This is a genomic window from Brachybacterium epidermidis (assembly GCF_015209585.1).
Classification (GTDB): Bacteria; Actinomycetota; Actinomycetes; order Actinomycetales; family Dermabacteraceae; genus Brachybacterium; species Brachybacterium epidermidis.
In genome coordinates, this window is the sequence record NZ_JADEYR010000008.1 from 55,576 (window position 1) to 112,651 (window position 57,076).

At 70.3% G+C, this 57,076-nt stretch carries 53 protein-coding genes and 1 pseudogene (2 of these 54 running past the window's edge); 26 read left to right on the forward strand and 28 right to left on the reverse strand.

Going from position 1 to position 57,076, the window contains the following annotated elements:
• Positions 1–307, reverse strand: the start of a protein-coding gene (locus IOE58_RS08785; RefSeq protein ID WP_193866021.1) for a DUF6642 family protein. It extends 308 nt beyond the left edge of the window; the window shows 307 of its 615 coding nt (coding positions 1–307); its start codon is at positions 305–307; its stop codon lies beyond the left edge, outside the window.
• A gap of 115 nt (positions 308–422) precedes the next feature.
• On the opposite strand from IOE58_RS08785, the gene IOE58_RS08790 reads away from it, so the two are divergent.
• From IOE58_RS08790 to IOE58_RS08810, 5 genes are all read left to right on the forward strand, one after another.
• Entirely contained in the window at positions 423–1,751 is a 1,329-nt protein-coding gene (locus IOE58_RS08790) for a DUF262 domain-containing protein (RefSeq protein ID WP_193866022.1), read from the forward strand.
• A 1-nt stretch (position 1,752) separates the two neighbouring features.
• Positions 1,753–3,822, forward strand: a complete 2,070-nt coding sequence (locus IOE58_RS08795; protein WP_193866023.1) for a GmrSD restriction endonuclease domain-containing protein — start codon at positions 1,753–1,755, stop codon at positions 3,820–3,822.
• Between the two features lie 9 nt (positions 3,823–3,831).
• A complete protein-coding gene (locus tag IOE58_RS08800; RefSeq protein ID WP_193866024.1) occupies positions 3,832–5,967 on the forward strand; it encodes a GmrSD restriction endonuclease domain-containing protein in 2,136 nt (711 codons plus the stop codon).
• Positions 5,968–6,189: 222 nt separating this feature from the next.
• Positions 6,190–6,903, forward strand: a complete 714-nt coding sequence (locus IOE58_RS08805) for a DEAD/DEAH box helicase (protein ID WP_228019428.1) — start codon at positions 6,190–6,192, stop codon at positions 6,901–6,903.
• Between the two features lie 194 nt (positions 6,904–7,097).
• Positions 7,098–8,582, forward strand: coding sequence for a C69 family dipeptidase (locus tag IOE58_RS08810; protein ID WP_193866025.1), 1,485 nt, complete (start codon positions 7,098–7,100; stop codon positions 8,580–8,582).
• 10 nt (positions 8,583–8,592) lie between these two features.
• On the opposite strand, the gene IOE58_RS08815 is transcribed toward IOE58_RS08810, so the two are convergent.
• On the reverse strand, positions 8,593–10,092 hold the full coding sequence (locus tag IOE58_RS08815) for an IclR family transcriptional regulator (protein WP_193866026.1): 1,500 nt from the start codon (positions 10,090–10,092) through the stop codon (positions 8,593–8,595).
• A 97-nt stretch (positions 10,093–10,189) separates the two neighbouring features.
• On the opposite strand from IOE58_RS08815, the gene IOE58_RS08820 reads away from it, so the two are divergent.
• The 3 genes from IOE58_RS08820 to IOE58_RS08830 are packed head-to-tail and all read left to right on the forward strand — an operon-like array spanning position 10,190 to position 13,177.
• A complete protein-coding gene (locus IOE58_RS08820) occupies positions 10,190–11,524 on the forward strand; it encodes an MFS transporter (protein WP_348981930.1) in 1,335 nt (444 codons plus the stop codon).
• 8 nt (positions 11,525–11,532) lie between these two features.
• Positions 11,533–12,507 carry a hydroxyacid dehydrogenase gene (locus IOE58_RS08825; RefSeq protein WP_193866028.1) on the forward strand — a complete coding sequence of 325 codons (975 nt, stop codon included), beginning with the start codon at positions 11,533–11,535 and terminating at the stop codon, positions 12,505–12,507.
• Position 12,508: 1 nt separating this feature from the next.
• Positions 12,509–13,177, forward strand: a complete 669-nt coding sequence (locus tag IOE58_RS08830) for an RraA family protein (RefSeq protein ID WP_193866029.1) — start codon at positions 12,509–12,511, stop codon at positions 13,175–13,177.
• 22 nt (positions 13,178–13,199) lie between these two features.
• On the opposite strand, the gene dld is transcribed toward IOE58_RS08830, so the two are convergent.
• On the reverse strand, positions 13,200–14,909 hold the full coding sequence (gene dld, locus IOE58_RS08835) for a D-lactate dehydrogenase (RefSeq protein ID WP_193866030.1): 1,710 nt from the start codon (positions 14,907–14,909) through the stop codon (positions 13,200–13,202).
• A 377-nt stretch (positions 14,910–15,286) separates the two neighbouring features.
• Between dld and IOE58_RS08840 the strand changes: the two genes are divergently transcribed.
• Positions 15,287–15,775, forward strand: coding sequence for a helix-turn-helix domain-containing protein (locus IOE58_RS08840; RefSeq protein WP_193866031.1), 489 nt, complete (start codon positions 15,287–15,289; stop codon positions 15,773–15,775).
• An 8-nt stretch (positions 15,776–15,783) separates the two neighbouring features.
• Complete coding sequence (locus tag IOE58_RS08845; protein WP_193866032.1) at positions 15,784–16,347, forward strand: PIN domain-containing protein; 564 nt, start codon at positions 15,784–15,786, stop codon at positions 16,345–16,347.
• 107 nt (positions 16,348–16,454) lie between these two features.
• Here the strand turns inward: IOE58_RS08845 and IOE58_RS08850 are convergent, their stop codons facing one another.
• Positions 16,455–17,867, reverse strand: coding sequence for an IS1380 family transposase (locus IOE58_RS08850; protein WP_431831696.1), 1,413 nt, complete (start codon positions 17,865–17,867; stop codon positions 16,455–16,457).
• Positions 17,868–18,178: 311 nt separating this feature from the next.
• Positions 18,179–18,313: a hypothetical protein gene (locus IOE58_RS14650; protein ID WP_259889919.1), complete on the reverse strand. Its 135-nt coding sequence runs from the start codon at positions 18,311–18,313 to the stop codon at positions 18,179–18,181.
• A 217-nt stretch (positions 18,314–18,530) separates the two neighbouring features.
• On the opposite strand from IOE58_RS14650, the gene IOE58_RS08855 reads away from it, so the two are divergent.
• Together IOE58_RS08855 and IOE58_RS08860 are read left to right on the forward strand one after the other, a co-directional pair.
• Positions 18,531–19,214 carry a DUF4282 domain-containing protein gene (locus IOE58_RS08855; protein ID WP_193866033.1) on the forward strand — a complete coding sequence of 228 codons (684 nt, stop codon included), beginning with the start codon at positions 18,531–18,533 and terminating at the stop codon, positions 19,212–19,214.
• A 75-nt stretch (positions 19,215–19,289) separates the two neighbouring features.
• A complete protein-coding gene (locus IOE58_RS08860) occupies positions 19,290–20,423 on the forward strand; it encodes an MFS transporter (protein ID WP_228019431.1) in 1,134 nt (377 codons plus the stop codon).
• A 241-nt stretch (positions 20,424–20,664) separates the two neighbouring features.
• Here the strand turns inward: IOE58_RS08860 and IOE58_RS08865 are convergent, their stop codons facing one another.
• Positions 20,665–21,261: a hypothetical protein gene (locus IOE58_RS08865; protein ID WP_193866034.1), complete on the reverse strand. Its 597-nt coding sequence runs from the start codon at positions 21,259–21,261 to the stop codon at positions 20,665–20,667.
• A gap of 126 nt (positions 21,262–21,387) precedes the next feature.
• On the opposite strand from IOE58_RS08865, the gene IOE58_RS08870 reads away from it, so the two are divergent.
• A complete protein-coding gene (locus tag IOE58_RS08870; RefSeq protein WP_193866035.1) occupies positions 21,388–21,702 on the forward strand; it encodes a hypothetical protein in 315 nt (104 codons plus the stop codon).
• A 36-nt stretch (positions 21,703–21,738) separates the two neighbouring features.
• Here the strand turns inward: IOE58_RS08870 and IOE58_RS08875 are convergent, their stop codons facing one another.
• A complete protein-coding gene (locus IOE58_RS08875) occupies positions 21,739–24,183 on the reverse strand; it encodes a DUF4143 domain-containing protein (protein ID WP_193866036.1) in 2,445 nt (814 codons plus the stop codon).
• A 196-nt stretch (positions 24,184–24,379) separates the two neighbouring features.
• Positions 24,380–24,601 carry a hypothetical protein gene (locus tag IOE58_RS08880; protein WP_193866037.1) on the reverse strand — a complete coding sequence of 74 codons (222 nt, stop codon included), beginning with the start codon at positions 24,599–24,601 and terminating at the stop codon, positions 24,380–24,382.
• A gap of 294 nt (positions 24,602–24,895) precedes the next feature.
• On the opposite strand from IOE58_RS08880, the gene IOE58_RS08885 reads away from it, so the two are divergent.
• From IOE58_RS08885 to IOE58_RS08895, 3 genes are all read left to right on the forward strand, one after another.
• Entirely contained in the window at positions 24,896–25,753 is an 858-nt protein-coding gene (locus tag IOE58_RS08885; RefSeq protein ID WP_193866038.1) for a fumarylacetoacetate hydrolase family protein, read from the forward strand.
• A 57-nt stretch (positions 25,754–25,810) separates the two neighbouring features.
• Complete coding sequence (locus IOE58_RS08890) at positions 25,811–26,596, forward strand: SDR family NAD(P)-dependent oxidoreductase (protein WP_193866039.1); 786 nt, start codon at positions 25,811–25,813, stop codon at positions 26,594–26,596.
• A 77-nt stretch (positions 26,597–26,673) separates the two neighbouring features.
• Positions 26,674–27,390, forward strand: a complete 717-nt coding sequence (locus IOE58_RS08895; protein WP_193866073.1) for a FadR/GntR family transcriptional regulator — start codon at positions 26,674–26,676, stop codon at positions 27,388–27,390.
• Between the two features lie 9 nt (positions 27,391–27,399).
• Here IOE58_RS08895 and IOE58_RS08900 read toward each other — a convergent pair whose 3' ends face one another.
• The 3 genes from IOE58_RS08900 to IOE58_RS08910 form a co-directional block, all read right to left on the reverse strand.
• Positions 27,400–28,314 (reverse strand): amidohydrolase family protein, encoded by a 915-nt coding sequence (locus IOE58_RS08900; protein WP_193866040.1) that lies wholly within the window; start codon positions 28,312–28,314, stop codon positions 27,400–27,402.
• On the reverse strand, positions 28,304–28,780 hold the full coding sequence (locus IOE58_RS08905; protein ID WP_193866041.1) for an aldo/keto reductase: 477 nt from the start codon (positions 28,778–28,780) through the stop codon (positions 28,304–28,306). The genes IOE58_RS08900 and IOE58_RS08905 overlap by 11 nt, the downstream gene beginning before the upstream one ends.
• Positions 28,781–29,029: 249 nt before the next feature.
• A complete protein-coding gene (locus IOE58_RS08910; protein WP_193866042.1) occupies positions 29,030–30,361 on the reverse strand; it encodes an alpha-L-fucosidase in 1,332 nt (443 codons plus the stop codon).
• Positions 30,362–30,473: 112 nt separating this feature from the next.
• Here IOE58_RS08910 and IOE58_RS14860 point away from each other — a divergent pair.
• The 8 genes and pseudogenes from IOE58_RS14860 to IOE58_RS08945 form a co-directional block, all read left to right on the forward strand.
• A pseudogene (locus IOE58_RS14860) lies at positions 30,474–31,241 on the forward strand (glycoside hydrolase N-terminal domain-containing protein); the annotation flags it as partial.
• Positions 31,242–31,455: 214 nt separating this feature from the next.
• Positions 31,456–32,940 (forward strand): glycosyl hydrolase family 95 catalytic domain-containing protein, encoded by a 1,485-nt coding sequence (locus IOE58_RS14865; RefSeq protein WP_431831697.1) that lies wholly within the window; start codon positions 31,456–31,458, stop codon positions 32,938–32,940.
• 141 nt (positions 32,941–33,081) lie between these two features.
• The gene (locus IOE58_RS08920; RefSeq protein WP_193866044.1) at positions 33,082–33,894 is read left to right on the forward strand and encodes a DUF624 domain-containing protein; all 813 of its coding nucleotides are present in this window, start codon (positions 33,082–33,084) and stop codon (positions 33,892–33,894) included.
• Positions 33,895–33,977: 83 nt separating this feature from the next.
• Entirely contained in the window at positions 33,978–35,465 is a 1,488-nt protein-coding gene (locus tag IOE58_RS08925) for a malate:quinone oxidoreductase (protein WP_193866045.1), read from the forward strand.
• 41 nt (positions 35,466–35,506) lie between these two features.
• Complete coding sequence (locus tag IOE58_RS08930) at positions 35,507–36,301, forward strand: (Fe-S)-binding protein (RefSeq protein WP_193866046.1); 795 nt, start codon at positions 35,507–35,509, stop codon at positions 36,299–36,301.
• 14 nt (positions 36,302–36,315) lie between these two features.
• On the forward strand, positions 36,316–37,929 hold the full coding sequence (locus IOE58_RS08935) for a lactate utilization protein B (RefSeq protein WP_228019433.1): 1,614 nt from the start codon (positions 36,316–36,318) through the stop codon (positions 37,927–37,929).
• On the forward strand, positions 37,926–38,666 hold the full coding sequence (locus IOE58_RS08940) for a LutC/YkgG family protein (RefSeq protein WP_193866047.1): 741 nt from the start codon (positions 37,926–37,928) through the stop codon (positions 38,664–38,666). Before IOE58_RS08935 ends, IOE58_RS08940 begins: the two co-directional genes overlap by 4 nt.
• On the forward strand, positions 38,663–39,646 hold the full coding sequence (locus IOE58_RS08945; protein ID WP_193866048.1) for an aldose 1-epimerase family protein: 984 nt from the start codon (positions 38,663–38,665) through the stop codon (positions 39,644–39,646). The genes IOE58_RS08940 and IOE58_RS08945 overlap by 4 nt, the downstream gene beginning before the upstream one ends.
• A gap of 103 nt (positions 39,647–39,749) precedes the next feature.
• Here the strand turns inward: IOE58_RS08945 and IOE58_RS08950 are convergent, their stop codons facing one another.
• From IOE58_RS08950 to IOE58_RS09020, 15 genes are all read right to left on the reverse strand, one after another.
• Complete coding sequence (locus tag IOE58_RS08950) at positions 39,750–40,082, reverse strand: histone-like nucleoid-structuring protein Lsr2 (RefSeq protein WP_193866049.1); 333 nt, start codon at positions 40,080–40,082, stop codon at positions 39,750–39,752.
• A gap of 92 nt (positions 40,083–40,174) precedes the next feature.
• Positions 40,175–40,378, reverse strand: coding sequence for a hypothetical protein (locus IOE58_RS08955; RefSeq protein ID WP_193866050.1), 204 nt, complete (start codon positions 40,376–40,378; stop codon positions 40,175–40,177).
• A 1-nt stretch (position 40,379) separates the two neighbouring features.
• Positions 40,380–41,906, reverse strand: coding sequence for a lysine--tRNA ligase (lysS, locus tag IOE58_RS08960; RefSeq protein WP_193866051.1), 1,527 nt, complete (start codon positions 41,904–41,906; stop codon positions 40,380–40,382).
• A 44-nt stretch (positions 41,907–41,950) separates the two neighbouring features.
• Positions 41,951–42,835: a pantoate--beta-alanine ligase gene (gene panC / locus IOE58_RS08965; RefSeq protein ID WP_193866052.1), complete on the reverse strand. Its 885-nt coding sequence runs from the start codon at positions 42,833–42,835 to the stop codon at positions 41,951–41,953.
• Positions 42,832–43,767 carry a Rossmann-like and DUF2520 domain-containing protein gene (locus tag IOE58_RS08970; protein ID WP_193866053.1) on the reverse strand — a complete coding sequence of 312 codons (936 nt, stop codon included), beginning with the start codon at positions 43,765–43,767 and terminating at the stop codon, positions 42,832–42,834. Before IOE58_RS08970 ends, panC begins: the two co-directional genes overlap by 4 nt.
• Entirely contained in the window at positions 43,764–45,410 is a 1,647-nt protein-coding gene (locus tag IOE58_RS08975; RefSeq protein WP_193866054.1) for a PH domain-containing protein, read from the reverse strand. Before IOE58_RS08975 ends, IOE58_RS08970 begins: the two co-directional genes overlap by 4 nt.
• Entirely contained in the window at positions 45,407–46,099 is a 693-nt protein-coding gene (locus IOE58_RS08980) for a PH domain-containing protein (protein WP_228019436.1), read from the reverse strand. Before IOE58_RS08980 ends, IOE58_RS08975 begins: the two co-directional genes overlap by 4 nt.
• A 117-nt stretch (positions 46,100–46,216) precedes the next feature.
• Positions 46,217–46,726, reverse strand: a complete 510-nt coding sequence (locus tag IOE58_RS08985) for a DUF3180 domain-containing protein (RefSeq protein WP_193866056.1) — start codon at positions 46,724–46,726, stop codon at positions 46,217–46,219.
• Positions 46,723–47,667, reverse strand: coding sequence for a 2-amino-4-hydroxy-6-hydroxymethyldihydropteridine diphosphokinase (folK, locus tag IOE58_RS08990; protein ID WP_193866057.1), 945 nt, complete (start codon positions 47,665–47,667; stop codon positions 46,723–46,725). The genes IOE58_RS08985 and folK overlap by 4 nt, the downstream gene beginning before the upstream one ends.
• Positions 47,664–48,563: a dihydropteroate synthase gene (folP, locus tag IOE58_RS08995; protein ID WP_228019438.1), complete on the reverse strand. Its 900-nt coding sequence runs from the start codon at positions 48,561–48,563 to the stop codon at positions 47,664–47,666. Before folP ends, folK begins: the two co-directional genes overlap by 4 nt.
• A 4-nt stretch (positions 48,564–48,567) precedes the next feature.
• Positions 48,568–49,134, reverse strand: coding sequence for a GTP cyclohydrolase I FolE (gene folE, locus IOE58_RS09000; protein WP_193866058.1), 567 nt, complete (start codon positions 49,132–49,134; stop codon positions 48,568–48,570).
• Between the two features lies 1 nt (position 49,135).
• Positions 49,136–51,223 carry an ATP-dependent zinc metalloprotease FtsH gene (ftsH, locus tag IOE58_RS09005; RefSeq protein ID WP_193866059.1) on the reverse strand — a complete coding sequence of 696 codons (2,088 nt, stop codon included), beginning with the start codon at positions 51,221–51,223 and terminating at the stop codon, positions 49,136–49,138.
• A gap of 1 nt (position 51,224) precedes the next feature.
• The gene (gene hpt, locus IOE58_RS09010; RefSeq protein WP_193866075.1) at positions 51,225–51,770 is read right to left on the reverse strand and encodes a hypoxanthine phosphoribosyltransferase; all 546 of its coding nucleotides are present in this window, start codon (positions 51,768–51,770) and stop codon (positions 51,225–51,227) included.
• Between the two features lie 53 nt (positions 51,771–51,823).
• Complete coding sequence (gene tilS, locus IOE58_RS09015) at positions 51,824–52,906, reverse strand: tRNA lysidine(34) synthetase TilS (protein ID WP_193866060.1); 1,083 nt, start codon at positions 52,904–52,906, stop codon at positions 51,824–51,826.
• Positions 52,906–54,306 (reverse strand): D-alanyl-D-alanine carboxypeptidase/D-alanyl-D-alanine-endopeptidase, encoded by a 1,401-nt coding sequence (locus tag IOE58_RS09020; protein WP_193866061.1) that lies wholly within the window; start codon positions 54,304–54,306, stop codon positions 52,906–52,908. Before IOE58_RS09020 ends, tilS begins: the two co-directional genes overlap by 1 nt.
• A gap of 68 nt (positions 54,307–54,374) precedes the next feature.
• Here IOE58_RS09020 and IOE58_RS09025 point away from each other — a divergent pair, with 68 nt between their 5' ends.
• The gene (locus tag IOE58_RS09025) at positions 54,375–54,887 is read left to right on the forward strand and encodes an inorganic diphosphatase (protein ID WP_193866062.1); all 513 of its coding nucleotides are present in this window, start codon (positions 54,375–54,377) and stop codon (positions 54,885–54,887) included.
• Between the two features lie 116 nt (positions 54,888–55,003).
• Here the strand turns inward: IOE58_RS09025 and IOE58_RS09030 are convergent, their stop codons facing one another.
• Positions 55,004–55,738, reverse strand: coding sequence for a hypothetical protein (locus tag IOE58_RS09030; protein WP_193866063.1), 735 nt, complete (start codon positions 55,736–55,738; stop codon positions 55,004–55,006).
• Positions 55,739–55,777: 39 nt separating this feature from the next.
• A complete protein-coding gene (locus IOE58_RS09035; protein ID WP_193866064.1) occupies positions 55,778–56,512 on the reverse strand; it encodes a peptide deformylase in 735 nt (244 codons plus the stop codon).
• A 189-nt stretch (positions 56,513–56,701) separates the two neighbouring features.
• Between IOE58_RS09035 and IOE58_RS09040 the strand changes: the two genes are divergently transcribed.
• Positions 56,702–57,076, forward strand: the 5' portion of a protein-coding gene (locus IOE58_RS09040; protein WP_193866065.1) for an ABC transporter ATP-binding protein. 711 nt of this gene lie beyond the right edge of the window; the window shows 375 of its 1,086 coding nt (coding positions 1–375); its start codon is at positions 56,702–56,704; its stop codon lies beyond the right edge, outside the window.

Here is a 57,076-nt window from a genome sequence, read left to right on the forward strand (position 1 = left end):
AAGCACCGGCGAGGACGTCTTCGAGCTCGTCCAGGGTGAGCCCGCCGTTCTCGTCACCGCTCAAAGAGATTTCCGCTTTCTTCCCGTGCATGGCGAGCCAGAGAACGGGGAAGTCCGCGTACTCGTCCGAGGTCCATTTCTCGAGGTAGTACTCGAATTCAGGACGCGTCACCACGTCGCGGTGTATCCACTGAGCGACCTCGAGTTGTTCGAGCAGCTCGAGGACGGGGCGCACACTCAGACGGCGGGTTAGGTCGCTGTCCCACTCGCCTTCGAGGCAGAAGATGCCGGGCAGGTCTTCACGCATGGATGCTCTTTTCCTCGCTGATCAGGTGGGCACACCGTAACGGCTCGACACGTCGCTCCACGTCGGACTCCGGGAAAAACTACCAGCTGTCGGATCTCGTCGTTACCGTGGCGCCATGGCGATCAATCGCAGCCTCCTGATGTTCCAGACCGTCGAGGACCTGCTCGGTCCGGGACGGACCCCTCTGCGGATCCCGGACTTCCAGCGGCCGTACTCCTGGACCCCGCAGCACGCCCGGCAGCTGGTCACCGACATCGCCTCCGCCCGGGAGCGCCGCCCGGAGCAGCCCTACGTGATGGGCACGATGATCCTGCTGCAGAGGCCGGGCGAGGATCACTTCGAAGTGGTCGACGGGCAGCAGCGCCTTCTCACCCTGCACATGCTGCGCACCTTGCTCCGCGACGGGAGGCTGCGAGATCTCGCCTCCGGCACGACGCCGATCCATCGCGTCTACCAGGGGCTCGCCCGGCTCGTCGAGAAGATGCAGGACAAGGCTGGCTCCCTGCGCTTCCTCGACTCCCGAGCCCAGGTTCTACGGATCGTCACCGATGACGAGGACGAGGCGTTCCAGTTCTTCGACTCGCAGAACTTCCGTGGCAAGGCCCTGCGCCCCCACGACCTGCTCAAGGCCTCCCATTTGCGGGAGATGGTCGCGACCCCGGCTGCCGAGCAGCGGGCCGTGGTCGAGCAGTGGGAGTCGGCCGAGGAGAATGACCTCGACCGACTCTTCGGCACCTATCTAGCTCGCATCCACTGGTGGAGCCGGAATCTTCCTGCCCATGCCTTCACCGCCGAGGATCTCGACCTCTTCAAGGGCGTCAGCCGTTCCACGCCCCGTCTGCCGGCCACCGAGTACCACCGCGCCGCGAAGACGGTTCTTCCCGGGGTCCAGCAGTGGGCGCATCCGGACGCCGATGAGCGTGCCGCGCGGGACCTCCGGCGGGCCCGGCATCAGCTGGACGCGCCGCTCTCCGCCGGTCGCTCGTTCTTCGACTTCGCGACTTTCATGCTCGAGGAGATGGAGCGCTTCGAGAACCTGCTCTTCCGTCGGGACACCGAGATGGGGGATCCGGATCCGGACCTCGAGATCTTCCGCGTCGGAGCACGTTTCCGCTTCAACCGGGAGCTGTACATTGCTGCGGCGCTTTACTTCACCAACAAGTACTCGGAGGACGATCTGCACGAGATCAGGCCGCGCCTGTTCCGCTGGGCGTTCGGGCCGCGTCTCGCGTACGAGAGGCTCGGGTGGAAGTCGACAGACAACTTCGCGCGGGGGCTCGCGACGGCCCGAGAGGGACTCGCGGCGTTCAATCTCTTCGCCCGCATGCGCGACAGCCTCGATCCCGCGCAGCTCGCTCTCGAGAACCTTCCGATTCCGCCGACCGTCCGCTCCACGAGCGAGGACGACAAGACGCTCCAGGCGCTGCTCGAGGAGATCCGCTGACATGACGCAGACCCACACCGCCCACGATGTCCAGGCGATCCCCGTCGGCCGTCTCTTCACCGAATCCCACGAGCGATATTCCGTGCCGCTGTACCAGCGGAACTACACCTGGGGCGAGGAGCAGATCCATCGCCTCCTCCAGGACGTACTCGACGAGGCCGGGCAGCCCGAACTCAAGGAGTACTTCTTGGGGAACCTCGTGGTCGCGCCACCGGCACGTCCGGACGAACCGTTCGACGTGATCGACGGGCAGCAGCGCCTGACCACGTTGTACATCCTGCTGTCCGTGCTGCGACGGGATCGCGACTTCCCCGCGATCACCGGCGACCTGCAGCCGCTCACCTACGAGGCCCGCGACAAGGCAACTGCCGCCCTGCGGACCGTCGCGCGCGGTGGAGTCACCGCGGAGGACGTGGAGGTCGATCGTGAGGACTCCGGGATCCGCCGCGCGGAGGGGATCATCGCCGAACGTCTCGCCGATCCTGTGCTGCGGCAGAAGCTGATCGAGAGCCGCTTCGTCGAGTACCTGCTGACGAAGGTGCTTCTGATCCGGATGCCCATCGATCGGTCCACGGACCTGAACCAGTACTTCGAGATCATGAACACCCGCGGCGCCCAGCTCAGCCCGGTCGACATCGTCAAGGCCCGCCTACTGCGCTGCCTGCAGCATCCCGACGATCGCGCGCTGCTGAACCATGTCTGGTCAGCCTGCTCCGACATGGAGCATTACGTGACGATGACCGTGACCGCCGGCGACACCGCCTGGCGCGCGATGGTCTTCGGCGATTCCTGGGAGGGGCTGCCCAGCGCGGACTTCACCGAGCTGCGGGACCAGCTGATCACGCAGAACCCGGCGGCGATCGCGCCTGCATCAGACCCCAGCACGGCGGCACCGGCCGCGGCGATGGATCTGAACCAGGCGATCTCCCTCTACGCACGCACCGAGACGACGAAGGAAGCGGCCGAGGTCAGCGAGGGAGAGCGATTCACCTCGCAGATCACCTTCCCGACGTTCCTCCTGCACGCGTTGGCCGTGCGCCCGATGGTCGGCGATACGACATCGCTAGACCGGCAGCTCGACGACAAGCAGTTGGTCGACCGATTCACTCGTCGGCTCCAGGAGCTCGACGCCGACGCGCGCGAGGACTGGGTCCAGCGCTTCACCACCGATCTGCTGCGCTTGCGCGTGCTCTTCGATCGGTACGTCCTCAAGCGCGATGCGACCCTCACCTCCGGGCACGAGTCGACGAGCGATGAGGAGCCGGGCAGCTGGTCGCTCTTCCGTGTGGCACGCGGCGAATCCTCGAAAACCGGGACCGTGCGCTACTCCCCGCGGTACCGGCCGACCTTCGCCGACGACGAGAGCGGCGCCAGACCGCGCTCGCTGCAGCGCCGGATCCTGCACCTGCAGTCGGCGCTGCGCATCACCTACACCTCGCCGAGGACCATGCACTGGGTCACCGAGGTGCTGCGCCATGCACTGGACCGTGCGGACAGCGGTGAGGCGGTCACGGCGGAGGGGCTGTACGGCGTGCTGCAGCGCCATGCGCTGGACCGGCTCGACGCGGCGCTGCACCCCGACGGAGAGAAGAACGAGGTCGGGCCCGACGGTCTCCCGCTGGGCTTCGGGATCCCGCGCATCGTCTTCACCTATCTCGACTACCTGCTCATCGAGCGGGAGAACGCGTGGGACTTCACCTTCAGCTACCGCACCTCTGTCGAGCACTTCTCCCCAGGGACCGAGGACGTGGAGCACGCCTCCCCCGCTGAGCACGTCGAGGACCGGCAGTTGCTGGATTACCTCGGGAACCTCGCCCTCGTCACCGTCAGCACGAACTCGAAGTTCAGCAACTACCAGCCCGGGCACAAGGCGCAGAACCTCGCGGCGCGTCGGCAGAGTCTGAAGCTCGACCTCATGGCGCGGCGCGCTGCAGCGGGAAGCTGGAACGACGCGGACATCCTGGAGCATCATCGGGAGATGGTGGAGCTGCTGTTCGAGGCGTTGGGGCAGGAACCTCCGGTGCTCCGCAACGCGACGGAACCCGCGCCGCATGACAGTGACAACGCATAAGGTCGAAGAATGGATACTCGCGTCCAGTCCCCCGGTCAGCTCTTCCAGCTGCCGCAGACCCTCGTGATCCCCCTGTTCCAGCGTCCCTACGTCTGGACCGAGGAACGGCAGTGGATCCCGCTGTGGGAGGACGTCGTGCGGCTCGTCGAACTCCGGATGGACCAGGCACCGTCGGCCACCCACTTCCTGGGCGCCGTGGTGATGCAGCAGAGCCGGGGTCAGATGGGATTCGCTGACGAGTACTCGCTGATCGACGGCCAGCAGCGATTGACCACGATCCAGCTTCTGCTCAACGCGGCGAGCATCGCGCTGCGCGATGCTGGGCAGTCCACGTCGGCCGAGCATCTCCAGATGCTCACCCTTCACGAGAGGAAGCTCGGATTCGAGGGTGCGGAGCGTTTGAAGGTGCGCCATACCAACGGAGACGGTGTCCCGTTCCTGCAGGCGATGCTTCCTGGGGACGCTCCGGACCTCGCGGCGGAATCAGCCGCCCATCCCATCCTGCTCGCGCACCGGTTCTTCTACGACCGGGTCCGCGAGTGGCTCGCCGACGGGGACGGCGACGAACTGCCCCGTCGCGCGACCGCGCTCGCGATGGCGCTCAGCCGCGGCTTCGAGATCGTCGTGATCAGCCTCAACACCGAGGAGGACTCCCAGTCCATCTTCGAGACGCTGAACGCGCGCGGCACGCCGCTCACGCAGGCGGACCTCGTCAAGAACCTCGTGTTCCAGAAGCTCGACGCCGAGGGCGCGGATATCCAGCAGGCGTACGAGCAGAACTGGCGCCTGTTCGACGAGCCGTTCTGGACGAACGAGGTGCGCCTCGGCCGATTCACGCTCCCGCAGGTCTCCTTGTTCCTGAACCACTGGCTGGTCGCCGAGACCGGCGAGGAAGTGCGTACCCCAGCCACCTTCGCCCGCTTCAAGCATTGGCTCGAGTACGAGAGCACCCGCTCGGTGCGTGAGGTGGTCAGCGACCTCCATGCCCAGGCCGTCCAGTACCAGGCGTGGATCACCGCGGCGACGTCACGCGAGGGCGCCGTCGATGCGGTGGAGCTGTTCTTCTACCGCTCCCTCGCCGCCGGCACTCGTGCCACCACCCCCCTGGTCCTCTGGCTCTTCGACAACGCCAATCGGGTTCCCCGCGACATCGCGGAGGAGGCATTGAGGTGGTTCGAGAGCTGGGTCGTCCGCCGCGCGATCCTCGGCCTCTCCACGGGCGACATGTCCCGCTCGGTCGCCCAGCTCATCAGCGAGCTGCGCGAGATCGATCCCACGGAGGTCGCTTCCAGGCTGCGCGACTCGCTCACGACCTGGACCACGCCCACCACCTACTGGCCCACGGATGCCGAGGTCGAGCGCAGCCTGCACATCGCACCCGTCTACCGCACTCTCTCCCGTTCCCGACTGCGGATGGTGCTCGAGGCGATCGAGGACGATGCTCGCGGCTACAGCTCGGGCAGACGGGCATGGAGCGGAAGTCGGGTGCCGCGCGACACCATGAACATCGAGCACATCCTCCCGCGACAGTGGCGTCAGAACTGGCCCGTCGCCACGGCTCAGGACGAGATCGATCGCGACGAGCACGTGCACCGCCTCGGCAACCTCACTCTACTCACCACCTCGCTGAATTCCTCGGTCTCGAACCGCGCATGGGCCGGGAAGCAGGAGGCGCTGACTCGCCACGACGTCCTGCTGATGAACCGAGGCCTGCGCGACGCCGTGGACTGGGACGAAGCGAGCATCTCCCGGCGTACCGCGGACGCCATCGACGCCGTTATCCGCACCTGGCCGGTCCCGACGGACCACACCGTGGTCCCCGAGAGCCACAAGGGAGAAGCCGACACCTCATGGATCGACTTCCGCCACGTCGTCGGTGTCGGACTCATCGAACCGGGAACCACACTCCGGGCCCGGAACCCCCATGAAGCAACCGCCTCCGTCCTCGCCGACGGCCGCATCGAGGTCCGCGGAACCGCCTACGACAGCCCGTCAGGTGCCGGCAAAGCTGTCCGTGGAGGTACGACCAACGGGTGGAACTTCTGGATCCTCCCGGACGGGCGCCGGCTCAACGCGCTGAAGGAGCCGTACCGTCGGCTGCTCGATGAGAAGCGCTCGTCGGCGCGGAGCAGCGCAGACGCCTGATCTCCGGCGGAGGTCGTGTCCGGCTACGACGCGTCGGGCTCGTCCGAGGTTTTGCCTGCAGAGCGCCGCGAGAATAGCGAGCCCATTCGGCCCGCCGTCGCCGCAGCGGCGCCCTTCACGGCGGATCCGGCCCCCATCACGATGCCCGTGGCGCCGCTCGAGGCAGGCTCCTCCCCCTCCTCCGTGGAGTCCGGTCGAGACGGCTTGAGGGAGCCGGCGGCGATGCTGCACCGTGCCGCGCCGTGGGGGCCGGTGCCGATCTCCGGGATGCCGGTCGCGCTCACCCCGGCCGAACGGGAGGCGTACGAGGCGGAGTGGGGCGAGTTCTGCCGGGAGATGGACCTCGCGCGCCGCGGACGCTACACCGCGAAAGGGCGGGCTGCGCTGCTGCGCTTCCGGCAGAAGGCCGGGCTGCTCCGCGTGGACTCGACGGTGCAGTGGATCGCGCAGCAGGTCGAGGCGGAGCGGCAGGTGGCCTGCTCGGTCGAGTTTGTGACCACCGCCGCGGACCCGATCACGGAGCGCCTGCGGGACGCGGGTCTCGAGGTCGCGACGATCTTCGGCCGGGACCGCTTCGACGTCGAGGAGCAGCGGCTGCGCTTCCAGACCGGGCAGGCGAAGGTCTGCGTGTTCACCACCTTCGCCTCGATCAGCCTCCACGCCGGCGAGACCCTCCCCGGCGGGAAGCAGGCGAGCACGGAGCCGCGGGTCGGAATCTTCCATCAGGCCCGCTTCTCCGGGATCGCCGGCCGACAGGTCACCGGCCGCACCCACCGCGACCACCAGGTCTCCCCCTGGCACATCGCCTACGCCGAGGACACGGTCGAGGAACAGGTGTCCAAGGTGATGGTGGAGCGGATCGCCGCCGCCTCCGACACCGTCGGCGGCGACACCGAGGGGCTGACGGACGTGGCGCAGCTGCTCGGCGCGGACTGACTGCCGACGGCGAGCCTCATGGAGGGCAGCGCCTGAGCGGCGAACCTGTCGTGTGCTCTGCCTCGATCGCTGCTCTTCTCCCCCGACGGATCGGTGCCGCCGGACGCAGCACCATGGTACGGGCCACCTTGTGCCGGGAACAGGTCTACGGTGGGGAACGCACACCGTCCCCGCGCCCCAGGAGTCACCCGCTCATGCCCTGCACCACCCTCCTCGTCGGCCGCCGTGCGAGCGCCGACGGCTCCCCGCTCGTCGCCCGCACCGAGGACTCCTCGGCCGGCAGCTTCGATCCGAAGCGGGCCGTGGTGGTGCGTCCCGAGGACCAGCCGCGCAGTTACACCTCCGTGCTCGGCGGGCGCGCGATCGAGCTGCCCGAGAACCCGCTGCGCTACACCGCGATCCCGAACGCCCTGCCGGAAGAGGGGATCTGGGGCTGCGCCGGGATCAACGCGGCGAACGTCGCGATGAGCGCGACCGAGACGATCACCTCCAACCCTCGCGTGCTCGCCGCGGATCCGCTGGTCGAGCGCGACGGGGAGACCCCGGGTGGCTTCGGCGAGGAGGACTTCGTGACCCTCGTGCTGCCCTACATCCGCTCGGCCCGCGAGGGCGTTGAGCGGCTCGGGGCGCTGCTGGCCGAGCACGGCACCTACGAGATGAACGGGATCGCGTTCAGCGACGCCGAGGACATCTGGTGGCTGGAGACCGTGGGCGGGCACCACTGGATCGCGCGGCGCGTGCCGGAGGACCACTACGTGACGATGCCGAACCAGCTGGGCATCGACTCCTTCGATCTCGAGGACGCCGAGGGGCCCGGTCGCGACCACCTCGCCAGCCCCGACCTGCGAGCCTTCCTGCGCGAGCACCACCTCGACCTCACCCTGCGCGAGGACGGGCAGCGCGAGGACGTGTTCAACCCCCGCGAGGCGTTCGGCTCCCACACCGAGCACGACCACCTCTACAACACGCCCCGCGCCTGGTACATGCAGCGCACCCTCAGCCCGCACGCCGAGGACTGGGACGCAGGGCGCCCCGGCGCGAGCCCCGACGCCGACGACCTCGCCTGGAGCCGCCGGCCCGAGCGCCTGCTGACGATCGAGGACGTCAAGGATGTGCTCTCCTCTCACTACCAGGGCACCGTCTTCGACCCCTACTCCGCGCGCGGCACCGACGCGGAGCGCCGCACCTTCCGCCCCATCGGCATCAACCGCCACAACGCGCTGGCGATCCTGCAGATCCGCGGCGACCTGCCCGCCTCGCATCGCTCGGTGCAGTGGATCGCCTACGCCTCGCTGCCGTTCACGACGCTGATCCCGATGTTCACGAACGTCGAGGAGGCCCCGGCCTATCTTTCGACCACCGGCGAGACGGTCTCCACCGACAGCTTCTACTGGACCTCGCGCATGATCGCGGCGCTGGCCGATGCGCACTTCCACCAGGTGATCCCGCTCATCGAGCGCTACCAGCAGCGCACCCTCGCGCTCGGCCGCAGCGCCGTCCACACGGCCGACGAGGAGGCCGCCGCAGCCGGTACGGCGGGCGAGGTGCCGGCCCTGCTCGCCGCAGCGAACACCCGGATCGCCGAGCGGATCCGCACGGAGACCGAGGCGCTGCTCGGCCAGGTGCTGTTCACGGCGAGCGACCGCATGACCAACCGGTTCTCGCGGTCGGACGGGTGAGGTGACGTCGTCAGACGGTGAGCAGCGCTGAGAGGCGGGCTGCAGCGGCCCTCACCAGGTCGCCGTAGTCCGTCGACCTCGACCTGTCCACGCGGCTGCGGGGGATGGTCAGGCCCACGGATCCCTGGACGATCCCGTTGATCCGCACCGGGGCCGCGACCCCGTACGCCTGGGGGATCCGTTCGCCCTCCGCGACGGCATAGCCGCGCTCCCTGATCTCGGCGAGCTCCTGCTCGAGGGGGCCCGGCACCGCACGCCTCTCCTCCCCGGCGCCTCCCGGACGCGGAGAGGAGAGCAGCTCGGGACGGAAGGCGAGGACCGCCTTCCCGATCGCCCCCACCTCGAGCGGCACCGGCTCCCCGAGCGGCAGCACGTACTGGACCGTGCGCCGGCTGGTGATGCCCGCCCTGGTGGTGAGGACCCCGTCGTCTCCGATCAGGGACAGCCCGGCGGTCTCATGCGTCTCGGACTCGAGCGCTCTGAGCACGGGCCGGCTGAGCACCTCGGGCACGAGCGATCGACCGGCCCTGGCCACCCATCGGAACAGCGTCGGTCCGGGCAGCCACCCGCCGCCACCCTCGATCACCAGCCCGCTCTCCTGCGCCGCGGAGAGCAGCGAGGCGCAGGCGACCCGCCCCACTCCCTGCTCCTTGAGGCGGGCGGGGGTCACCGGGACGGGGGGGGGGCGCACCAGCATCTCGAGCAGCGCGACCACCTTGTCGATGTGGGTCCGCGCTGCGCGGGGGGCGGACGCTGAGGCGTCGGGATGCGGGCCGCCCCCGGCGCGGGCGATCGCCTCGGCGGCCTTCCGCAGGCTCGCCACGATCTCGGGGACGTCGGCGTCCTCGAAGTCCCATGAGGGACGCGAGCGCGAGACCGAGGCAGTGACGCCCGGCGCGAGCTCGAGGGCCACCGCGACCCCCGCGGCATCGGGGAAGTTCTGCCCGACGCTGACCCCATACCCCTGTCGGCGCGCTTCGCCGAGCAGCGCTGCGCGGGCGGGGACCTCCAGGGTCCGCTCGGTCGGGCGCTCCGCGTCGAAGGACCACTGCTCCTCGGGGAGCTGCGAGAGGATGGCCAGCCCCGCCGCGCCCGCATGCGTGGGGAGGGTGGTCCCCGGGCGGATCACGTACCTCAGAGGGCTCGTCGCCTCCCGGCTGCTGAGCACCGTGCACGTGCGTCCTCCGCGATCCTCCACGGAGAGGAAGACCGTGCCGCCGATCTGCCGGCGCGCCCTGTCCAGGGCCCCGTCCGCAGCGGCGAGCGCGGGGTGGGACCTCCAGAGCTCGTGCCCGAGGACCTCCATCCGAGGCCCCAGCGCGTACCGCTCGTCGTCCCACTGCTGCGCCAGGTCGAAGGAGGCGAGCGCCTGCAGCGTCCTGTTCGCGGTCGACCTGCTCAGGCCCGTGGACTCGGAGAGCTCGCGCACCCCCCAGGAGCTGTCTGCCCGTGCGACCAGTGCGTCCAGGAGGCGAAGCACAGCAGCGGTCCCGGTGGCGCGTTGGTCCATGGACCCGAGTATCGCAGGCCCCTTGCCGAGGGGCGCGAGTGCCTCTACCCTTCTAAAAGTGGGACACCGTCCTACCTATCGACTCAAAGGAGAGATCGTGAACCAGCACGCTGCTCCGCGCGCGACCACCGAGCCCCCGGGCGCCGCCCGCAAGAAGGAGGCCAAGAAGGCGACCTGGGTCGCCGTCTTCGGCACCTTCGTCGAGTACTACGACTTCAGCGTCTACGGCTACGTCGCCGCGACCATCGCCATGGCCTTCTTCCCCGCGGGGAACACGGCGGCGGCCCTGCTGAACTCCTTCGCCATCTTCGGCCTGGCCTTCGTCGCACGACCCGTCGGCGCGTGGGTCTTCGGGCATCTCGGGGACACCCGGGGCCGTCGCACCGCGCTGATCGCGACGATCACGCTGATGGGCATCGCCTCGGGCATAACCGGCCTGCTCCCCGTCTACGCGCAGATCGGGCTCGCCGCACCGGCGCTCCTGGTCATGATGCGATTCCTCCAGGGGTTCTCGGCTGGCGGGGAGATCGGCGGCGCGGCGGCGTACATCCGCGAGTGGGCGTCGCCCGGCCGACGCGCCTTCTACATCTCGTTCATCCCGAGCTTCGCGAATCTGGGCAAGGGGCTGGCGGCCGGCGTGGCCGCCATCATGGCGACCTCGCTCTCGGCGGACCAGATGGTCTCCTGGGGATGGCGGGTGCCGTTCCTGCTGGCCATCCCCTTGGCCTTCGCCGTGATCTGGATGCGCCTGCACATCGAGGACAGCCCGGAGTTCCGCGAGCTGCAGCGCTCGAGCGAGACGGCCCCGGTGCGGAAGACCCCGCTGCGGACGATCTTCCGCAAGCACCCCGCCGCGCTCCTCAAGGTGACCCTGATCGCCACGGTCCAGACCACGGGGACCTACGTCGGCACCGTCTTCGTCGCCACCTACTTCTCCGAGTTCCTCGGGTTCACCTCGGGGCAGGCCTCCACGATCGTGCTCCTGGCGGTGCTCTTCGCGGCGCTGCTCATCCCCGTCGCCGGCCTGCTGGGGAATCGTCTCGGCGGCCGCAGGATCCTTCTGATCTGCTACGCCGCCTACGTGCTCGTCACGCTGCCCGAGTTCTTCCTGATGCAGCAGCACAGCTTCGGCCTCGCGCTGCTCGGGCTGATGATCGGGATCCTCCCCTACGCGCTCTGCCAGGTGGGCACCTACTCCACCATGCCCGAGCTGTATCCCACGGACGTGCGCCACACCGGCATCTCGTTCGGGCACAGTACCGGTTCCGTGATCGGCGGAGGACTCATGCCGTACCTGTCGACCTACCTCATCGGCGCGACGGGCAACACCTATATGCCCGCCTTCCTCCTCATCCTGGCAGGCCTCGTCGGCCTCGTGACCGTGGGGGTGTTCGTCCGCAAGAATCCCGACGGCTCGCACCTCTACCGATAAGGGACACCGTGGCCGAGATCTACGTTCCCGAACCCATCCACCCCTCCGTGCTGGAGGACATGGAGCGACGGCACGTGGTGCACCGAGGATTCGGTCCGCAGGCCGTGCCCTACGAGAGCGTCGCCGAGCGGATCGAGGCGGTGATGCCGCGGAGCGAACCCTTCCGCGCCGACCGGATCGCGGCCTCGCCGGTGCTCCGCGTGATCGCCCGTCACGGGGTCGGCGTCGACACCGTCGACGTCGACGCGGCCACCGCCGCCGGCGTCCAGGTCACCTACGTGCCCGCCGGGAACACGAACGCCGTCGCCGAGCACGTCTTCGCGCTGGGTCTCGCGCTGAGGCGCCACATCGCCACGGCGCACCGGGAGGTCTCCGACACCGGATGGCCGCGGGAGAAGTCGCATCTCGTCGGCGAGGAGCTGAGCGGAGCGACCCTGGGGATCATCGGCTACGGGAACATCGGCCGGAGGGTCGCGGCCATCGCGAGCGCCTTCGGGATGCGCGTGCTGGTAAGCGACCCCTATCTGCCCGCGGAGGGCGCGGAGGGCGACGCGCGCACGGTCGGGCTGGACACGCTCCTCCTCGAGTCCCAGCTCATCAGCATGCACGTGCCCCTCACCGATTCCACGAGGAACCTGATCGGCGCGGAGGAGCTGGAGCGCATGCGCACCGATGCGGTCCTGGTGAACACCTCGCGCGCCGGGCTCGTGGACGAGCGCGCCCTCGTGGAGGCTCTCGACGCCGGGACGATCGCCGGAGCTGCTCTGGACGTCCTCGCCGCGGAATCAGCATCCGGTCCGGTCGAAGTCGGGGGGCGCCCTCCTGCGGAGGTCCCCCATCTCCTCGTGACCCCGCACATCGCCGGTCAGACCGCGCAGTCGCTCGCCGCCGTCGGAGCGACGGCGCTCAGCGACATCGAGGCGGTCCTCGCCGGGCGCACTCCTGCCCACCCCGTCAACGAGCCCACGACCCCGGAGGCCTGAAATGTTCATCGCTGCAGATGCGAGCACCATCGATATGTCCGCGCCCTGGGAGCGCCTGCCCGACGAGCAGGTGCAGCGCCTGGCGGACATCCCGGTCGCGCTCATCGGCGACACCCGCAGGCGCCTCGGCATGATGGCGGCGGCGCTGCGCCCGGTGACCCGCCAGCGACGGATCGTCGGATCGGTCCTCCCGGTCCTCACCTGGGAAGGCGACAATCTGGCGATCCATGCCGCCCTGGATGCGGCCCGGCCGGGAGACGTGCTGGTGATCAACGCCAATGCGGAGATCAACCGGTCCGTCTTCGGGGACATCCTCGCCGAGATCTGCCTCCACAAGGGGGTGACCGGCGTCGTCATCGACGGCGCGGTGAGGGACGTCGACACCATCGACCAGCTCGGGCTCCCGGTCTTCGCCCGGGGCATCAGCCCCGCCGGCCCCGCGAAGCACGGACCTGGCGCGGTCGGATACCCGGTCGCATGCGGCAATGTCGTCTGCAACCCCGGCGACATCGTCGTCGGCGACACGGACGGGGTGATCGTGCTGCCCGCGAGGTCCCTGGACACGGTCCTCGAAGCCGTCGATGCCCAGGAGGCGACGGAGGAGGCCATTCGCGCGCGGATCAGGCAGGACGCCCCGAGGGAGCGGCCCGCGGGCATCGCCGCGGGATGAGGCGCCCAGGGCCGACGGGGCCTCAGTCCCACCCCTTCTTCGCCGACGTCTCCCCCACCCCGGCGTTGAACATGTTCAGCGGGTCGAGCTCACGGTAGTGGGCGACCAACTGCTCGGGGGCCGGGTAGATCCGGCCGAAGTTGTGCTCGGCGGGGACCGCCGCGCCGCGGTCCACCAGCAGCTGCGTCATCCGCTTCTTCAACGCGACCGGGTCCACGCCCTTCTTCGCCACATGATCCTGGTGCAGGACGTGGCAGAAGAAATGGCCGAAGTAGGCGCTCTCGAGCAGCTGGTCCGCGATCTCCTCGGGCAGGCGCTCCAGCCAGTCCTCCTCGTCCCGGCGCAGGGCCACATCGAAGGTGACCATCGCCGAGGCCTCGGCGCGGTGCATGACGTAGTAGCGGCTCGCGGCGCTGGCGACGCCGAAGCGGATCAGGGTCGCGCTCTGGGCCTCGTCGGCGTCGCACTCGAAGAAGTCGCCCTCGTGCTCGGGGCCGGCGAAGAACTCGCGGAGCAGCTGGGCGGTCGCCGCGCGCTCGCTGCCGCTGACCACCAGCAGCAGGTGATGGTCGAAGCGGTCGCGGTAGTCGGTGAGCCGGGACGGGATCTTCTCCGGCACCAGGGAGAAGAGCTTCTGGGAGATCGCATCGGCGGTGGAGGGCCCGAAGCCGGGCAGCTTCGCGAACACGCCGTTGGCCCAGCCCTTCAGCGCGAACATGCGCACCAGGGTGCGGGAGCCGGCGTGCTTGAGCGAGACGTAGGTGTCCTTGCCGTACTCGGTCGCGAGGTCGAAGGCATGCGCGCTCATGTACTCGCCCGAGATCGGCAGCGGGCCGTCGGCGGCGAGGAACTCACGGCGCAGCGCCTCGAGATCGGAGGGGCGGTCGGTGCCGATGTAGAAGGTGGCCTTGTCCTTCTCGAGCGGGAAGGTGCGGGTGCGCACGGCGAACACCATGATCTTGCCGGCGCTGCCGGAGGCCTCGTGGAGGAAGGTCGGGTCGGCGTTGAAGCGGGCCGGGGTGTCGGCCAGCTGTCGCACGTGGTCCGCGTAGTCGGTGCCGGTGGAGTCGGGCGGCGGCGGGGTGACGTCGGCGGCGTCCCAGTCCCCGCGCTCGAGCCGGTCGAGGATGTGCGTGGGATCGGTGCCGAGATCGATCCCGAGGTGGTTCACCAGGTGGATCCGGCCGTCCTCATCGACGCGGGCGAAGATCGCCTGCTCCGTGTAGGCGGGGCCCTTGCGCATCTGGGAGCCGCCGGAGTTGTTCGCGATGCCGCCGACGACGGTCGCGCCGATGGAGCTCGAGCCGATCACCGAGTGAGGCTCGCGGCCGTGCGCGGCGAGCTTCTCCTCGAGCGAGAACAGGGTGGCGCCGGCCAGGCTGATCGCCTCGCGGGCATCGTTGATGAGGTGGATCCCGTCGATCCGCAGCGTGGAGAGGATGACGATGTCGCGGTCGTAGTCCTGGTCGCCGGGGCCGGAGCCGCCGGTGAGCCCCGTGTTCGCGGCCTGCGTGATGACGATCAGATCGTGGTCCACGCATACCTGCAGTGCCCGCCACATGTCCACCAGCGAGCCGGGCCGCAGCACGGCGAGCACCTCACCGGCGCCGAAGCGGTCACCCGTGGTGAACGGCGCGGTGGCACGCGCCGAGGTGAGCACGTGCTTGCGCCCCATGATCCGGGTGAAGGCCTCGACGGCCTCGGCCGATCGCTGGTTCCTCGGTGTGCGCATATCTGGCTGCTCCTTCACGTCTGGTGCTCCGAGCACGCTGCGGTGTTCGGGGCCGTCGCGACCCCCTCGACAGCGTAATAATCTCCGAACGTCGCATGCTGGGCGGGCCCGACGACAGCGGCCTTCTCGGGCGGTGAGAGGCGCGGACGGCTGATCAGCTCAGGATGCCGTGCCGTCGGCCTCGGCGTTCGCGGCGCGCACGGCCTCGAGGTGCACGGACTTCACCCGGTCCACGGAGTCCGCGAAGTCGTCGTGGCCGCGGGCTCAGCGCGCGACGTACGGGCAGACGGACACGATCCGCTTGCCCTGCTCGACGCGCGCGCCTGTTGCCTTTCGTTTCTTTCGACTACGATGGCAGAGCGACTTCAGGAGACTCCATGAACACTGCACGACACCCCGCCCCTGAGACCTATCTGCCCAGAGAAGACGAACAGGGTCGACTGCTCGACCTCGTCTCCGCCCTTCGCGACCGGGGTACCGAGATCACTGCGCAGCCGGCGCTCATCAACGCCAACGGACAGCGGTTCGAGCTGCCCGCCGACGTGGCGGATGCCTTCGAACAGATCGTCGGCCATCTCGCACAGGGGCAGGGAGTGACGGTGGTCCCGCATCACCGACTGCTCACCACCCAGGAAGCAGCAGATCTCCTCAACATCTCCCGCCCCACCTTCGTCAAGCTGCTCGAGTCGGGCGAGCTGGCGTTCGAGATGCGTGGGCGTCACCGACGCGTCCGCCTGCAGGATGTCCTCGACTTCCAGGACTCACTGCGGCAGAACCGCGCAGACGCGCTCGATGAGATGCAGGACCAGGCAGTGGAGGACGGCCTCTACGACCTGCTGGACGGCCCGCCGCCGAGTACCCGCTGAGCTGTTGCATGTTCACCGTCGTCCTGGATGCATGCACGCTCGTACCGATCACCCTGTGCGACACGTTGCTCCGCATCGCCGAGACCGGTTCGTTCGGCGTGCGCTGGTCGGCCACGATCCTCGGCGAAGTCGAACGCACGATGGTGGGCAAGCTGGGAGTATCTGCCGAGGCCGCCGCGCGCCGGGTGCAGGCGATGGACAGGGCCTTCCGTTTCGCGGAAGTGCGAGATCACGAGCGGTTCGAGCATCTCCTGACGAACGCTCCGAAGGATCGACATGTTCTCGCCTGCGCGATCACCGCCCAGGTTCACACGATCGTCACCTTCAACCTCAAGGACTTCTCACCGTCTTCGCTCGAGCCCTGGGGCGTCGAGGCCGTCCACCCGGACCAGTTCCTGCTCGATCAGCTCGACTTGGCTCCCGGCCACGTCACCCACGCCGTTCACACCATGGTCGAATCGTCGTCGCGCCCCCCGCGCACCGTCGATTCCGTCCTTGGCGCATTAGCCTCGATGTTTCATGGGGCTGGTGAGCGGGGTGGGTCGGCGTCGTTGCCGGTGTTGAGCTGCTGATTCTGGCATTCGGGTATGACAGATCGTCGCAGTGTCCGTTGCGGGCGGTCGGGTTCCACTCCCGAGAAGAGGAGCTGCTGGTCGTAGGGGCGGGTGGTCTCGCCGGGTTAGGTCTGTGCGACGGTGGTGCGGAGCCGGTTGACGCCGGTCAGGACCCTCACGGCTTCGGGTGCATGTTCGGCGAGGTGGAGGACCTTGTGCCGGGCGCGGCGCACGAGGGTCGCGGGGATCTCGAACAACCGCGCGCGGAGCCGTTTGGGTTCCCATTTCCTCGCGTCGTGCCTGCTGAAGGCGATGGTTTGCATCCAGGCGACGAGCTCGGAGGCGAGTTGGATGATCTGGCACCAGATCTGGTTCTGCGCGAAGGACTGCAGCGGGAACTTCTCAAGGCCCATGTCCTTGGCGTTACGGATTCGGTCTTCGCAGCGTGCACGGCGACGGTGCCGCAGTTCCAGGACGGCAAGCTGGCCGCGCGGGGAGTTGGTGGCGAACGCGGTGATGCGCATCCCCTCGTGATCGGTGATCCGCAGCTGCGCCCCAGGATGAGGACGTTCCTTCCGCACGATCACCCGCATCCCGGCAGGCCACGCGGCTAAGTCAAGGAGCCCGGTCAGCTCCGCCACCCATGTCCCCTCGCGGATCCCCTCGTCCTCGCTGTCGTAGGCGGGGGTCCACGCCTTTGCCTCGTCGATACGTTCCAGTAGGTCAGGCGTGTTCGCAGGGAGGGTGAACCCGACCGAGTAGGCCAGACGCTGCCGCTGGAGCCAGGCCAGGAAGTCTTTGGTGCCGCCGGCCCCGTCGGTGCGGATCAGGATCTTCTTCGACCCCCGCCCGCCCCGGGCCAGCAGGCCCGCAGGCAGCTGGGCCAGAGCGTCACGGGGGACGGGGATGTGATCAGCGGCGGTGTTGGAGCCGGCGTTGCCGGGGCGCAGCTGGATCGCCAGTGGTTCCCCGGTCCCGTCGCTGCCGTGGTCAAGGAACGCACACAACGGGTGGTATCCGAAGCCGCGTTTGAACGTCGGTGCGGCCTGCTCCTTCTCACTGTGGGCGGTGATCAGGGTGGCGTCGAGGTCGATGACCAGCGGGCTCTTCACGCTCGCCCCCACAGTCGGGGAATGGTCTCCGGCCAGGGCCCAGGCCTGTTCACGCGCGGCCCGGCGGGCTTTCGAGATCGCCTCGATCACGGTGGGCGCGTCCTGGGCGAGGGTGGTGAGCGTGCGGGAGATCGTCGGGGCCGAGGCGACATCACCGAACAGGCCCGGCTCGCAACGCAGCAGATCAGTATCCGAAGCATGCTCCCCGCCGATTGCGAGAGTGAGTGCGAGGTCCAGCAGGACCTTCGCCGCGTGGTGCTCGGCCAGCGGCTTCGTCCACGGAGCCAGTGCTTCCCGCAGCGAAGAGGCGAGGCCGGTGGCGTGGATCGTGTCGGTCAGCAGCACCGCACCAGCATGCGAGAGGGCCGGGACCTCAGCGATGTCCACGCGCGGACGGGGGTAGAAGAACAAGGTAGGGTGGGACACCTGAAAGGTGCTCCTTCCGGCGGATGGCTACGAGCTTCAACACCCCGTATCATCCCAGGCCAGGAGCACCTTTCTCTATGCCTCCCACCCATCGAGACCACACCGCTATGAAAACTCGAGGTTAGCCCGTTCGGGCGTCCCGGACTTCGCCGACGAACTCCGCAGGCACATCACGATCTGGTGAGACGGCGCCCCCTCACCTCCCGTGCGCAACCGCCGGGATCTGCGTCGCCAGCTTCCCGCCGGAGACGTCCACGAGCGTGCCCGTGATGCAGGAGGCCTGGCGCAGGCTGCGGCGCGGATGCGGGAGATCATCGAGCGGGCGACGACGGCACGCTGAGCAGTCCCGCGACGGAGCTGACCGCGGCGAAGCCTGCGGTCTTCGGGCTGAGCAGCTGCTGCAGGGTGCGGTTGAGCGGCCGGACGCCGTCGGCCATGATCGCCATGGCGCAGTCGGCCCGACGAGCTTCCCATCCGCTCGCGGTGCCATTCGGCGGGGGCCGCGATCATCCTCCGGTCAAAGTGCCAGGGCCGGCTCCGCTCCGCAGACGCCTCCCCATCGCCATCGCCCGCGGGTACGGTGAGCCTCGGGGTGGGAACGGCGGCGCGGGGACGCCGCCGAGCTCCTCCTCGTCCATCAGATCTCGCAGAAGGAGTCGCACCATGTCGCAGCCGCCCGAGGGCAGCAACCCGCTGGGTCCGCAGTACGGACAGGGCTCTGCGCCTGAGCCGACGAGCAGCGGATTCGGCGTCCAGGACCAGGCCCCCTCCGCACACGGTGCCGAGCAGGGGGCCGATCCCTACGCCGCCCCGTCCTCGGACCCCTATGGCCAGCAGTCTGCCGCAGCGCCGGGTCAGCAGGACGCCTGGGGGGCGCAGAGCGCGCCGTCGGCCCCGCAGCCAGCAGCCCAGGAGCAGGCCTGGGGCTCCACGCAGAGCCCCGCGGCGGCGCCGCACGCCGTCGGCGGCGGCCCCTCCGGGAGCGCCTCCGGGGATGGCCGCTTCGGCGAGGCGGGCTTCTTCAAGACGCTGTTCGACTTCAAGTTCGAGCACTTCATCACCGTGAAGTTCTCGTCGTTCCTCTATGTCCTCGCGTTCGTCGTCGCGGCGCTGATGTGGCTGAGCAACATCGTCAGCGGGATCGTGTTCGGGTTCGCGTGGGGAAGCATGAACAGCTATTTCGGTGAGCCGAGCTTCAGCCCGGTCCCGCTGATCCTCTCGATCCTGTTCGGCTGGATCCCCTCGGTGATCGCGCTGATCGCGATGCGTCTCGGGCTCGAGTTCGCGGTCGCGACCGTTCGCACGGCCCAGAACACCGGCCGCATCGCGGAGGCCTCGCAGCGCTGAGCTCGCTCCGGGCCTCCCCGGCCCGCACGCCGTCCAGGACGGGGCGTTCGCCGCGTGGCGGGCGCCCCGTTCACGATGGGTTCGCAGCATGGGGACGGAGTGGGGGCCGGGCGGCTGCGACCGGCACCGAGCAGGGTGCCGGGAGGCACGGCGAGAGGTCCGGGGAGTCTGCACAGCAGCGGCCGGAGCAGGCCGAGCGCCCTCTCAGCCGTGCAGCCCGTCCACGGGATAGTCCACGAACGCGATGGACCGACCGTCCGGGCCAGTCCATGCAGGAGACGAAGATGTGCTCCCCGTCGGGATTCAGGACGTGGTCGTGCGTGCCATGGAGCAATTCTGCCCGGCCCCGTTCCATCGCTCACCCCGCCCGGACGGCGCGCCCGCTCCGTCTCGCTGGTGATGCTGGGGCTGACGATCGCGACGATGCTGGGCGTGCCCGCCTCCACCGCCTTCGGGCAAGTCGTCGGCTGGCGCTCCGCCTACGTGATCGTCGTGGTCGTCGCTGCCCTCAGCACGATCGCGATCTGGCGACTGGTGCCCGAGCCCGAGGGCGCCGGGGTCACCGGCTCGATCCGCGGTGAGCTGCGGGCGCTGCGCCGAGCGCAGGTGTGGTTCGCGCTCGGCATCGGCTCGATCGGGTTCGGCGGCATGTTCGCGGTGTACAGCTACATCGGCGAGATCGTGCCCGGGGTGATGGGGCTCGGCGAACGGGCGGTGCCGGTGGCGCTGTTCGTGTTCGGCGTCGGCATGACGATCGGGAACGTCCTCGCGGGGCGCGCCGCGGACCGCAGCCTCTACGGCACGATCTTCGCCGGCCTGATCGGCATGACGGTGAGCCTCGCGGTCTTCGCCCTCGTGGCCGAGAACGCGATCGCCGGGATGATCCTGCTGCTCGCCCTCGCGATCACCTCGCAGCTCATGGGGCCCTCGCTGCAGCTGTTCCTGCTCGATGCCTCGCCGGATGCCCCCTCGCTCGCCGCGGCCCTGCACCACTCGGCGCTGAACATCGGCAACTCCCTCGGCGCGGCGCTCGGCGCGGCCGTGCTCGCCGCCGGCTGGGGCCTGCTCGCCCCGGCCTGGACGGGCGTGGCCCTCGCGATCGCCGGACTCGGCATCGCCGGCTGGTCCTTCGCCGTGCACCGCCGCCAGCAAACGCGCACCGCCGCCGAGGCGCCGACGACGACCGACGGGGTCCCGGCAGTCTGCTGACTCCGGCGCCGACAAGTGCGCGCCTGCTCGGGCACGTGCAGGGGCAGGCGATGCTCACCGTGCAGGTCGGGCTCGAGGTGGCCGCCGCGGGGGGGCCTCCGTCGCTCCCACCGGCGGCTCTTACGCCCGCTCGACCGTGGTCTTCGACGTGGCTGTCTCACTCAGTTCAGGGGTTCACGACGAGCGTGACACAAGGGGCGGACAGTCGATGAGCGTCACAGCGCGTGAAGCGAAGCTTTCGTCAGTGCCGACATGCGTCGACCGCAGCGCTCCAGGAACCGAAGCGGTCGACGACGGTCGAGCGGGACGGGGCCGCGTTCTCTCGCGACCAGGTGCCGTAGTCGGCTGTGCTGCCGCCGGGGTGCTCGGCAAGGAAACGAGTCATGTACTCCCCCACCTCGGCGCGGCTGCGGTTCTTGATCTTCGACGCGTTGGGGGTGCCGCCTGCCTCGGTCAGCAGTTCGGACCAGAGCTTCCCGGTCCTGCGCTGCAAAGTCGCCATCGTGGGGCACCCCGCGATGCGGGCCCAGGCTGTGTACCGGACGGTTGTGATCCGCGGGCCCAGAGCATCGATCGCCGCGCGCTCGTGATCGAGAGGGTTGGTCTCGTCGGCCGGTTGCTCCCAGTCGCGCGGAGCGGTGACCGCTTCGACCCAGGCGGGGTCGAAGCCCTCGGGATCGTGGAGTACGGCGAGGACCGTGCTGACGGCCTCGATCCAGCTGCCTCCGCGATGCCTGCACAGTCGCTGCCGGATGAGTGCGCCGGACGGAGCGGCAGGATGCCGGGCGAGCCATTCCTCGACGGCTCGGAAGGTGGTGCCGCCGTCCGGGGCCTGCACGGCGGAGAGGACAGCTGCCCAGAGGTCCTCATCGCTGAAGGAGCTGCGCGGTGCGCCCGTGTCCGTGCCGATCCCTGCAGCCTTCAGAGCCTCGTTCCAGGTGCCGAAGCGGATCGCCGCGGTCTGGTGGCCCGCCTGGATGACGTCATCCTGCGTAGCGCGGTCACAGCTGTGGTCGCACGCGTCCTCGACGCCCTGGTCACCTCATCAGGCGTCTCGACCGAGGACCTTCGGACTCGCCTGCCGGTGCTGGCGCTCATCATGTGCCCTGACCCTGCAGCGCATCAACTGGTCTGGGAGCGCTGCTGGCGCCCGCTGTTCCGTTCGATCCGGAAGCAGAAGCTGCTCGACGAGCTCGATCAACAGCTTGAGGACGGAGAAGGGCTCAGCAGGCCGCACCTCTGGGAAGACGCGGATGCGGGCCCGCCGCACAGGGCGTAGTCGACACCTTCCCCTGTCGACTGCAGGGCAGTGAGCTTACCCTTCCTTCACACGGCTCCACGCCACCTCCACCAGGTCAGCACCCTCCGCCAGGTCACGGAAGGTCCTCACGGCGACGAGCAGCGCCTCGGAAGCGGGACGGAGCGAACGCGACATCCTCCCCATCTGCAAGGCAATGCTCTGCAAGTCCGCGATATCGGAGGCAGGGATCTCCTCCGCCAGTTCCCGCAGCGGCTCCACCAGCTCCTCGGGCAGCAGCCCGGCATCCAGCTCCGCAGACACCCCTATCGTGCGGTGCAGCAATGCGGTGTACTCCCGCCAGGACGTCGAGGCGGCATTCGCACTGCCCAGCAGTGCCCCGCTCCTGCCCCCGAGCTCGTTCGCCACACGCGTGAAGTACGCTTGCGCCTGCACAGGGGTCACCGCTGCAGCGGCCGGCTTCACCATGGCAGTCCGCATGGCCCTTCCGAACTCCTCGAAGTCCCCGACGAAGGCTTCGAAGTCGGCGACGAGCTCGGGCGTCGACCGTTCGATCGCGGCCAGGAGATCGTCGAGAGCGGGTTGATCTTCGACGATCCCGCCAGTCTCCTCGCCCGCGCCGTCGGTCTCTCCATGTACTGACTTCGCGGTGGCGTCGAGCACGTCGGCCAGCCGGTCGGTGACCTCCTTCAGCACTCGCCGATACGCGGCGCTGTCGGGGTCCGCATTATGCGCGTCTCCTACCCGGACTCCTCGATGATCGAACAGATCCTGCTTGATCGGGTCCGCGCTGCCCGGCTCGAATAGCCCGCGCGGCTCGAGCCAGATGAGCGGCAGGAGAGTCGACCGCTCGGCGGCGGCGTCCCGCTGTGCCATGAAGTGTAGGTACTCGCGCCGGCAGCCGTCGCTCCTCAGATAGGCAGGCGTGATGAACGGGATCATGAAGTCGGCCAGGGATTCCTCGCCCTCGAGTCGCCTCCAGAGATCCTCGCCCCAGGTTCCTTGTTCGACGTCGATGAACGTCTGGACGGCGCGATCATGCACGTTGGCCATCGTGTCGACGATGTCCTGGGCGAACCCGCGCAGATCCCCCGTGTACCGCCCGTTCTGATCGGCGTGGGCATAGCTGATGAACACCCGCGCCTCGGGGAGTTCGGGGACAGTGCCCTGGTTCATGGTCATCCTTTCGTCCATGTGTAATTTCTTCCCGTCAGCTCCGCGGGAGTCACGCCCCGACCTCACCCAGGCGGACCGGTCGCACAGCGCGCCGAGCGGGACCGCCCAGATCGACTCGCCCAGACGGACCGTTGTCGCACCGCCATAGACGATGAATGCCCGCTCAGCGCTGCGCGGGTGCTGCTCCCGGAAGCGACGGATCCCGGTGAGCTGCTTGTCCGAGACGGACGTCCCGGACTTCACCTCGATCGGGAGGAGGGATCCGTCGGCCACACGGATCACAAGATCCACCTCGACGGTGCGGCCGCTCACGTTCTCGCGCCAGTGCAGAAGTTCTTCCCCGAGATCGGACCAGCCCATATGCGCTCGCAGCTGCTGGGCCACGAGCGCCTCGAACACACCGCCGCGAAACCGGTCGGAGAGGTCGTGGACCGCATCGGGGGATGCGAACACGCTCAACGCGATGTCGGCGGGATACAGCTTGGCCGTCGAACGCGGCGTCCGCCGCGGGCTCCGCGTGAGATTGGGAAGCTCGGTGAGGAGGAACCGCCGCTCGAGGATGTCGAGATACCTGTTGATCGTCGGGGCGGTGACACCCACGTCGGAGGCGATCTTGGAGACGTTCGCGAGCGCGGCCGGCTCGCGGAGGAGACGCTGGAGCACCTCCATCGCGACCCTCTCGTCCATGCGCTCATCCGGCAGCACGGACTCCGACAGCACCGCCCTCATGTCGTCCCGCACGCGCCTGGCCGTCGGACGCCCCAGAGCACCTGTTCCGAGCCTGTAGAACGGGAGACCGCCCTGCGTCATGGTGGAACGGCGATCGTCCACAGGATCACCCCAGTTCCCGACCGGCTCACCGCGAACCAGTTCATCCACTACTGACCATGCCCCGGCAGTAGTGTCCTCCAGCAGTTCGGCCTCGCTCAACGGCTCAAGCGTGTACCGCACCGACCGTCGCGCCAGAGGGTCCGACCCGTCCAGTCCCGAGAGTCCCAGCGATGCTGACCCAGTGAGCACGCATCGGACCGACGTGGGATCGGCATCGAGCATCGACTTGATCGCCATGGGCAGGTCAGGCGCGCGCTGGGCCTCATCGACAGCGAAAGGCTGCGGCAATGACCCGATCCAGCCCACCGGGTCGGTGCGAGCCGCATGCAGGGTTGTCTCATCCACGAGTGACGGCGTGACTGCCAGGACCCCCTGATCTCTCAGATGGGTCATGAGACTCGTCTTGCCGACCGCGCGGGCGCCCTCGACGATGACGACGGGCGACTGCTCGATCGCTCGGGTGATCGGTCGCTCTAGGAACCTCGAGACATACATGCTTAGATTCTAAAGTTGATGCTGCTATTTATTGCAAGTGTCTATAGAAGATGAGCATCCGACGGGGCCCACGACCTGCACGCGCCACCAGCCCCACCCATCCATCGGCCCTGCTCCGCAGGCTGGGCCCGGCGTCCCGCCGCAGCACTCCGCAGCCGCAGGAAACACCGATCGTGACGAGGATGGAGCACCCGTGTCAGGTCTCTCCCGCCCGCTCGAGAACCGTGCCCTGTTCGCGGACCAGGGCGTATTGACGCTGCTGCGCACCGATCATGCGCCGTTCACGCTCGGCCTGCTGGCCGAGCACCTCGCCGGTGACGTGCGCTCGCGCACCGCAGCGGACCTCTACGACCTGTTCACCGGGGTTCGTGGTGGGCCTGCTGCTGATGCTGCGGTCCCGCAAGACCATCGTGAACACCCAGAGCGCTCCCGGCCACCCGGTCCCCGAGCGTTGGGACCCCTCCCACCGTCGGATCCCCGCAGCACCCGGTCGACGTGGCCAGAGCCTTCGAACACCGTAGCGCCCGCGGCCTGCGGCGTTCGTGCTGGTCACGAGCAGATTTGCTCCCCATGCCCGCCCGCCCCGGGCCCAGATGGGCGCAACCTCGATCAGCACGGATCCCGGCCCAGCGACGACACCTTCACCGAACCCGTCCCATACATCCGATGTCTCCTGGTAGCGTCGCCCTCACACAGACATGGGAGGACCCACGTGAAGTTCCTGGCATACGGCCCGCACGGCAGCGAGAGCGCCGCGGTGATCGACGGTGATCGCACCTTCGACCTGCGCCCCCTGATCGGCGAGGCACGCGTGGTGGACCGCGCATTCCTCGAGGCCGACGGCATCGCCCGCACCCGCGCCGCCCTGGCCGCCGGTGATCTGCCCGAGCTCACCGCCCTGGGGGCCGAGCGCCGGGGTGCCCCGCTGACCCCCGGGAAGATCCTGTGCATCGGCCTGAACTACCGCGACCACGCCGCGGAGACGAACGCGGAGATCCCTGCGGAGCCGATCGTGTTCATGAAGGCCGCGGACACCGTGGTGGGGCCCGACGACGACGTGCTGATCCCCCGCGGCTCGCGCAAGACCGACTGGGAGGTGGAGCTCGGTGTGGTGATCGGCTCGACCCTGCGCCGCACCGACAGCGAGGAGGAGGCGATGAGGGCCGTTGCCGGCTACGTGCTCTCCCACGACGTCTCCGAGCGCGAGTACCAGCTCGAGCGGGGCGGCACCTGGGACAAGGGCAAGAACTGCGAGACCTTCACCCCGCTGGGCCCCTGGCTGGTCACCGCCGATGAGATCGCGGACGTGCAGGACCTGGGCCTGCGCCTGAGCGTCAACGGCAAGCGCCACCAGGACGGCACCACGGCGAACCAGATCTTCCCGGTGGCCGAGGTGGTGCGCTACCTCAGCGAGTTCATGACGCTCTACCCCGGGGACGTGATCAACACCGGCACCCCGGCAGGCGTGGCGCTGGGCCTGCCCGGCACCCCCTACTTGCGGTCCGGCGACGTGGTGGAGCTGGAGATCGATCAGCTCGGAGCCCAGCGCCAGACCTTCCGCGACGCCTGACCGCTCGCCCCCCCCGCTCTCCCCGCCCTGACGGCCGCCCGCACGAAGGATCCGCACATGACCCGCACCCCGACCGACGACAGCATCTCCTTCACCGATCCCTACCGCGGTCTCGCGGTGGTGGTCACCGGTGGCGGCTCCGGCATCGGCTGCGCCACCAGCGCGCGGTTCCTGGCCCTGGGCGCGAAGGTCGCCGTGATCGACCTCGATCCCTCCGGCGCGCCGGAGGGCTCCGTGCGCGTGAGGGCCGACATCGCTGACCGGGCTCAGGTGGAGCAGGCCGTCGCCGAGTGCGCGCAGCAGCTGGGCGGCATCGACGTGGTCGTCAATAACGCTGGCATCAGCGCGGTGGGCGATGTGACCGCCAACGACGACGAGGAATGGGCTCGGGTGCTGTCCATCAACGTGACCGCGATCGCGCGGGTGAGCGCGGCCGCCCTGCCGCACCTGCGCCGGTCCGGATGCGCCTCGATCGTGAACATGTCCTCGATCGCCGCCACCGCGGGCCTGCAGGAGCGCGTGCTGTACTCGGCGACCAAGGGCGCCGTGCAGGCGATGACCATGGCGATGGCCACCGATCACCTGGGCGATGCGATCCGCGTGAACTGCGTGAACCCCGGCACCGTCGCCACCGAGTTCGTGGACCGCATGCTGCAGAAGTTCCCGGATCCGGTGGCCGAGCGCAAGGCGCTGGACGCGCGCCAGCCCACCGGGCGCATGGTCACCCCCGAGGAGGTGGCCGAGACCGTGGTGTTCCTGGCCTCCCCCCTGAACACCTCCACCACCGGGACCTCCGTCGCGGTGGACGGCGGCATGCAGGGACTTCGAGCCCGCCCCCGCTGAGGATCCCCGATGACCACCCGCGATGTGCAGCACAGCAGTCGGTGCACGACCCAGGAGAGCAGGTTGACATGAGCCAGATGGCGGTGACCGACAAGGCGATCTCGGCGATCAAGAGCATGATCATCGACGGTGAGCTGAAGCCCGGCGACAGGCTCCCCCCGGAGAAGCAGCTCTCCGAGCGGATCGGGGTGAGCCGCAACTCCCTGCGGGAGGCCGTCAAGGCGCTGTCGGTGATCCAGGTCCTCTCCGTCAGGCAGGGGGACGGCACCTACGTGACCTCGCTCGAACCCGAGCTGCTGATCGAGGCTCTCGGCTTCGTGCTGGACCTCCACCAGGACGCGGAGGTGCTGCACATCATGGAGGTGCGCCGCCTGCTGGAGCCCACCGCGGTGGAGAAGGCATGCGCGCACCTGGAGGAGGCGGACTACCAGTACCTGGAGGAGCTGATGGCGCCCCTGGGGCCGGACTCCCCCGTGGGCGAGCTGGTGGAGGCCGACATCGCCTTCCACCACCACATCAACTCTCGCTGCGGCAACGCCTACCTGGTCTCGCTGCTGGACGGGTTCGCCAGTGCCACCGCCCGGGCCCGGCTGTGGCGCGGTCTCACCGAGGGCGCCTCGGTGGGGCGCACGCTGGAGGAGCACCATCGGATCATCAGCGCCATGCGGGAGGGCAGGGCGGATCTGGCGAAGGTCTACGCGGCCGCTCACGTGGCCGGAGTGGAGGCCTGGGTGATCCGTGGGGCGCAGGCCGGGGACGACACTGACTCGTCTGCGCCGGTGCCGGTCGTCTGAGATCAGGGGTCAGCCCCGCGCCTGTCCTGCCCTGGTGTACACGCGGGCAGCTGTGCCATGCAGGATCTGCCGCTGGTCGGCCTCGCTCTCCTGCCCCAGTCGCTCCAGCAGTCCGCTGGTGCCGGATCCCAGGTCGAAGGGCGTCGGGGCGATCGGCCAGTCGCTGCCGAACATCAGCCGCGCGGGGCCGAACTGCTCCAGTGCCACGTCCACGGCCTGCTCGAGTGCGCCGTCCCCGCTGGTGGCCAGGCCCGAGACCTTGGCGACCGTGCGCTCGCAGGCGGCGATCCGCGCCAGCGCGGCGCGCCAGCGGTCCATCGCGGGTGCATCGCCCAGTGGCGGCTTGCCGAGGTGGTCCAGCACCAGGGTCAGCTCCGGGTGGGCATGTGCCAGGCGCACCACCTGATCCATGTGACGCGCGAACGCGTCGGGGACATCCAGTGCCAGGCCCGCACGTGAGACGAGGTGCAGGGAGTCCGCCACGGCGGGGCGCTCCAGGAACCCCGCATCGGGTTCGTCGTGCACCAGGTGCCGCACGCCCACCACGCGCTGCATGAACGCTGCATCGCCCAGCAGGTGCTCCACCTGGGCGGGGTTCTCCAGCGGGAGCCAGGCCACCACGTCCGCGCGCATGGCCGGGACCTGGGCGGTGCCTGCCTCGATCCGTTCTGCGGTGCGCTGCATGTGGGCGGTGTCCCCGGGGGTGTCGTCGGCGTGCACCAACACCACCCGGGTGGCGCCCAGGGCGGCGAGCGCCGGGCCCACCTGCTCCCAGGCTCCCGTGCGCTGCAGGGCCGGTGCCCGGTGCGTCCATGCGTAGGCGCTCGCCTCGAGGTCCCACAGGTGCAGGTGTGCATCGGTGATCGCCCGCCCAGGGCGGTGCCCGGGCGCCGGCGTCCCCGTTCCGGGCCCCTCAGCGGACATCGATCTGCTCCCACACCTCGGGCGGGACGGGGGTGCTCATCCGTTCGATGTTCGACCGCACCTGGGCGGCGGTTCGCATCCCCAGCACCACGGACCGGATCGCCGGGTGCAGTAGGGGGAACTGGATCGCGAGATCGGGCAGCTCGACCCCGTGATCACCGGCGATCGCGGCGATCTCACGGGCCCGCTCGAGCATGGCCACGGGCGCCTGGCCGTACTCGTAGGTGGCATCGTCCGGCGGTTCGGGCCTCGCCAGGATCCCGGAGTTGAACACGCTGACGGCCACCACGGCCACGTCATGGTGCTGGCAGGCCGGGAGCAGTTCCTCGGCGGCGGGCTGCTCCAGCAGGGTGTACCTCCACGAGACCATCACCAGGTCCAGCAGGCCGGTGCGCACGGCGCGGGTGAGCACCGCACTGTCCTTGGAGCCGACGCCGATGGCGCGCACCAGCCCCTCCTCGCGCATGGCGACCAGGGTGGGCAGGGCCTCTTAACCGCGAGGGCTCCCGGTCCCTGTGCCGCGAGAACGTGGCCCCTTTGCCCTGCCCCTGGGACTCCTGCTTCACCTTCACCCGCGCCTGGTGCTCCACCAAGCCCGAAGAGCGCACGTCGAGGCCCTCCCGGCTCAGGCGTGGAGGCCCTTTCGGCTCACGCGCGGAGGCCCCCGGCTCACCCGTGGAAGCCCTCCCGGCTCACGCGCGGAGGCCCTCTCCACTCAGGCGTCGGGGCGTTCCCGCGAGGCCTCGAAGTCCAGCGGCAGGCGCGGCACCGGGGCCTCGGAGGGGGCATGGAGGTGCAGGGCACTGAGGCGAGGCTGCTCGCCGGTGCACTCGATGCGCAGACGGCTCACCTCCACCGGTGTCTCGAGCCGGTGGAGGCGGCGCACGCCGATGGTGCCGCCCTGGGCGATCACCGCGCCCGACTCGTCCAGCACGCGATGGGTGTGCACGCGCTGCCCAGTGCTGATGTCCTCGCGCAGTTCGAGGTGCTGGACCATGACCGGGCCATCGGTGGTGGCCTCCCAGACGGTGCCGTCCTCGGAGCGGGCGCGCAGGGGGACCTGCTGCGGGTCGCCGAAGCGGGCATCCAGCGCGTCGCGCAGCTCGCGGCAGCGCTCCACGTCCCTCTGGTCGATCAGTCCCCGCCGGTCCGGCGGCAGGTTCAGCAGCAGGTTGGCCCCCAGGCCGATGGAGCGGTCGTGGATGGCCAGCAGGTGCTCGAGGGACTTCGGCTCCTGATCGGCGTGCCAGAACCACCCGGTGCGGATGGACACGTCGCACTCGGGCGGGAGGTAGCGCTCCTGCCCGAAGCTCACGGTGTCCTCGTCGTAGTTGTTCAGGTCCGCGCTGCTGGTCACGTACCAGCAGGGATCGGCGGCCAGGCCGTCCTCGTTGCCCACCCAGCGGATCGTGGCCGGCCCCATGTTGAACACCATCGCCCCGGGCTGCAGCTCGTCGATCAGGGCGCGGATGCGGTCCCAGGCGTACTCGCGCCCCGCGGACCCGGCCCCGTCGAACCACAGCTCCACCAGCTCGCCGTAGTTCGTGCACAGCTCACTCAGCTGGGCCAGGTAGAACTCGTCGTACGCCTGCGGGTCCTCGTACTGGGGGGCGTTGCGATCCCAGGGGGACAGGTACAGGCCCAGGCCCACCCCGTGGCGGCGGCAGGCGTCGGCCACCTCGCGCACCACATCGCCCTGGCCGTCACGGAACGGGGAGGAGGCCACGGAGTAGTCGGTGGTGGCGGTGGGCCACAGGCAGAACCCGTCGTGGTGCTTGGCCGTCAGCACCACGTAGGCCGCCCCGAGATCCTTGGCGGTGCGCACCCACTGATCGGCATCGAGCTCGCTGGGAGCGAAGTCCGCGGCGGGGATGGTGCCGTCGCTCCACTCGACCCCACCGAAGGTGTTCACCCCGACGTGGAAGAACACGCCCAGTCCGGCCTGCTGCCAGGCCAGCTGCTCGGGCGTGGGCGCGATCAGCGAGACGGGGGCGGCGGGCCCGGCAGGACGGGACTCGGTGGAGGAGACAGGGGTGTCGCGGCTCATGCCCCCATCCTCACAGATGTCGGGTCAATTCGCGAGCCGCAGGCATGCCGTACTCGCCCGTACTGGGCTGATGCCAGACGATTCCGAAGCAGACATCGGTAGTCTTGGGTGCATGCGACTTGATCCACGCCATCACTTGCTGGACCGCACACCGGCACGCGACTGGACCGACGCCTACCCCATCGGCAACGGGCACCTGGGGGCCATGGTGTTCGGCGATCCCCAGCAGGATCGGCTCCAGGTCAACGATGCCGGCGTATGGCAGGGCAGGCCCGATCCGCGCTCCCTGCCCGGCGGGGCGGCCGCCGCGGTGCTCGAGGCCCGCGAGGCCGCACTGCGCGGTGACGTGCAGGCCGCCGATGCCGCCACCCGGCGCACCCAGTCCGGGAACGCGCAGATGTACCAGCCGTTCCTGGACCTGCGGATCCACCGCTCCACGGGCGGCTCCCCGCCCGCTCCCTCGGCGCGGATGCTGGATCTGCGCAACGGCTGGGCCATCACCATCGCCGAGCAGCTGCGTGCCGTCACCGGCGTGAGCATGGCCGATGACGTGCTGCTGGACCGGCGCGCGCTCGGCTCCCCCACCGATCTGGCTCTCAGCGTGTCCTCCCCGCACGAGCAGTCCGTGGCCGCACGCACCGCCTCCCACCCCGGTGCCGTGGTGCTGGTGGGAGCGCTGCGGGTGGGTGCGAGCGTGGATCCCGATGCAGGCGGGGACGACGCCGTGCGCACACCCGGATCGTTCACAGAGTCGGTCCATGCGAGCTGGGCCCTCGAGCTGCGCAGCGACGGCACGGCCAGCGCGGACCTCACCGCTCCCGACCCGTCGATCCGGGTGCACGGTGCCACCTGGGTCGAGCTGCGGCTGGTCTCGGCCACCCAGTTCGCCGCCGACGGCACCCTGCGGGTGCCCGATGCCGCTGCTCTGGAGGCGGAGGTGCTGGATCATCTCCACCGCCTCGCCCCCCTCGGTCATGCCGAGCTCGCCACTCGGGCGGAGGAGGCGCACCGCGAGCTCTACAAGCGGGTCGACCTGGACCTGGCCGCCCCTTCCGGCCCCACCCCTCCCGTACCGCGATCGCTCCCCGGCGGCCATGCCCACCACGGCGCAGCGCCTGGACGATCTGCGAGCCGATCCCGAGCACGCCGACGGGCCGGACCTGGTGGCCCTGCTCGCCCACATGGGCCGATACCTGCTGATCAGCGGCGGAGTGGGCGAGGGTCCCCCGCTGAACCTGCAGGGCATCTGGAACGAGTCGACCGCTCCCCCCTGGTTCAGCTACTACACCATCAACATCAACACGGAGATGAACTACTGGCCCTCCGGGCCCGGGCAGCTGCCCGAGGTGCTGCCCGCCCTGCGCACGTGGCTCGAGCTGCTGTCCCGGCAGGGTGAGCGCGTGGCGCGCGAGGTGTACGGCGCCCGCGGTTGGACCGCCCACCACAACTCGGACCGCTGGGGCTTCGCCGCCCCGGTCGGCGACGGCCAGGACCGCCCGCAGTGGTCGTTCTGGCCGCTCGGCGGGGCCTGGCTGACCAGCACCCTGGTGGACCTGCTGCGCTTCACCCCCGAGGGCCCGTCGCCCGCGGCAGCGCTGGCCGAGGGCGCCGCACGCTTCGTGCTGGACCTGCTGATCGAGCTGCCCGACGGAACGCTCGGCACCGCTCCCTCGACTTCACCGGAGAACCAGTTCGTGCTGCCGGACGGCACCGCGGGCGAGGTGCACGTGTCCACCACCAGCGACCTGGCGATCATCCGCCAGCTGCTGACGGACCTGCTGGAGATCTCCCGCACCACGGAGGTCGAGGAGGAGCTGCTGGAGCTGGCCGAGGCGGCGCTGTCCCGCCTGCCCGGCGAGCGCGTGCTGCCCTCCGGCCTGATCGCCGAGTGGTCCGACGACGAGCTGACTGACCTCGATCCCCACCACCGCCACCAGTCCCACCTGATCGGCGTGTACCCGGGGACGGGCCTGGACCCGCGTCGCGATCCTGCCCTCGGCCAGGCCGCCCGCTCCAGCCTGGTGGAGCGCGGCTTCGAGTCCACGGGCTGGTCGCTGGCCTGGCGGATCTGCCTTGCCGCCCGGCTGGAGGATGCCGAGCTGGGGCACCGCTTCCTGCAGCGGGCCCTGCACCGGGTGGATGCCGACGGCACCGATCCGGTCACCGGCGGCATCAGCGGCGGCGTGTACTCCTCCCTGCTGTGCGCCCACCCCCCGTTCCAGATCGACGGCAACTTCGGCGCTCTCGCCGGGGTCTGCGAGATGCTGCTGCAGTCCCACCGCGTGCAGGACGGCCACCGCGAGCTGTCCCTGCTGCCCGCGCTGCCCGCGGCCTGGTCCACCGGGCGTGCCCGCGGGCTGGGAGCCCGCGGGGGCGCGGTGGTGGACCTGGGCTGGACCCCGCAGCGGGTCGAGCTGGCAGTGCACCTGCCCTCCGGCGACCCCTCCGCTGACGACTACGTCGTGGAGCTCGACGGGGCCATGCATCCGCTGCCGACCCCGGAGCACGGCGTGGCCCGCCTGTCCCTGACCCGCACCACCGGCCAGGACCCTCACCTCCCCGGAAGAACCGGACGATGACCACCGAGCTGCGGTACTTCACCGATGCCGTGGGCGACCATGCCGTGGACTTCCTGCGCCGACATGCGGAGGCCAGCGCGGAGCAGGCAGGTACGGTGATCCGATGGCCAGGAAACAGGAGCGATCCGCCCCGCCCCCGGTGTGCACCATGACACCGCGCAGCGCGGCGTCACCCCGGAGCGTGACCTCACCCCAGAGCGCGACGACCGCCCAGGGCGTGACGTCACCGCTCAGCGCGACGCATCCGTCGGCCGCGATGCCGGGGGCCACCCGATGAGCCGCACCGACCACGGGGGCGGTCCCGCTCACGTCCCCGTCTGGGTGATCCGGTTCAACGAGGCCTTCGAGCGCGTCTACCTGGTGCTGCGGGTCAATGCGGCGTGGCTGGTGCTGACGCTGCTGGGCCTGGTGGTGCTGGGAGTGGCCCCGGCCAGCTGCGCCGCGGCCGATGCCTACATCTCCGGCCGCGAGGGCGACCGTGTACCGGTGTGGCGCACCATGTGGGCCTCCTACCGGTCCCAGATCGTGCGTGCCAACACCCGCATGCTGCCGCTGCTGGTGGTGCAGGGCGGAGCCCTGATGATGCTGTGGATCGTCATGGGCGGGGGTGCCGCCAGGCAGGCGATGACGGTGGTCCTCGCCTGCCTGGCCGTGATCAGCCTGTTCTGGGCCACCGTCAGCGCATCCGCACTCGCCGCGGTCCCGCGGGTGCGCCGCCAGGACCTCCTGGTGAGCTGGCGGATCTCGCTCCTGATACCGGGCGCCCTGCCGTTGCGGTCGGTGGGTCTGGGCCTGCTGCTGCTGGTGTGGGTGCTGCTGTGCTGGGCGCTGTGGCCGGTGGGCCTGCTGCTGGGGGCGGGAACGGCCGTGGACATCGCGGTGTCGCTGCTGGGTCGCCGCGGCGAGCGCCTGCTGGACGAGCTCGACCGCGCCTCCGCCGCGGCAGGCGGCTGAAGCACGGCCCGGCCGCGAGGACTACGCTTTGTGACAACGACGACCGCCCGACAGCGGGCGAGGAACCGAGGACAAGGGGAGACATGGCTGACCTGACGATGAGCGTCACCCGCACCGATGCGGTGCTGATCGGCGGCGGTATCGCCAGCGCCACCCTGGCCGCGCTGCTGACCGAGCTCGAGCCGGACTGGAGCATCCAGGTGGTCGAGAAGCTCGATGGCGTGGGCAAGGAGTCCTCCGACGGCTGGAACAACGCCGGCACCGGCCACAGCGCCCTGTGCGAGCTGAACTACACGCCGCAGGACGTGGACGGCTCGGTGAGCCCCGCCAAGGCGATCAACATCAACGAGCAGTTCCAGGTCTCCCGCCAGTTCTGGTCCTACCTGGTGGAGAACGACCGGATCGGCGATCCCGCCTCCTTCATCCGCTCGGTGCCGCACATGAGCTTCGTGCGAGGCATCGAGAACGTGGACTACCTGCGCCGGCGCCACCAGGCCCTGACCGCGAACCCGCTGTTCGACCGGATGGAGTTCAGCACCGAGCACTCCCGCCTGGCGGAGTGGGCCCCGCTGGTCTCCGAGGGCCGCCCGGTCACCGAGACCATTGCGGTGACCCGCTCCCCCGACGGCACAGACGTGGACTTCGGGACCCTCACCCGCCAGCTGCTGACCATGGCCTCCGGCCGGGGCACCTCGGTGGCCACCGGCTGGGAGGTCGTGGACCTGCGACGCATGGGCTCGGACTGGGGTGTGATGGCCCGCTCGGTGGACGGCAACGAGGTGAAGGTGTTCCGGGCCCCGTTCGTGTTCGTGGGCGCGGGAGGCGCGGCCCTGCCGCTGCTGCAGAAGTCCGGGATCGAGGAGATCCGCGGCTTCGGCGGCTTCCCGATCTCCGGGCAGTGGCTGCGCTGCACCAACCCCGAGGTGATCGAGCGTCACGACGCGAAGGTGTACGGCAAGGCCGCTGTGGGCGCCCCGCCGATGAGCGTGCCCCACCTGGACACACGCTTCATCGAGGGGCAGCGCTCCCTGATGTTCGGCCCGTACGCAGGCTGGTCCCCGAAGTTCCTCAAGACCGGCCGCTACACCGACCTGTTCGCCTCGGTCAAGCCCTCCAACGTCACCCAGATGCTCGCCGTGGCCCCGCCGAACCTGGACCTGATGACCTACCTGGCCTCGCAGCTGGCCGCCACCGGCCGCCAGCGCTTCGAGGCGCTGCGCGAGTACATGCCGCAGGCCCGTCCGGAGGACTGGGAGCCCGTCATCGCCGGACAGCGCGTCCAGGTGATCGCCCCCGACGCGGACAAGCACGGCGTGCTGCAGTTCGGCACCCAGATGATCACCTCCGCGGACGGCTCCATCGGCGGCATGCTGGGCGCCTCCCCCGGCGCCTCCACCTCCACCACCATCCTGCTGGACATGCTCACCGGGATGTTCCCGGACCGGGTGGACTCCTGGCGCGGCACCATCACCTCGATGGTGCCCAGCTGGGGCACACGCCTGAGCGATGACCCCCGTGCCGCGCACGAATCTCTCGAGCGCACCGCCGAGTCCCTCGGCCTGCGCCACTGACCACGCCCCGTCGCCGGGGCCAGATCTAGAGGAGGAACCGCATGCGCATCTCCCTGATGCCCACCTGTCTGGTGGACGTGATGACCCCGGACGTGGCCCGGTCCACCGTGATGCTCCTGGAGCGGCTGGGGCACGAGGTGGTCTTCGACCGCCGCCAGACCTGCTGCGGCCAGATGCACACCAACACCGGGTACTACAAGGAGGCCGCACCGGTGGTGCGCAGCTTCGTGGACACCTTCGAGTCGCAGCTGGAGGAGGTGGACGCGATCGTGATGCCCTCGGGCTCCTGCGCCGGCTGCGTGCGCGAGCAGCACCCCCTGGTGGCCCGCCACGAGGGCGATGCGGAGCTGGAGGAGCGCGCCGCGGCCGTGGCCGCCAAGACCTACGAGCTCTCGGAGCTGCTGGTGGACGTGCTCAAGGTGACCGATGTGGGCGCGTACTTCCCGCACACGGTGACCTACCACCCCACCTGCCACTCGATGCGGATCCTGAAGGTGGGCCCGCGCCCGCTGCGCCTGCTGCGCGCCGTGGAGGGCATCGAGGTGGTGAACCTGCCGCAGTCGGACACCTGCTGCGGCTTCGGCGGCACCTTCTCGGTCAAGAACGACGCCACCTCCGATGCGATGGTCACCGACAAGGCCGCCAACGTGGTGGCCAGCGGCGCGGAGTACGTGGTGGCCGGGGACGCCTCGTGCCTGATGAACATCGGCGGGAAGCTGCACCGGGAGCACGCGGGTGACTCCGCTCCCCGCGCGATCCACCTGGCGCAGATCCTCGCCTCCACGCGCGAGGAGCCGTTCGTGCCCTCCGGGACCATCCTGGGGAGGGCCTCATGAGCCGGGAGGGCCGCATGGACACCGTCGACCTCGGGATGCCGGCCGTGCGACCCCAGCACGCCTCCCCCTCCTCGCACCTGCGCGGCACCCGGGGCTTCCCCGCCGCCGCACGGGACGCCCTGGGGGACGAGGTGCTGCGGGGCAACCTCACCTACGCCACCGCCACCATCCAGGCCAAGCGCGCCTCGGTGGTGCGGGAGATGCGGGACTGGCAGAAGCTGCGTGATGCCGGCAGCGCCCTGAAGTGGCACGTCACCGATCACCTGCCCGAGCTGCTGGAGCAGCTGGAGGCTTCCGTGACCGCCGCCGGCGGCACCGTGCACTGGGCCCGTGACGCCGAGGAGGCCGGGGAGATCGTCACCCGGCTCACCCTCGAGCGCGGCGCCCAGGACGTGCTGAAGGTGAAGTCCATGGCCACCCAGGAGATCGGCCTGAACGAGACGCTGGCCCACGCAGGCGTGCGCGTGATCGAGTCGGACCTGGCCGAGCTGATCGTGCAGCTGGCCGGGGACGCCCCCAGCCACATCCTGGTCCCCGCGATCCACCGCAACCGCGCCCAGATCCGCGAGATCTTCCTGCAGGCCATGCCGGACATCGACCCCGAGATCACCGACGACCCGGCTGCCCTGGCCGGTGCCGCCCGTCGGTTCCTGCGCGAGCGGTTCCTGGACATGGAGCAGTCCGTGGCGATCTCCGGTGCGAACTTCGCCGTGGCCGACACCGGCACCCTGGTGGTGGTGGAGTCCGAGGGCAACGGCCGCATGTGCCTGACCCTGCCCCGCACCCTGATCTCGGTGGTGGGGATCGAGAAGATCGTGCCCAGCTTCCAGGACCTCGAGGTGTTCCTGCAGCTGCTGCCGCGCTCCTCCACCGGTGAGCGCATGAACCCGTACACCACCCTGTTCACCGGGGTGGCCGAGGGGGACGGCCCGCAGGAGTTCCACCTGGTGCTGCTGGACAACGGCCGCAGTGCGGTGCTGGAGGACCCCGAAGGCCGCTCGGCCCTGCACTGCATCCGCTGCTCCGCCTGCCTGAACGTGTGCCCCGTGTACCAGCGCACGGGCGGCCATGCCTACGGTTCCACCTACCCGGGCCCGATCGGGGCGATCCTGTCCCCGCAGATGACCGGCGTGAGCGACCCGGAGGATCCCAACGCGACCCTGCCGTACGCCTCCAGCCTGTGCGGGGCCTGCTACGACGTGTGCCCCGTGAAGATCGACATCCCCTCGATCCTGGTGCACCTGCGGGCCAAGGAAGTCGATCAGCGCCGGGAGGCCCGCGGGCAGTTCCGCGGCACCTGGGACGTGGCCATGAAGGGTGCCGGCCGCCTGATGTCCTCCCCGCGGGCCTACGACGCCGCGGTGCGCTCGGCCGGTCCCCTCTCCCGGGTGCTCCCCGGGGAGAACATCGGTCGCCTGCCCGGGGTGCTCCCCCTGGTGCCCGGGTGGACGGACCACCGGGACCTCCCGCATCCCGGGCAGTCCTTCCGCTCGTGGTGGGCCGCCAGGGAGAAGCACAGCGCAGCGACGGATCAGCAGCCCGGTGCCCGCGATGAGCCGGAGCAGCCGAAGGCCCCGCGCTCCGGAAGCGGCACCGACCGCACCGCGCAGAACGGAGGGGAAGCATGAGCACCTGGGACGACCGCCGCCCCGCGCGCACCCCGGGGATGAGCGCCAAGGAGGAGATCCTGGCGCGCGTGCGCACCGCGCTGGCCGCACCCCGCCGCGATGACGTCACCACATACGCCGACGTGCCGCGCGCCTACCAGCGGGCGGACGACAAGCAGGAGACCGGCACCGACCCCGGCAAGGTGCGCGACGTGCTGGTGCAGCGACTCGAGGACTACACCACGGTGGTGCACCGCACCACCGAGCCCGCTGCCGCGGCGGCGATCGCGCAGGCCCTAGACGGCGCCGGCAGCGTCGTGGTCCCCCGCGGGATCCCCGGGGAATGGACCCAGGGCCTGGATGCGCAGCTGCTGACCGACGACGGGACTCTCAGCGCGCACCAGCTCGACGAGGTCGACGCGGTGCTCACCGGTTGCCACACGGCCATCGCACTGACCGGCACCCTGGTGCTGCGCGGGGACGAGCTGTGCGGTCGTCGCGCGATCACCCTGGTCCCCGATCGCCACGTGGTGGTGGTGCGGGCCGAGCAGGTGGTGCTGGGGGTGCCCAAGGGCATCGAGCGCATGGGCGAGGATCCTGGCGCGCCCTGGACCATGATCTCCGGGCCCAGCGCCACCAGCGACATCGAGCTGGACCGCGTCGAGGGCGTGCACGGCCCGCGGCGCCTCGAGGTGGTGCTGATCGAGCCCGAGCAGCCCGCCGGTGACGAACCGAGCACGAAGGAGAAGCAGGGATGAGCGAGACCTCCCCGTCCACACCCGCCGCCACGCCCCCGGCCGCTGCGGCGACCCCCGTGACCGCCGCCCGCGCCCGCGGCGAGGAGCTGACCCTCAGCGCGGGCCCCTACACCGCCGTCGTCTCCACCGTCGGCGCCACCCTGGAGTCCCTCACCGTCGATGGCCGCGACCTGCTGGTGCGCAGCCCGGAGCAGGGCCCGATGCTGCACTACCGCGGCGCCGTGGTGGCCCCCTGGCCCAATCGCATCGGCGATGGGGCGTACACCTGGGACGGCCAAAAGCTGCAAGTGCCCATCAACGAGGTCGAGCGCGGCAATGCGCTGCACGGCCTGCTGTGCTTCCAGGCGTACACTCCGGCAGCGGTCTGCGAGGACGAGGTGGTGCTGCGCACCCAGCTGATGCCCACCACCGGGTACCCCTTCCAGCTCCTGATGACCGTGCGCTACACCCTGGATGCCGAGACGGGGCTCAGCTGCACCGTCACCGCCCGGAACCTCGGGGCCGAGGACGCCCCCTACGGGGTGTGCCCCCACCCCTACCTGGTGGCCGGCCCGGAGCCGCTGGAGGAGTGGTCCCTGCAGGCGGGACTGGGCACCGTGCTCACCGTCACCGAGGATCGCCTGCTGCCCACCGGCACCGCACCGGTGGAGCGAGACGGCGAGTTCGACTTCACCCAACCGCGCGTGATCGGTGACCAGGCCATCGACCATGCCTTCACCGACCTGGAGCGCGACGAGCACGGCATGTTCGTGGTGCGGGTGACCGCACCGGGCGGGACCGGCGTGCAGCTCACGGCCGGGGCCGAGTGCACCTGGCTGCAGCTGCACACGGCGGACCGTCCGGAGCCGGAGAACAACCGGGTGGGGCTGGCGGTCGAGCCGATGACCTGCCCTCCGGACGCCTTCCGCTCCGGGACCGACGTGGTGCGCCTCTCCCCCGGCGCCGAGCACGCCGCCTCCTGGTCGATCCGGGGCTGGTGAGCGCACCGGCACGGAGCCTGTGGCGCGCACCAGCTCGGCACGCGCGACGACGAAGGCCCGTCACCACGGATGGTGACGGGCCTTCTGTTGGCATCGGGGACGGTCAGTTCCCCTGCGCCGCGTAGTAGGCGGAGCGGATCTCGCTGGAGATACGGCCGCGGTCGGAGACCTCGTAGCCGTTGGAGCGGGCCCACTCGCGGATGCGGGGGGTGTCGTTCGAGCTGCCGGATCCGGCACTGCCGGCGCCGCGGGAGCGACGGCCGCCCACCCGGCGGGCCTTCTCGACCCAGGTGCCCAGCTCGCCGCGCAGCTTGGCGGCATTGTCCTCGGACAGATCGATCTCGTAGGCCACGCCGTCCAGGGCGAAGCTCACCGTCTCCGCTGCCTTCTCGCCGTCGATGTCGTCGATCAGTTCCACGTAGGTCTTACGCGCCATTCCGGTTCTCCCTCGTCGCTCAGAAACAGGGGCGGTACGTCCCTGCGCCGGTTCGGCCAGCTCGCTCATTATGTATTCCTTCGGCGCTGAGATCAATCTGTGGATGTAATGGTGGGATCATCATCCCCTTTTTCACGGGCGCGCCGCTGCGCCAGGTATTCCTTCTCGGCCTGTTTATCGGCCTCCCGCTCGGAGCGATCGGCCCTCAGGATGGAGCGCATCACGAACCAGAACAGCAGTCCCACGCCGATCGACGGCACCAGCGCGCCGGCCTCGAACCAGAATCCTTCACCCACCTCACGCCTCCGGCTTCACGAGCGGGAACAGGACGGTCTCGCGAATGCCCAGCCCGGTGAGCGCCATGAGCAGGCGGTCCACGCCCATTCCCATGCCGCCCGTGGGCGGCAGGGCGTACTCCATGGCCTCCAGGAAGTCCTCGTCCAGACGCATCGCCTCGTCGTCGCCCTGGGCGGCGAGCGCGGCCTGCTGGGCGAAGCGCTCGCGCTGGATCACCGGATCGACGAGCTCGGAGTACCCGGTGCCCAGCTCGAAGCCGCGCACGTACAGGTCCCACTTCTCCACCACGCCGGGCGTGGAGCGATGGGCGCGCACCAGCGGGCTGGTCTCCACCGGGAAGTCCCGCACGAAGGTGGGCGCGTGCAGGTGATCGCCCACCCGGTGCTCGAACAGCTCCTCGACCAGCTTGCCGTGGCCGTACTTGGGGTGGTCGAGGTCCAGGCCCAGGGAGCGCCCCACCTGGCGCAGCTGCTCCGGGGTGGTCTCCGGCGTGATCTCCTGCCCCAGCGACTCCGAGAGCGAGCCGTACACGGTGATCTTCTGCCAGTCCCCCGAGAGGTCGTACTCGGATCCGTCGGCAAGGGTGACCACCTGGGAGCCGGTGGCCGCCTCGGCGGCCTCCTGCACCAGCTCCCGGGTGAGGTCGCCGATCGTGTCGTAGTCCCCGTAGGCCTGGTACGCCTCGAGCATGGAGAACTCCGGCGAGTGCGTGGAATCTGCACCCTCGTTGCGGAAATTGCGATTGATCTCGAACACCCGCTCCATACCGCCCACGGCTGCGCGCTTGAGGAACAGCTCGGGAGCGATCCGCAGGTACAGATCCAGATCGAACGCATTCATATGCGTCACGAAGGGGCGCGCCGCCGCACCGGAGGGAATCACCTGGAGCATCGGCGTCTCCACCTCGACGAAATCGCGGCGGTGGAAGGACTCGCGCAGGGAATGCATGACCCGGGAACGCAGTCGAGCCGTGTCCCGCGCATCCTGCCGCACGATCAGGTCGACGTAACGACGGCGCACCCGCGATTCCTCAGAGAGCTCCGCGTGCAGAACGGGAAGGGGGCGCACTGCCTTGGCGGCCATCTGCCAGGAATCGGCGAACACGCTCAGCTCACCGCGCCGGGAGGATCCCACCGTGCCGTGGAAGAACACGTGATCGCCCAGATCCACATCGGCCTTCAGATCGGCCAGCCGCTCGGCCCCCACCTTCGCCTGGGACAGCATGATCTGCAGGCGCCGCCCCTCACCGTCCTGCACGGTGACGAACGCCAGCTTGCCCGTGTTGCGCTGGAACACGACGCGGCCGGCCACACCGACCTCGTCCTCAGTCTCCTGACCGGCTTCGAGGTGCCCGTACCGCTCGCGCACGGACGCGATCGTGGTGGTGACCGGCACGGAGACGGGGTAGGCCTCCTCCCCGCGCTCGAGCAGCCGCTCCCGCTTGGCCCTGCGCACCGCGACCTGGTCGGACGTGTCGACCGGCTCGGGGGTGTCGACGGAGTCGGGGGTCTGGGGATCTGCACTCATGGCGGCGATTGTCTCAGAACCTCGCCGACTGGTGCGCTTCGGCCTCAGGGCTCTGTCGTCTGCACCACAGCCGCGTCCAGCAGGCGGGTGCCGTCCACCCAGCCGGCGAGCATCACCAGGGTGGGGCCGCGGTGGTCGGGGGCGACCAGTCGCAGTGTGGCCGGGTCCAGGGCCAGGGCGTAGTCGAAGCGCAGCCCGGCGGTGCGCGGTGAGTACGGAGCCGTCCCCGACGTCGCCTGCTCGAGCACGCGTAGCACACCGCTGAGGGAGGGGGCCGCCTCCCGTGCGGCGGCGATGGTGGCGGACAGCCCCAGGGCGTGGCCCCGGCCCTCCTCGCTCAGGAACAGGTTGCGGCTCGAGCGGGCCAGGCCCTCGGGCTCACGCTGGATGTCCACCGGTTCGATGCGCACCGGCAGGTCGAGATCGTTCACCAGGGACTGGACGATGGCGAGCTGCTGGGCGTCCTTGCGGCCGAACACGGCGATGTCGGGAGTGGTGAGGTTCAGCAGCTTGGTGACCACAGTCGCCACGCCGTTGAAGTGGCCGGGCCGGGAGGCGCCCTCGTAGAGGGTGGCGATCTCGCCCGCGGTGACGCTGACCATCGGCGGCAGCGTCGGGTACATCTCCTCGGTGGCGGGCGCGAACACCAGGTCCACCATGCCGTCCACCATCGCCAGGTCACCCTCGAGGTCCCGGGGGTAGGCGTCGAAGTCCTCGCCGGGCCCGAACTGCAGGGGATTGACGAAGTCGGTGAGGATCACGTGGTCGGCGAGCTCGCGGGCACGCTCGATGAGCATCAGGTGCCCCTCGTGCAGCGACCCCATGGTCATCACCACCGCGACCGTGCCGTCCATGGCGGCGCGGCGCTCACGCAGATGCTGCTTGGTGCGCACCACGGTGGTGGTGCGGTTGCTCCCGGTCTCGGTCATCGATCCTCCGTCGCTGCGTCCTGGTCCGGGCCCTCGCCGGCATCGGGCGCGGCTGCATCCAGCAGCTGCTGGATCGCGTGTGCCACCTCGGGGGCCAGTCCCGCGCGGGCCAGTGTCGCCCGTGCCAGAGCACGATACGTCGCCGCGGTGTCACCGCGCGCACCGCGCACCGCGGTGGCATCGAGATCCCCGAGCGCCTCCAGGTGGGCGGCCACCGTTCCGGCGTCGCCGCGGACGACGGGTCCGGTCAGGGCCGCGGAGCCGCGGCGCAGGGACTCGTCCAGGGCGGCCTCCAGCAGGGGGCGCAGATAGGCTCCGGGGTTGTCGATCCCCAGGCGCGAGAGCGCATCGAGAGCCTGGTCCACCAGCACCACCAGGTGGTTGGCGCCGTGGGCGAGGGCTGCGTGGTAGAGCGGCCGATCGCCCTCGGGAAGCACGGTGGCCTCCCCGCCCAGCTCGACCACCAGCGCGGCGGCGACGGGCAGGAATGCCTGCTCCGCGGTGATCGCCATCGGGCAGCCCACCAGGCGGGCCAGGTCGTCGCGGGTTCCGGTGAAGGTCATGGCGGGATGGATCGCGAGGGTGGCGCAGCCGGCCCTGGCCAGGGGTGCCAGCACCCCGATGCCGTGGCTGCCGGAGGTGTGCACCACCAGCTGCCCTCCCGGGGCCAGTCCCGTGGTGGCGATCCCGCTGACCAGCGGCCCCAGCTGGTCGTCGGGGACGGCCAGCAGCAGCATCTCGCTGCGCTCCACGATGGCGGGCACATCCAGCAGGGGCACCCGAGGAAGGAGCTCCTGGGCACGGGCACGGGACGCGTCGGAGACGGCGTAGGCACCGGTGATGCCGTGCCCCTCGGCGCGCAGGGCAGCGCCGAGCACAGCACCCACCCTGCCGGCGCCGATCACCCCGATCCCCAGGCGCGGGGCGCTCATCTCCCGGTCTCCTGCCCGGCGCCTGACGACGCCGACAGCGCCAGAGCGGGTTCGCGCCAGGTGGAGCGGTCGCTGTAGCGACGGGAGGTGGCGGCATCGTGGGCCAGCACGGCGTGCAGGTGTCGGGCCGCTTCACGGGGCAGGTCACCGATGGTCTCCGTGTGACCGGCCACCCCCACCTTGAGATCGAGGGACCGGAGTCGACGCGCGAAGGGGTCGTCCTCGATCGCGACCTGCTGGATGCGGTCGCGGGGGATGATCACGAGCTTGCGGGCCAGCAGGCCGTGGCGCTGGATCAGGACCCCCGGCAGCAGTACCACGACCTGGGTGCGGCGGGAATACCACTGCAGGCGATGCGGCGCGCGCAGCCCGTCGATGTCGCGGGCGGGGGCGGTGAGCAGGTGCTCGAGGGTGGCCATGTCGTCGGCGGTGCCCAGGGTGGGTGCGAGGTGCCCGAGGGTCAGCCACAGCTCCTCGCGAGTGCCGACAGGCAGAACGTTGGAGGCCTCGTTGCTGTCGTCGCCGATACCGGCCACGGTGACGCTGACGGAGGTCCAGCCGGGTGAGCGCCACAGCAGGGGCCGTTTCAGGGCGAAGCGCTGGATGCGGCCGGTGGCGATGTTGTCGGTGCGGGTGTTCAGCAGACCGCGACGCATCCGCAGGCCCCGGTCGGTGATGCGGGAGACAAAGCCCCAGCCACCCTCGATCCGACCGAACACGTACTTGGGCAGGGCGATCAGCGCCGGCAGCAGCGCGATCAGGGAGGCGAAGGCGAAGCCGTCCTGCCAGATGCCCAGCCCGATGGCGACGATCCCGCCGATGATTCCGAACACGATGCTGAGCAGGAAGTCGGCGTCGCGAACGAGCGAATGGACCAGGCGCTGGGTGGGGATCTCGGCGATCAGCTCACCGTCCTCCACCTCGCCCTTCAGCAGCTTCCGCAGCGGGTCAGGGGCGCTGGCCGGCGGGGCGCTGGCCGGCGGGGCGCCGTCGGCCGACGGCTCCTGGTCCGCGTCCGTCAGATCCCCGGGGGCCGTCGGAGTGCTCGCGGCGTCCACCTGCCGGGGGTCCACCCCGGCGGCGACCGCGAGGATACGGGTGCGCAGCTCCTCGGCGTCCGCGGCACGCACGTACTCGATGTCGAGGTAGGACTCCCCTCCCCCGGCGACCTCCACCCTCACCTTGGACAGGCCCAGCAGGCGAGCGAGGAACGGGCGTTCCACGGTGACCGATTCGATCTTCTCGCGGGGAGCGAACTCGCGGGACTTGCTCAGCAGCCCCTTGTGCAGCGCCACCCCGGACTCGTCCACCGCATAGGTGGTGAACCACCAGGACAGGGCCGACGCCACCACCGCGATCACTACGGCGACGACCAGGATGCCGAGTGCCGCCAGGGCGCGACCCCAGGTGAAGTCGCCGGCCAGGCGCGCAATGTTCTGGGCGGTGAGGACAGCGACGATGCCCACCACGATCTTCCAGCCCGTCACCAGCGGGGTGATGGGGTGGGTGCGGCGGTGCGCGATGGTGGCTGCCTCGGAGCCTGTCGCCGGGTTGTCGTCCGGGCCGATGGTGGTCTGATGGCTCGGGCCGGCGGTCGCCTCGGTCCCCGGGCCGGCGGTCGGCTCGGTGCCGGGGGCGGTCACAGCGCCGCCATGGTGTCGATGCCGCGGCGGGTGAGCAGCTCGCGCAGCCGCTCGGCCTCCTCCTTGGGAAGGCCCGGCAGGGTCTCGCCCGCGTCTGCGGCGGTGGTGAAGCTGATCTTGGCCAGGCCGTAGGAGCGGTCCACGGGTCCCTCGTCGATCTTCACCGATTGGATGCGGCCGTACGGCACGGTGACGACATTGCGGAACATGAGTCCGGAGGCGACGATCAGCTCGTCCTCACCGTCGAGGTAGCCGATGGCGCGGACCCGGCGCGGGGTGAACAGCAGCCCCTGCACCACGGTGATGGCGGGGATCACGGCGACCAGGCCCAGCCACCACCAGCCCTGCCACCACCACAGCACCAGGCAGGCGGCGATCATCAGCACCCCGGTCACGTACCCGGGGATGCCTGCGATGTAGCGAGCGGGAATCAGCTTCGGGGAGACGGGCTTCAGCCCGCTTGCGCCGATGCGGGGGCCGTCGTCGGTGACGATCGGGACCGGAGGATCCGACGGCTCGCGATCCGACGGCTCGCGATCCGATGACTCAGAACGAGGCCCCGGCTTCTGCGCGGCCTCAAGACGGCGTTCGGAAACCCGCGGCATCGGGGCGGGGCCGCGCTGCGTCTCGACCGGGACCTGCAGCTGCGACTCCGGCGGTTCGACGAACTCTCGAGGAGGTTGGTTCATGGCATCCATGGTCGCACTCGGAGCGCTCGTGGACCTCCGCCGCAGGTCGGCCACCTCACCCGCGTTTGGTCGATCTCTCACCGGGAGCGGATCGACCGCTCGTCCGGTGCGCCGCCGTCAGCCGCTCGCCTCGGCGCCCTCGACACCGCCGTCACCGTCCTCCGGGGGAAGCTTGCCCCACCGCTCCACCAGCACGCCGAGCACGCCCAGTGCGAGACCGGCCACCGCCGCGGCCGCCGTGGGAAGGACAGCGTCCCACGGGTCACCGGTACCGCTGACCAGGAGGAACAGGGCCTGACCGGTGAAGATCCCGCCCACCAGGGCCCCGGTGTAGGCGCAGGCCCGCGCCAGCAGCACGGTGCGGAAGGCGGTGGGAAGGTCGATCTGGTGCCTGCGCGGCGCGAGCGAGGGGTGCAGGGAGCGCTCCTCGCTCTCCTGCATGTAGCGCCGCAGCGGCAGTCCGTACGCGAGCAGCACGGCGCTCAGGATGGCGAGCACCCCTGCGGTGAGCCAACCCGTCACCGGCACCGAGTGCCCGCGCGCCGCCAGGGTGTTCATCATCTGTGCGCCGAACACGGCGGCCAGCACGGCGATGACGACCAGCACCGGGATGTTGAGCGGTCTCACGGCCGGTCGAATCCTTCCACGGCGGGCCCGGGGCGCAGTCCGTCGCGGTCGGCCGCCGCCGCGAGCAGGTCGCCGACGGGGCCATGCCCGGGCAGCTCGGCCTTGGGGCGGGCCGCGTGCCAGGGAGCGAGCACGAAGGCGCGCTCATGGGCGCGGGGATGCGGGAGGGTGAGCTCCGGGTCCTCCAGCCGCATCGGACCGTAGGTGATCACGTCGACGTCCAGCGTGCGCGGGCCCCAGTGCTCGCGCCGCTCGCGCCGGGCGTGGCGCTCGGCGGACTGCGCGGCGGCCAGCAGCTCGAAGGGCCCCAGAACGGTGTGCACGCCGATCGCGGAGTTGAGGTAGGCGCCCTGCTCGGGACCGCCCACGGGATCGGTCTCGAGCACCGGTCCGGTCCACGCGATCTCCAGGCCGTCGGTGGACTCGAGCACGGTGAGGGCGCGTTGGAGGTGCTGCGGGCGGTCCCCCAGGTTGGTGCCGAGGGCCAGCACGGCCTCGACGGGAGACGCGTGGCGCGTGATCCTCACCCGGACGTCCTCGAAGGGGATCCCCACGGGGGCGGAGGGCTTGTGCACGGTGACCTGCACGCGCCGTAGCAACGGATGCGCCTGGAGCGCGCCGGAGGCGATGCGCTCGGCGAGGGTCTCGATCAGGTCGCGAGCGCCGGTGGTGATCTCCCTCTGCACGAGCTGGGCGATCTCGGCGTAGTTCACGGTGCGGGACAGGGCGTCGGTGCGGCCGGCGGGGCCGGTGGACAGGCCCAGGGCCACATCCACCACGAACTCCTGGCCGATCTGCTTCTCCTGCTCCAGCACCCCGTGGTGGCCCCAGCCGCGCAGACCGGTCAGCTCGATCACGTCGAGCTCGCCCGCGCCGCGGAGGCGAGCCTGCTCATCGCCCGGTCGTGCGGGCTCTGCGCCGGGTGCGTCCTGTCCGGTCACCGTCGGCTCCTCGCGGCCCTGGCACGGCGCAGCCGGTCCCCCACCCGCACGGCGGCGAGGGAACCGGGGACCTCGTGGACGCGCACCGCCCAGGCTCCGTGCTCGGCGCTGTAAGCACTGACGGCAGCGGTAGCGGCATCCCGGTCCACGTCCAGCGTCCCCAGGAAGCGCTTGCGGGAGGCTCCGACGAGGATCGGCAGCCCGTGCTCGGCGATCGCCTCCCAGTGGGCCAGCACCTCCCAGTTCTGCTCGCCCGTCTTGGAGAAGCCCAGCCCGGGGTCGACCACCAGGAAGCGGTCCTCCACCCCGGCCTCCCGCAGTGCGTGCAGACGCTCGGCGAGCTCGGCGGCGCTGTCGCGCGCCACGTCCGCGTAGTTGGCCATGCCTGTCATCACGTCACTGTGCCCGCGCCAGTGCATGGCCACGAACACCGGCGGGGTGCCCAGGCGTGTGCGCAGCCGGGCGGCCTCCCGGCCCATCTCGGCATCGGCGAGTCCCGCGGAGACGTCGTTGATGATCAGTGCACCCGCCTCGACGCAGGCGGCGGCGACGGAGGCCCGCATGGTGTCCACGCTGACCACATGACCGTCCTCGGCGAGGGCGCGCACCACGGGCACCACGCGCCGCAGCTCTTCGTCCTCCTCGACACGGGGGGCACCGGGCCGGGTGGACTCACCGCCCACGTCGATGATCGCCGCACCCTGGGCGGCCAGCAGGCGTCCGTGCGCGACGGCCTCGGCGGTGCCGCTGTGCTCGCCGCCGTCGGAAAAGGAGGCCGGTGTGACGTTGAGGATGCCCATCACCAGGGTGCCCTGCCCGTCCAGCTGCGAGGGCAGACCGGCGGGCCGACGCCGCTGCGTCGGCGCACCTGCTGTGATCGGCTCAGCCCCGGTCATCGGCTCAGCCCCGGCTGATCAGGGTCATGGCCTCGGCGCGGGTGGTGGCGCTGTCGCGCAGCATCCCGCGCACGGCACTGGTGACGGTGCGGGCGCCATCGGCCCGCACCCCCCGCATGGACATGCACATGTGCTCGGCCTCGATCACCACGATCGCCCCGGCCGCGCTCAGCTGCTTCATCAGCGCATCGGCGATCTGGGTGGTGATGCGCTCCTGCACCTGGGGGCGCCGCGCGTACACGTGGACCAGGCGGGCCAGCTTGCTCAGACCGGTCACCGTGCCGTTGCCGGGGATGTAGCCCACGTGGGCGACGCCGAAGAAGGGCAGCAGATGGTGCTCGCACATCGAGTGGAAGCGGATGTCCCGCACCAGCACCAGTTCCTGGTGGTCGATGTCGAAGGTGGTCGACAGCGGCTGCTCGGCATCCTCCTCCAGGCCCTGGAACACCTCGGCGTACATTCGGGCCACTCGCGCGGGCGTCTCGCGCAGACCGTCCCGATCCGGGTCCTCCCCCAGCCCGGCGAGGATCTCCCGCACGGCCGCGGCGATGCGCTGCTGGTCGATGGCCATCTCAGGCGCCCGTCGGTCCGTCTAACGGCCCCTGCACACCGGGGGCACCGGGGATGTCCGGACCGTCACCACCGGGGTGCGGCAGCTCGGGCGGACCGGGGGTCAGCGGCTCACCCGCATCAGAGGACTCCGCCCCGGTGGCCGTGGTGGTGGCGCCGGCCTTGGGGGCCTCCAGTGTGGGACGGTCCTCGCTGGACTGCCACACCTCGCGCAGGGGCCGCTTCCTCACGTCGGCAAACACCTCGGCGAGCTCGCGCTCGCCCAGGGTCTCCTTCTCCAGCAGCTCCTCCACCAGGCGGTCCAGCACGTGGCGGTTCTCCACGATCACCGCGTGGGCCTCGTCCAGGGCGTTGTCCAGGAGCTTGCGCACCTCCTGGTCGACCAGGGTCGCGGTCTCGCCGCTGAAGCGGGGCGCCTGACCCTGCTGCATGCCGACGAAGACCTCGTCCTGATCGCCGGAGAGGGCGACCTGGCCGACGGCCTCGCTCATGCCCAGCTGCATCACCATGGTGCGGGCGATCTTGGTCGCGTTCTGCAGGTCGCTGGAGGGGCCGGTGGTGACGTCGTGGAAGATGCTCTCCTCCACGGCGTAGCCACCCATGGCGTAGGCCAGGCGGTCCAGCAGCTCGTTGCGGGACTGGTAGTTGCGGTCCTGGGTGGGCACCACCATCGTGTAGCCGCCGGCACGGCCGCGCGGCAGGATCGTCACCTTGGTGACGGGGGCGGAGTTGTTCAGGGCCGCGGCCACCAGGGCGTGCCCGCCCTCGTGGTACGCGGTCATCTGCCGCTCCCGCTCGCTCATCACCTTGGAGTACCGCTGGGGCCCCATGGAGACGCGGTCGATGGCCTCGTCCAGGGCGCGGTTGTCGATGATCTGGTTGCCGGAGCGGGCCGTGAGCAGCGCGGCCTCGTTCAGCACGTTGGCCAGATCCGCACCGGACATGCCGATGGTGCGGCGGGCCACGGCCTCGAGGTCCACGTCGTGCGCGAGGGGCTTGCCCTTGGCGTGCACGCCGAGGATGTGCAGGCGGCCCTTGAGGTCCGGGGCCTCCACGGCGATCTGGCGGTCGAAGCGGCCCGGACGCAGCAGGGCCGGGTCCAGGATGTCCACGCGGTTGGTGGCGGCGATGAGGATCACGTTCTGGTTCTCGTCGAACCCGTCCATCTCCACCAGCATCTGGTTCAGGGTCTGCTCGCGCTCGTCGTGGCCACCGCCCATGCCGGCGCCGCGATGGCGGCCCACGGCGTCGATCTCGTCGATGAAGATGATCGCCGGCGCGTTCTCCTTGGCGGTGTTGAACAGGTCGCGCACGCGGCTGGCGCCCACACCCACGAACATCTCCACGAAGTCGGAGCCGGAGATGGAGTAGAACGGCACGTTGGCCTCACCGGCCACGGCGCGGGCCAGCAGGGTCTTGCCGGTGCCGGGCGGGCCGTACAGCAGCACGCCCTTGGGGATCTTGGCGCCGACGGCCTGGTACCGGCCCGGGTCCACCAGGAACTGCTTGATCTCGTCGAGCTCCTCGACGGCCTCCTCGGCCCCGGCCACGTCCGCGAAGGTGACCTTGGGGGCCTCCTTGTTGAACAGCTTGGCCTTGGACTTGCCGAACTGCATGGCACGGCCGCCGCCCTGCGCGTTCATGATCAGGAACCAGAACAGGCCGAAGAAGATCAGCAGTGGCAGGAAGGAGATCAGCAGGGTGGTCCCCCAGGAGCTGGAGGCGATCTCGTCGGTGTAGCCCTTGGCAGGCTCGGCATCCTCGACGGCCTGCACGATCGCCTCGCCACGTGCGGTGACGTAGCTGAAGCGGACCTGCTTGCCCTTGTTGTCCTCGCCGTCGACGAAGTCCTCGGTGAGCACGAGGTCCACGCGCTGCTGGTTGCCGCCGATGATCTTGGCCTGCTCGACGGTGCCGCCCTCGAGCAGCTCGAGGCCCTGCTCGGTGTCGATCTGCTGGAAGCCGTCGCGGCCCAGCAGGGAGAACAGGGTCATGCCCAGCAGCAGCGCCAGGATGATCCACAGCGCGATGCCCGCGCCCGGCCGCCTCTTCTTGGCAGGCTTGGCGCTCTTGCCGGTGTTCTCTGCCATCTCAGCCCTCGTAGACCGAGCGCTTGAGCACGCCCACGTACGGAAGGTTGCGGTAGGCCTCGGCGTAGTCCAGGCCGTAGCCGATCACGAACTCCGGCGGGATGTCGAAGCCGACGTAGCGCACGTCGATCTCCACGCGGGCGGCATCGGGCTTGCGCAGCAGGGTGCACACCTCGACGCTGCGCGGGCCGCGCGAGCGGAGGTTGGACAGCAGCCACTTCAGGGTGAGGCCGGAGTCGATGATGTCCTCGACGATCAGCACGTCGCGTCCGGAGATGTCGGTGCCGAGGTCCTTGAGGATCCGCACCACCCCGGAGGACTTGGTGCCGGAGCCGTAGGAGGACACGGCCATCCAGTCCATCTCGACCTTGAGGTCGATGCGGCGGGCGAGGTCGGCCATCACCATCACCGCACCCTTGAGCACGCCCACCAGGATCGGGGGCTCCTCGGCGTAGTCCGCGGCGATCTGGGCACCGAGCTCGTCGAGCCGGTCGTGGATCTGCTGCTCGGTCAGCAGCACGTGATCGACGTCGGGATGGGGGTGCATGAGAGGCACGCGGGTCTCCTCCGTGGATTCGGGTGGGGTGCGTGCGCCGCGGCTCACGGATCGTTGCGGCGCCACACCAGCAGGCCGTCGCGGCGAGCGACCTCGATCCTACCCGGTAGCGGTACGGAAGCCTGACCGTGCCATCTGACGGTCAGGGCGTCGATCGCGAGCACCTGCCGTCGCAGCAGGGACTTGCCCGACGGCGTGGCCGCGATCTGCTCGGCCAGGCGTGAGGCATCACGCAGCACGCGGGTGCGCAGCGGCTCGGGCGTCGCCGCCAGGGCGTGCACGTCCAGCAGCAGCAGGTCGTCCTCCTCACGGGTGGGTGCCGCATCGCGACGCAGGCCCTCCAGCAGCACCGCGGCCTCGGCATCGAGATGCTCCGAGTCCGGCCGCACCAGGTCGGCCGAGCGCGCCAGGTTCTCGTCGATCTGCTCGCCCAGCACCTCCCGCAGCAGCGGCATCAGGCGATGCCGGACCCGGGAGCGCAGGTACATGGGGTCGCTGTTCATGGGGTCCTGCCAGAAGTCCACGTCGAGCAGGCGGCAGATCTGTTCGGTGTCCGCCCGGCGCAGTGCGGTGGTCTCGTCGCGACCGCTGCCCAGGAACGGCCTCAGCAGCAGGCCGCGCCGACGGGGAATGCCTGCCAGCGCCCTGGGGCCGGCGCCGCGAGCCAGGGCCATCAGCACCTGCTCGGCCTGGTCGTCCAAAGTGTGCCCCAGCAGCAGGGCCAGGGAGCCCCGTTCCTCCGCGAGCCGTTCGAGAGCGTGGTGACGAGCGTCCCGAGCGGCGTTCTCCAGGCCACCGGGGGCGTGGTCCGGAACCTCGATGCGCAGCACATGGGCGGTGGCCCCCAGTCGCTCGACCTGGGCGCCGGCGCGCTCGGCGACCCGTGCGGAGGTCTCCTGCAGGCCGTGGTCGACGATCCCGGCCTCCGCCTCCAGGCCCATGCGGGAGGCCACCCAGGCAGTGGTGGCCAGCAGCGCCAGGGAGTCCGCTCCCCCGCTGACGCCCACCAGCAGGCGGGGCGCGTGGCGGCCGGCGGCGGTGTCGTCGGCGAGCTCCTCGAGACGGGAGGTGAGGCTCACGCGCACGGCCGTGCGGGCACGGGCGATCACGGGCGCAGGGCCGGCCATCAGTCCTCCTGCACCAGTTCGGCGGCCACGGCATCGACGGCAGCCCTGGCCTCCAGGGCGCTGGACCCTTCGAACCCGTGCACCACGATCGAATAGCCCACCGTGCGGCCACCCGGCAGCACGGCCACCCCGGCCAGGGTCGCAGCCCCGCCGAGATAGCCCGTCTTGCCGCGCACGATGCCGCGGGCGTCCTGGGTGCCGGCCGCGTCGAAGCGGTCGGCCAGGGTCCCGGAGAGACCGGCGACGGGGACGTCGAACAGGATCTGCTCGAGACCGGCGACCTCCCCGGAGGCCACCTGGCCCATCACGGCCGCCAGCAGCGCCGGGGGCACGCGGTTGTCGCGGGACAGGCCGGAGCCGTCGAGGATCTGCAGGGCGTCCAGGTCCTGCTGGGGCAGGCCCAGCTCGACGCCCAGCTCGCGGATCTCGGCCTCGACGGCGGCTGCCGCACCCTGGGGCGTGGTCTCCTCGCCCCGCTGGAGCGCCACCAGGTGCGCCAGGAGCTCGGCTGTGGTGTTGTCGGAGATCAGCAGGGTGTGCCGCACGATGTCCACGATCGGCTCGGACTCCACCTGTACGGACGGAGCCCCTTCGGGTGCGGTGCCCGCACTCACCTCGCCCTGCACCTCGAGCCCCGCCTCGGTGAGCATGCTCGCGAACAGGCGCGCCGCATCACCTGCGGGATCGGTGGACTTGGGGCCGTACTGGGTGCCGTCGAGCCAGCCGCGGTCCACCGCGATCGAGGCGGTGGGGGTCACCCACCCGCCGGCGGTGCCGTTGTCCCCCCAGGCCGAGTTGGCGCCTCCGGTGAGGAACCCGGTGTCCAGGGCCACGGTGACGGAGGTGGTGCCCTGCTCACGGGCCAGCTCGGCGGCGCCGTCGGCGAGTTCGCGCAGCTCGTCCTCGCTCAGGGTCATGTCCCCGCCGCCCTGCAGGGTGACGGTGCCGTCCTGCACAGCGGCGCGGGTGGTGAGCACCTCGGTCCCGGTGTACTGCCGCAGCACGGCGGCGGCGGTGAGCAGCTTGAGGGTGGAGGCGGGGACATGGACGGTGTGGGCGTCCCGGCCCGCCAGCTGCTCTCCCGTCCCGGCGTCCACCACGGCGTAGGAGAGGTTGCCGTCCACGACGGGCAGTGCGGCGTGCGCGTCCATGCGGGCCTGCAGGTCCTGGGCCTGGGCATCGGGGACCTCCGGTGCCACGGGCGGGATGGGGGCGGCGGCGGTGACGCGGTCGTAGTCCTCCCCCTGCGCGCGAGGGCCGGAGGCGGGGCCCTCCTCCTCGTCGGCCACGGTGAGCACCCCGGGGAAGGCATCGGTCACGTCACCGATCACGTAGAAGCTGACGGGCACGGCAGCGCACAGGGTGATGGCGGCGGCTCGCCACAGTCGCTCGGTGGGCATCCCCTCACGATAGAGTGTCCCGGTCAGCAGCAGTGCCCTCAGGGCTGGACCGCAACGGAGCAGGCGTCATGGAATTCGACGTGACCATCGAGATCCCTCGAGGGAACCGCAACAAGTACGAGGTCGATCATCACAACGGCCGCATCCGCCTGGACCGGATGCTGTTCACCGCGACCCGGTACCCGGACGACTACGGCTTCATCGAGGGCACCCTCGGTGAGGACGGCGACCCGCTGGACTGCCTGGTGCTGCTGGAGGAGCCCACCTTTCCCGGCTGCCTGATCCGCTGCCGCGCCCTGGGCATGTTCCGCATGCGCGACGAGGCCGGCGGTGACGACAAGATCATCGCGGTGCCGGTGGGCGACCGCCGCCAGGTGCGCCGTCAGGAGCTGACCGACGTCTCGGAGTTCCACCGCCTGGAGATCCAGCACTTCTTCGAGGTGTACAAGGACCTCGAGCCCGGCAAGAGCGTGGAGGGCGCCCACTGGGAGGGCCGCTCCGACGCCGAGGCGGAGATCCGCCGCTCGTACCAGCGCGCCGCCGGCACCGAGCACGCCAACGAGTTCACCCAGGAGGTCTGAGCGGCATCCGCCGCACGGGTACATCGGCGGCGCACGGCGCCCCCTCACGCGCAGCGGAGCCCCCGAGCCGATCGGCTCGGGGGCTCCTGCGCGTCCTGCCGCGGGGGCTCGGCGTGTCAGCTCTCCAGGGAGCGGCGATCCCCGGCCAGCTCGCCCTCAATGGTGGGGGCGTGGTGGAAGATCTCCTCGACCGCCTCGACCACGGAGCGTGCCACGGTGCGGGAGCCGACGCCGCCGATGACGGCACCCACCCCGAAGGGCAGCAGGCGTCCCAGCCAGAGACCACCGCTGCGGGCCATCACCCGGCGGCGCACGTACCGGGTGATCTGCTTGTTCACCAGGGCAGGCACGCGGCCGCTGCCGCCCAGGACGGCGTTCCACTGCAGGCCCTGCTTGCCCAGGGCCTTGGCGACGATCTCCGTCCCGTGCTCACCGCCCAGGACCGCGGTCATCACCAGCTGCCTGGTCCGCTTGTCGCGCATGTCGACGCCGTAGATCTCGGCGGCCGAGAGGGTCAGGAAGGCGCAGGCCTCGGCGAAGGAGACTCCTTCACCGACGCTCACGCCCACCGCGACGGCGGTGCCGATGCCGGGCAGGGCGGCGACGCCGCCCACGCCTGCGCCGGTCACGGTGAGCAGGTTCGTGAAGCGATCGGAGACGTGCTCGAGCAGCTCCTCCCGCGTGGCGCCGGGGTGCTTGGCGCGCAGGCGGGACACGTAGCTGCGGGCCAGGGGGGTCTGCACCTTCAGGGCGGTGTCGATCAGCGACATCCAGCGCTCGTCGATCTGCTCGACGAACTCGCCGTCGGCGTGGCTGTCCTGCTGCTCCGGGTCAGGGGTGCTGGGGCTCACCGGGGGCTCCTTACGAGTGGGTCGTGGACAGGGGTCAAGCTATCGCTTTTCCCCTGGCGTGCGCTCCACGAGCACCTGACCGGTCCCCAATCGGGTGATCTCCCCCTCGAGGCCCAGCCGACGCACCGCCTCGGGCATGTCCTCGTACAGAGCGGTGTACCCGGCCTGCACGAAGGAGCGCGGGACGCCGCGGTCGTGGCAGAGGATCCCGGCCAGGTGGTCGGTCTCGTGCTGCACGATGCGGGCGGGCCAGCCCACGAACTCCTCGTCGATCTCGCGCAGCTCGTCGTCGGCCAGCAGCTCGACGGCGCGCAGACGCACCCGGCGCGACCGCGCCACGATCGACTGCCAACCGTCGACCGACAGGCACCCCTCCCAGGCGTAGACGGCCTGCTCGCCGAGCAGCTCCACCTCGGGGTCCAGGAACGCGCGCAGGGCCACCGGGGTGCGCTCCAGCGGATCCTGCAGGTCGGCCCCCTGCTCGGGCACCCCCTGCTGCTGGTCCGACTGCTCCGCAGGGGCGAAGCGGTCCTCGATCACGTACAGGCGCAGCGGCAGGCCGATCTGGGGCGCCGCGAGCCCCACCCCGGGGGCCTCGCGCATGGTGACGGTCATGGCCTCGACCAGTTCGCGCAGCAGCGCGGCATCGAGGCGGCCGCGGGCTGCCAGGGGTCGTCTGCGCAGGGCGGGGTGACCGGCCTGCACGATCGGCACGGGCCCCTGCGGGGCGGCACGGCGGTCGAGGATCTTCCGGGTGAGCTGTGCGATGTCCACCGGGCCAGTATCCCCGGCTCGATCCCCGGCACGGCAGTCCCACCAGCCCTTCGGCACGGGACGAGCCCCCCGCCTGCTGTAGACTGTGCCGACCGGTGCAAGGGCGCACCTCCTCGCGAGAGCGCAGACCGGTGAGCAGCACTTCACAACGGACCGTCCGGCACGTACCTGCCGGTGAAGGGAAACACCATGGCAACAGTGACATTCGACAATGCCTCGCGCATCTACCCGGGCCAGGAGCGCCCGGCAGTGGACAGCCTCAACATTGAGATCGGCGACGGTGAGTTCCTCGTGTTCGTCGGCCCCTCGGGCTGCGGCAAGTCCACCTCTCTGCGCATGCTCGCCGGCCTCGAGGAGATAGACGCGGGCCGCATCCTGATCGGCGATCGTGACGTCACCGACGTCCCGCCGAAGGACCGCGACATCGCGATGGTGTTCCAGAACTACGCGCTGTACCCGCACATGACCGTGGCCGACAACATGGGCTTCGCCCTGAAGATCGCCGGCGTCAACAAGGCGGAGATCCGCAAGCGCGTGGAGGACGCCGCGGCGATCCTGGACCTC

Coding starts and splice junctions, on each gene's coding strand:
- IOE58_RS14650 (WP_259889919.1), bottom strand. CDS start 18,313: ATGGCGATCATGGCCGACGGCGTCCGGCCGCTCAACCGCACCCTGCAG.
- IOE58_RS08830 (WP_193866029.1), top strand. CDS start 12,509: ATGTTCATCGCTGCAGATGCGAGCACCATCGATATGTCCGCGCCCTGG.
- IOE58_RS08840 (WP_193866031.1), top strand. CDS start 15,287: ATGAACACTGCACGACACCCCGCCCCTGAGACCTATCTGCCCAGAGAA.
- IOE58_RS08905 (WP_193866041.1), bottom strand. CDS start 28,780: ATGCGCGAGGAGGGGCTGGTGCGCGCCATCGGCGTCGGCTCCAAGGAC.
- IOE58_RS08930 (WP_193866046.1), top strand. CDS start 35,507: ATGCGCATCTCCCTGATGCCCACCTGTCTGGTGGACGTGATGACCCCG.
- IOE58_RS08855 (WP_193866033.1), top strand. CDS start 18,531: ATGTCGCAGCCGCCCGAGGGCAGCAACCCGCTGGGTCCGCAGTACGGA.
- IOE58_RS08945 (WP_193866048.1), top strand. CDS start 38,663: ATGAGCGAGACCTCCCCGTCCACACCCGCCGCCACGCCCCCGGCCGCT.
- IOE58_RS14865 (WP_431831697.1), top strand. CDS start 31,456: ATGCCCACCACGGCGCAGCGCCTGGACGATCTGCGAGCCGATCCCGAG.
- hpt (WP_193866075.1), bottom strand. CDS start 51,770: ATGCACCCCCATCCCGACGTCGATCACGTGCTGCTGACCGAGCAGCAG.
- IOE58_RS08810 (WP_193866025.1), top strand. CDS start 7,098: ATGCCCTGCACCACCCTCCTCGTCGGCCGCCGTGCGAGCGCCGACGGC.
- IOE58_RS09020 (WP_193866061.1), bottom strand. CDS start 54,306: ATGCCCACCGAGCGACTGTGGCGAGCCGCCGCCATCACCCTGTGCGCT.
- ftsH (WP_193866059.1), bottom strand. CDS start 51,223: ATGGCAGAGAACACCGGCAAGAGCGCCAAGCCTGCCAAGAAGAGGCGG.
- IOE58_RS08970 (WP_193866053.1), bottom strand. CDS start 43,767: ATGAGCGCCCCGCGCCTGGGGATCGGGGTGATCGGCGCCGGCAGGGTG.
- folE (WP_193866058.1), bottom strand. CDS start 49,134: ATGGCCATCGACCAGCAGCGCATCGCCGCGGCCGTGCGGGAGATCCTC.
- IOE58_RS08860 (WP_228019431.1), top strand. CDS start 19,290: ATGGGTTCGCAGCATGGGGACGGAGTGGGGGCCGGGCGGCTGCGACCG.
- IOE58_RS08940 (WP_193866047.1), top strand. CDS start 37,926: ATGAGCACCTGGGACGACCGCCGCCCCGCGCGCACCCCGGGGATGAGC.
- IOE58_RS08900 (WP_193866040.1), bottom strand. CDS start 28,314: ATGTCCGCTGAGGGGCCCGGAACGGGGACGCCGGCGCCCGGGCACCGC.
- IOE58_RS08895 (WP_193866073.1), top strand. CDS start 26,674: ATGGCGGTGACCGACAAGGCGATCTCGGCGATCAAGAGCATGATCATC.
- IOE58_RS08935 (WP_228019433.1), top strand. CDS start 36,316: ATGGACACCGTCGACCTCGGGATGCCGGCCGTGCGACCCCAGCACGCC.
- IOE58_RS09025 (WP_193866062.1), top strand. CDS start 54,375: ATGGAATTCGACGTGACCATCGAGATCCCTCGAGGGAACCGCAACAAG.
- IOE58_RS08950 (WP_193866049.1), bottom strand. CDS start 40,082: ATGGCGCGTAAGACCTACGTGGAACTGATCGACGACATCGACGGCGAG.
- lysS (WP_193866051.1), bottom strand. CDS start 41,906: ATGAGTGCAGATCCCCAGACCCCCGACTCCGTCGACACCCCCGAGCCG.
- folP (WP_228019438.1), bottom strand. CDS start 48,563: ATGACCGGGGCTGAGCCGATCACAGCAGGTGCGCCGACGCAGCGGCGT.
- IOE58_RS08910 (WP_193866042.1), bottom strand. CDS start 30,361: ATGAGCCGCGACACCCCTGTCTCCTCCACCGAGTCCCGTCCTGCCGGG.
- IOE58_RS08845 (WP_193866032.1), top strand. CDS start 15,784: ATGTTCACCGTCGTCCTGGATGCATGCACGCTCGTACCGATCACCCTG.
- IOE58_RS08800 (WP_193866024.1), top strand. CDS start 3,832: ATGGATACTCGCGTCCAGTCCCCCGGTCAGCTCTTCCAGCTGCCGCAG.
- tilS (WP_193866060.1), bottom strand. CDS start 52,906: ATGGCCGGCCCTGCGCCCGTGATCGCCCGTGCCCGCACGGCCGTGCGC.
- dld (WP_193866030.1), bottom strand. CDS start 14,909: ATGCGCACACCGAGGAACCAGCGATCGGCCGAGGCCGTCGAGGCCTTC.
- IOE58_RS08925 (WP_193866045.1), top strand. CDS start 33,978: ATGGCTGACCTGACGATGAGCGTCACCCGCACCGATGCGGTGCTGATC.
- IOE58_RS08815 (WP_193866026.1), bottom strand. CDS start 10,092: ATGGACCAACGCGCCACCGGGACCGCTGCTGTGCTTCGCCTCCTGGAC.
- IOE58_RS08795 (WP_193866023.1), top strand. CDS start 1,753: ATGACGCAGACCCACACCGCCCACGATGTCCAGGCGATCCCCGTCGGC.
- IOE58_RS08875 (WP_193866036.1), bottom strand. CDS start 24,183: ATGTATGTCTCGAGGTTCCTAGAGCGACCGATCACCCGAGCGATCGAG.
- IOE58_RS08790 (WP_193866022.1), top strand. CDS start 423: ATGGCGATCAATCGCAGCCTCCTGATGTTCCAGACCGTCGAGGACCTG.
- IOE58_RS08890 (WP_193866039.1), top strand. CDS start 25,811: ATGACCCGCACCCCGACCGACGACAGCATCTCCTTCACCGATCCCTAC.
- panC (WP_193866052.1), bottom strand. CDS start 42,835: ATGACCGAGACCGGGAGCAACCGCACCACCACCGTGGTGCGCACCAAG.
- IOE58_RS08805 (WP_228019428.1), top strand. CDS start 6,190: ATGCTGCACCGTGCCGCGCCGTGGGGGCCGGTGCCGATCTCCGGGATG.
- IOE58_RS08980 (WP_228019436.1), bottom strand. CDS start 46,099: ATGAACCAACCTCCTCGAGAGTTCGTCGAACCGCCGGAGTCGCAGCTG.